This is a genomic window from Reichenbachiella sp. (assembly GCF_965223055.1).
Lineage (GTDB): Bacteria > Bacteroidota > Bacteroidia > Cytophagales > Cyclobacteriaceae > Reichenbachiella.
This window is the reverse complement of sequence record NZ_CBDCVM010000006.1, coordinates 287,470-345,140: the sequence shown is the minus strand read 5'-3', so window position 1 is coordinate 345,140 and position 57,671 is coordinate 287,470. Positions and strand designations below refer to the sequence as shown.

Sequence of the window (57,671 nt, the reverse complement as noted above, 5' to 3'; positions counted from 1 at the left end):
CAAACTCCAGGTCTCATCAAGTAGCGAAACAAGCGGCTTCTGTTTGGTCAGCCAGGTCTTATAGATTAATAGGTTATGATTTGGTGTCTAAAAATCTGGAGGGGTTGAATGATGGCCGAATAGAGTTTATTATACATCAAAACCCAAAAACACAAGGCGCTTTGAGTATCCAAACATTATACAAACATCTCATCCTAAATACTGCCGTAAGTGCTAAACAGTATATGCCGCTAGATATCTTGACCAAGGAGAATGTGGCTTTCGCTGACAATTAGTGGTAGGAACTAAGATAAAATAAAAGCTGTCATCATCAGATGACAGCTTTCTTTGCAATTAATCGACTGAATTTAATTCTTAGTTGTGTAGCACCCAGAAGTCATATACATAGACCTCACCATAGTTGCTAGGGTCATCTGTATCACTACCTTCTTTTTCAGGGTTGCTCTGCGTATAGTTTCCTATTTTGAAATAGGTTTGATCGTAATTGATGTCCATTACGTGATTGTTACTTCCATCTTTTACCAGATAGCTGGAAGCATTACCATTTTGATAAGCATTGGCTAGATTGCCATCTTCACTATAGTAGCAGTAGTGCTTACCATTGATGATTTCAAAAATCACTTCGTGCTGAGTACCTAACACATAATCATTTTTGATTGTCAGATCACTTCTCAACTTTCCTCCATTGAAACTAAGGAATAAATGAGAACCTTCTAATCTCAATACCATGGCATCATCAATGCCATCAGATTTGTTTCCATGGATTTGTGTGGCTACCAAATGATTCTTATTGATCGGCAAATGCGTAATGGCCTGTTTTGAGTACACCACGTGCTGCCCAGTGGTGGTCCAATAGATATCAGAGCTGCCATCCTCTTTTCTCTCTCTCAGTTCTGATCTAATATAACTGGAGTTCGGAGTAGATCCATTGTTGCTTCGGATAGGCACTTTGAAGACAATAGCATCTTTGTCATTGCTCACAAAGTAGTATTCATTATTGTCCTCACCACAAAGAGTCTTGTCTTCGCTTCCATCAGGGTAAGTGATCTTCCATTGGTTGCAATTGGCCATTAGGTCAGAAGGAATATTGGCAGTTCCTCCACCCCCTGATTCTTGAGGAGTCGCATTCAATGATGTAGCAGTAGATGTGTTGCCTGAAAGATCATAAGCAGTGGCGGTAAAGGTGTAACTTGTTCCATTGGTTAACCCTCTAATGGTAGTGCTGCTGCCTGTACTAGTGGTGTTGCCTCCAGAATAAGAGATGCTCACGTGATCAAAATCACTGTCTGAAGGGTTCGTCCAGGATAGACTCACCTGGCCATCTCCTGCTGTAGCACTGAGACCAGAAATAGGACCTGGTGGTGTAGTATCTCCACTTCCACTACCACTGGATCCCCAGATTTCAGCTTCGGTTACACTGTTCCATGTATTGCTGGAATTTCCAAATCCGGTAATTCTCACATAACGTGCATTTACAGCTTCGAAACTATATGTTTCGAGGTCGTTTGTGCTTCCACTACTTCCAGCACTTTGTGCATTGTATACGTCCGTAAGTGAGGAAGTACTATTCCCAGCTCTAATCTTAAAATATGAACTTCGCTGATTTCCTTTGAACCATGCGATTTTCATGCTACTTACACTTTTGATAGCACCCAGGTCATAAGTGATGTATTGTCCTGATCCTTTGGCTGACCATCTCGTGCCTAAATCTCCGTCCAACGTATTGGCAGGAACGTTGCCATCATTTGCGCTGGCCGACACAGACGATATACTTAATTTTCCGTTTTCTTCATTTTCTCCTCCGGAACCACCAGAACCACCAGATCCGCTGCCTTCTATTATAGTAAAGTCATCGAATCTACCTGTTCCGCCATTATATTTTCCATAAATGGTAATGGACGAATGGCTACCTGAGTTAAATGAAACAGATACTTGAGTCCAATCATCGTAATCGCCTCCATCATTGAAGTCATTGCTGCCGACGATGACTCCAATCGATCCTTTGTCTAATACATAGGCACTTAGGATGTAGTTGGTATTTGGTGAAACAGAAACGGTTTGTTCTACCTTTCCACCCGATCCGCTAATTTTTGCAGATTTCGATCCAGAATTAGAATCACTGGAAGTAGCAGAAGGATCAGTGTCGACCCATCCAGACCAACTGCTTTCAAATCCTGGGTTGGTTAAGCTGACTTCATCGCCTGCTGCCATTTTTACATTTTCAATGTTAGTTGGATTAGTCTTCAGGTCTTCCTCCTGACACCCACTGATCCAAACGACTGATAGTGCTAAAAAAGAAGTTAAACCTCTCATACATAGCTTGTTAAACGTGTTTTTCATTTTGTTTTAGTTAGTGAATAAATGTTTCGGTTGGTTACCATTAGTCGATTAATAATTGGTGAACCAATTACGAATAAGGCTATTTAAATGAGGTAAACCAACTCAGACTTGAAATATGTACTGGTTGACCAGTGCATGAATTCGGCTATTGTACCAGTGGTAAAAAATGAGATATTGTGGGTGCAATAAAACAAAAAAGCCTATTGAATGAACTTATTCGATGATTTATGATTGATTTTCGAAAATATTTTCCCTGTGTTTTAGCAGGTTTTTTCATGTAATGTTTTGCATTTAAAATTATTTGTTATAAATTGGTCGACCAATCATCAATGATTTGAATATATAAAATGGAATTACTTAAGAATTTTAGTCAGATAGTAATTGAAACGCCGGTTGATAAGATCATTAACCAAATCAAGCAACTTATCACTTCTGGTCAATTGAAACCAGGCGACAAGCTCCCTTCAGAAAGAAAACTGTGTGATGCTTTGGGTGTTGGGCGAACACATTTAAGAGATGCAATTAAAAAACTTGAATTCTATGGGATTCTAAAAACACTTCCTCAGAGTGGAACAGTTGTAGCCGGAATGGGCATCACGGCCTTGGAAGGTTTGATTTCTGATGTCTTGAAACTGGAAGGTGATGATTTTAATTCACTGGTAGAAACCAGAGTGATTCTAGAAGTAAATAGTGGTGTGTTGGCAGCTGAGCGAAGAACCGGCAATGACATAAGAGAAATCGAAAAAGCACTCTTTGCTCACAGAGCTAAAATTGAACAGGCAGATCACGCAGTAGAGGAAGATTTGATGTTTCATCTCAAAATAGCTGAAGCTAGCAAAAATTCTGTTCTTAAATCATTGATGTTGATTATCACCCCAGATATTCTTTCTTATTTCAAGCAACACGATGTGTGCGGTGATGGAAGATCAAATAAGGCGGTGGAACAACATGAAAGAATATTGGAAGCAATAAAAAATCAGGATAAAGAGACTGTAGCCAAGGAAATGCGAGGGCATTTGGTGGATATTCTTGATTATTCTAAAACGATACAAGTAGAACAATTATATAACACTAAAAACGAAGAACTTAATGAAGGACTGACAGGAACTTAAAAAAAGAATGGATTAACCAAGGGTCAACCCATTCACAAGCGGGATCGATCTATCAATGTTGAAATATCAATTTGGCCATCGGTATTTCATTGAAGAGATCAATTGCTGATCCAAAGATAACCAATTACTGTAATTCTACAGGAAAGGTGCGTCTTTTTTACCTACCCGCATCAGCAAATACTATTTACTAAGTGTGAACAAAATCATTTAAAATGAAAAACATTTTACTATTATCTAAACGCTACCAAAAGCTGAATTTGACGCTTTTGTTGCTAGTGTTGAATGTGATGATAATAACTCCGGTATTCGCTCAAAATATCAAAGTTTCAGGGGTAGTTAACTCTGAAGAAAATGAGCCATTACCAGGTGTTACGATCCTCGTGCAAGGAACTACTAACGGAACAGTTACGGATATCGACGGAAAATATGCAATGGAAGTAGCTTCTGATGCTGTATTGGACTTTTCTTTTATAGGATACTTGAAACAAAGTGTAACTGTAGGTGGCAGATCCACAATAGACGTTTCAATGGCTCCGGATATAGAGCAACTCGAAGAAGTTGTTGTTATCGGTTATGGTACTCAGAAGAAGTCTCATTTGACTGGGGCTATTGCAAAAGTAGAAAACACTAACATTGATCAGATACCTACATCAAGGGCAGATCAGGCCATGGTCGGACGTGTGGCTGGTATGAATGTTCAAGCTACTAGCCCTGATGGAGTAGGTGGAGCACCAACCATTCAAATTAGAGGAGTAGGGTCTATTACAGGTGGATCTGGTCCTTTGCTTGTAATCGATGGTGTCGCTGTAGATTCAGAATTCTGGTCAAACATTGACATGAACGATGTGGAGTCTATAGAAGTATTGAAAGATGCAGCTTCTGCTGCGATTTTTGGTTCAAGAGGTGCAAATGGTGTGGTAATGATCACAACTAAATCTGGAGAATCAGGTAAGACGAAATTTTCTTATAATGGATTCTACGGATGGCAAGATGTTCAGAACAACCCTGATTACAATACCTCTGTAGCTGACGGAATGGCTGCTGAAAGAGCGGCTAATGGGGAACTTTCAGATCGTTCTAGATATAAAGAGTTGATTGGTGTAGATAACAACTGGCAAGATATCATCTTTGATGGAGGAAATACACAGAGTCACACCATCAGTGCACGTGGAGGAAATGAATCCACTACTTTCAGCACAGCCATGACATATGCTCATGATGAAGGTGTTTTGTTGACTGATAATTTTAAGAAGTATAATTTCAAGGCTAAGGTAGACACTAAAGTGAATGATGATTTGTCTTTTGGTGTAAGCTTGAACCCGTCTTATACTGAAAGAAGAAGATTCGACGGATCTACTCATGACATATTGAGACAGACGCCATGGTTGCCTGTTTATCATGATGAAAATACGATTCAGTATGTAGATAGAAATACGTACCCTGATGTTCAAATCGGTGATTATGCGGTGCAACGCCATTTTGACAACTATGATTTGGATGGTGACGGTACTTTGATTGACATCAGTAACACGTCAAATACCAATCCAGCTGCGAAGGTTTTGGAGAGAAATAGAACAGATCTCCAATTTAAGATGTTTGGTAAGTTTTATACCAAATACAAGATCACCGATGACTTGTCAATACAAGCTGCTATTTCTGGAGATTATCAAAATACAGAAAGAAAGAGATACCAAGGTGTATTGTCTAATAGAAATGGAGCATCTGCTGCTTCATTGACTATCAACAATGAGAACAAAATTCACGTGGTAGGTCAAACATTTGTCAACTACTCAAAATCTTTCGGCTCTCATGATATTTCTGGTACTGCCGGTGTGGTAGGAGAAACATTTAAGGAAAGATACACAGACGTTGCTGGAACAGGTTACGAATTTGATTATGTACCTACTTTGGATGCAGCATCAACTGCTTCTTCTTGGGGTTCTAGAGAAAGAGAAAAAAGATTGCTTTCATTTATTGGACGTGTGAACTACTCTTTTGCAGATAAATATTTGGCATCTGTTAGTTTGAGAAGAGACGGTAGTTCAGTATTTGGTTCGGAAACTAAGTATGGTAACTTTCCTGCTGCTTCTGTGGGATGGAGAATATCAGAAGAAGCATTTCTTGCAGGTTCTAGTGTACTTAGTAACTTGAAAATTAGAGCCAGTTATGGTGTGACAGGAAATGATCAGATTTCTACAGGAAATAGATTAAATGATTGGTATTCTCATACTGCATTGTTGAGTTCAAGGACTGCAGTTGTTGGTGGTGGCGTTGCTACAGGATTTAATCCACAAAATATCGCTAACCCTGAGTTAGGATGGGAAAGGTCAATTGAAATAAATCCTGGAATAGATTTCGGATTCTTGGAAAATAGAATTTCTGGTTCCGTAGATGTTTATAGACGTACTAGTGACGATTTGCTTTTGAATGTTGATATCTCAGGTGTTACCGGATTTAACAATGCTTTGGTAAACATTGGAGAAGTTAGGAACGAAGGTATTGAAGTAGAATTAAGAACTACGAACATTAGGACTGAAAAATTCAAGTGGTCGACCACTGTTTTGGCTTCTAAAAACAAAAATACTTTGACGGACTTTGCTGATTCTGACGGCTTAATCCAAAGTGTGGACTCAAAAAGGGCAGCTGAATGGATTAGCTCAGTAGGAAATCCAATCTCTTCTTTTTATGGATATGTTGTCGATAGACAAATTGATAAAGAACATTTGAATGATGCTTATCACCCAATTGGCGGACAAGCCCAAGATGTTTATGTGAGAGATTTAAATGGTGATGGTGTGATCGATGATAGTGATAAAACTATATTAGGAAACCCATATCCTGATTTCATTTGGAGTATTACCAATACAGTTACTTTTGGCAATTTTGATTTGTCTTTCATGTTCCAGGGTAGTCATGGAGCTGAGGTGAGAAATATGGGTGACCAATATTTGTACAATCACTTCAACAGCCAGCAAGATTTTGATCCAGCTTTGACTCCAGATCAACAGTTTATTCAGCAGAAGATTTTCACCAATTCAATCGTTCAAGATGCTTCATATGTGGCACTTAGAAACGTAAACTTGGGTTACAACTTGCCAGCGGCGTGGGCTTCGAAAGTAGGCATGACCAATGCAAGGCTTTATGTAAGTGGGTCTAATCTGATGTACCTCAAGGCTAGTGATTACACAGGTTTCAATCCTGAATCATTGACCACTACTTCTCCTACAACTTATGGATATCAACGTGCTGGTGCACCGATTCCTAGATCTGTTGTGGTAGGGGTAATCATTGAATTTTAATCAGGGTGATCATGAATATAAAAGATAATACTATGAAAAATTTAAGAATCATAGCGCTGTTTGTACTTGCGATACACCTTATCGCTTGTGAAGACAATTTTTTGTCTCCAGCGCCTACTTCAGCGATTAGTGCTGATGCTTTCTATCAAAATGATACCGAGATAGAAGCCGGTGTAATCGCCATGTATGATGGTATACAGGGAATCAATTCTACCACTACTACCGATTTACACGGTATTCAGGTCGAGTTTTACCTGACTGAAATGAGAAGTGATAATACCAAAACTAAAAGTAGTGAAGGTGAAACGGCTCAATTCGAAAGTTTCGCTGTTGAAGCGACCAATGGTATAGTAGCAGATTACTATGCAAGTATGTATAATGTGATTTTCAGAGCTAATACTGTTTTAGCTAATATTGGGAATGCTTCTGCAGCTAGAGCTGGACAATTCGAAGGTGAGGCTAAATTTGTTAGAGCTTATGCTTATTTTAATCTTGTAAGATTATTTGGAGATATTCCTTTGGCTACTGAGGTGATTCAGCCGTCAGATCAAGAGACTGCATTTACTAAAGTTCCAACAGCAGACGTTTATGCAGTAATCGTGAGCGACTTGGAAACTGCTGCAGCAAATTTAGACAATACATATAAAAACAGAGCTTCTCAAGCGGCCGCTCAGGCACTATTAGCTAAGGTTCATTTGACCTTGGGCAACTATAGTACAGCACAGACGCTTTGTGAAAGTATCATGTCAAGTGCAGCGTTTGATTTAGTATCAGACTTTAATGAATTGTTTTATTCAGAAAACAATGATGAAGTAATCTTTGCTATTGGATACGATTCTGATAATGGTAATGACAGTCAAAATTTCTCTGCAGAATGGCTAAACGCAGTGGGAAGAACGAGTGGAGTTAACTATGTAACTGATGAAGCCAAAGCAGCGCTTACTGCTTTGGGTGGTACCATGAGAGCCACTTATTCAATGAGAATAGATGCATTGCAACCCGTTCATTCACAAGTAGTTAAATATCTTCCAAATGGAGATGAAAATTTAGGAATTGATCCTGTATCAAGTGATCCTACTTTAGCTGGAAATGATTGGATCGTTTTAAGATATGCGGACGTATTGTTGATGCACGTAGAGTCTTTACTTGCAGGAGCTGACGGGCCTATTTCTAACGCAGCAGCTTTAGCATCTTTCCAAGAAGTAAGAGATCGAGCGGGTCTTACTACTTTGGTAAGTAGTATTACCAAGCAGGATTTAGCTGACGAAAGAAGAGTTGAGTTGGCTTTCGAAAATCATAGATTGTTTGATTTAATCAGATTAGGGTTAGCTGAAAGTACATTAGGAGCATTTGCTACTGATAATGGATTCAATTTTTCAGCTAATGATCTATTGCTTCCTTTTCCTCAAAGAGAAATCAACTTGAGTAAAGGATTGTTGAGTCAAAACCCTGGATACTAAAATTGAAATCAATGACAAAAAATATAAAAACAAGTAAGTTCATCAAAGTGATGAACTTACTAGCTGGATTTTCATTAATCGTCAGTACTGTATTTTTCACAGCATGTGAGAAGGATACGTTGCCTGCCGCAGGGTCTATAGCGGATACTACACCTCCGAAGGCAGCTTTTAGTTATAGCTCAGACCCAGAGGATCAAAAGAAAATTGTATTCACTAATCAGTCCGAAAGTGCTACCGATTTTAGCTGGGAATTTGGTGACGGTAATACTTCTGATGAAGAAAATCCATCGAATACATATGGAGCTTTTGGTAATTACGATGTTACCATATACGCCATGGATAAACTGGGTGTCGAGTCAGATACAACTATTACAATTTCAGTTGTAGAAGGGCCTTATCAACCAGTATTGAAAGAGTCAGGTTTTGAAGGTGACGGAGAAACTGGAGATGGAAGAGATCCATGGAGATCTAAGTCCTGGACAGAGTCAGGAAATTCCTGGCCAGATGAGAATTCTGTTTTTGGAATATCAGGTAGTCCAGTGAGTTTTGGAAATCAGGCTGCTAAGTTGGAATCTCAGCCAGACAATCCTCGTCAAGGATACCAGGAGTTCGTCGTAGAAGCAGATCAAAACTATGATCTAAGCTTCTGGTATACGATGAAGGACGATTCTTCCGACCCATGGGCAATTGTTGCTATTGTTGGTGTTACTGAAAATGGTCCAATTAGCAGTGCAGTAGAAGCCAAAGCAGGAATTATTGCATCTGTAACGATCAATGATACTTCTGATCCTGAAACTTATGTTCAGCAGAGGTTAGCATTCAATTCAGGTGATAATACTACTGTGGCGATTTACTTCTATAACGATGGAAATGTTGAGACAAGATTAGACGAATTCTCCATTGATATTGCACCTGACGGCGCTATTCCACCGTCAGTGTCATTCTCTATGGAACAGAGCGATGTCAACTATTTGTCTTATACTTTTACTAATACTTCTGTTGATGCCACTTCTTATGAGTGGGATTTTGGTGATGGAAATATGTCGACGGAAGCGTCTCCTACGCATGTATATGCTGAAGCTGGCAATTATGAAGTGAGTTTAACTGGTAAAAATGATGCAGGTCTTTCTGCTGATTTTTCAATCACTTTTGACCTACATGCACCAACCACATCTGCATTTTCATATGCTGAAGGTGCCGATATTTTCACCATTGATTTTACTGATGAATCCGTTACTGCAGCGAGTGTTGTTTGGGATTTTGGAGATGGTTTCCAATATTCTACTACTGACGCAAACGCTACTGTAACTCATATATATAGTGGAGGACCTGGGTTCTATACGGTTAAGCTTACGGCTATTAGTAGCACAGGATTTGAGAGCGAAAAAACAGAGACTTTGGCAATTGGTGTGCCAAAAGTATTGGGTGGAGATTTTGAAAACACTGACACTGGTGACGACAGAGATTACTGGAGAGTCAATTCTTATGGAGGTGGCGAAATTTCAGGAACTACACCATATAGCGATAGTGCAGATGGAGCATTCGAAACTTACGACGGAACCGATACGGATTCCAAAACCAGAGGTGCTAAAATCGATGGGTCTAAGTGTGCTAATGCGGATGGGTCAACTCCGGATACTGATACCAGATATTCCTATCAGGAGATGGATCTTAGCCCTGGCGTAGAGTATTACCTCGAGTTTTCTTACAACAATGCCGATGGTACTGTAGTAGCAGGTGAAATATTGGATGGCCACTTTGCAGATGGATCCGATGCCTACGCAGCTTCTTTAGATGGCTCTAGTTTAGTTGAAATCCAAGGTACAGTATCCAATGGTGAGACAAGTGGTGGTTCTGATAGCCCTCAGTGGAGAACTATTAGAGGCAAATTCACTGCCCCTGGAAGTGGAGAAGTATCTATTTGGATGTGGGCGCACGGTGGTAAGTCTTTTTATGATAATATCAAGATTCTACCAGCTTCTATTGTAGAGGCAAATTAAAATAAACAATATATATACACCCTGGATTTACCAGGGTGTATATTTTTTCAGTTAATGAGGTCTGAAAACATAAAGACTTACAATCATAAGGATAGGCAGCGTGAGCTGGCTCCTAACTAAACAAAAGAATGAAAGAATTGAAGAATACACAGTTCATTAACCCAGTGACCTTAAGTCTGCTTATGTCATTATGGATGTTTGGTACATCGTGCGGATATGAGACGAAAACTGTTGGTACAGTGAGTAGTGCAGAGGAGTTGAAAACCAAATTGACTATGGCTAACCCTGGTGATACGATAAGATTGGCCAATGGTGAATGGAAAGATGCTGAACTCGTCATCAAAGCCCAAGGAACTGTCGAAGCACCAATAGTAGTTATGGCCGAAACACTAGGAGGGGTACAATTGACTGGAGCTTCAAATCTGAAAATGGCAGGCGAGTATGTAGTTGTAAGTGGTTTACACTTTACTAATGGATACACTCCTACCGCAGAAGTGATTTCATTCAAAATCAAAAAGAATGATTTGGCTAACAACTGTAGAATAACTGAAACATTAGTGGATAATTATTCCAATCCAGAGCGACATGAAAGCGACTACTGGGTAGGAATGTATGGAAAAAACAACCGATTCGATCACAATGCCCTAGTAGGCAAAGGCAACAAAGGGGTGACCATGGCTGTGAGGCTCAACTCTAAAGAGAGTTTGGAAAATGGACATTTGATCGATCATAATTACTTTGGCCCTAGGGAAAATTTAGGTGCCAATGGTGGAGAGACCCTAAGGATTGGTACGAGCCATTACTCTCTATCATTTTCAAACACACAAGTGATCAATAATTACTTCGATCGCTGCGATGGTGAGCATGAAATCATCTCAAACAAATCATGTGGAAATTTATTCAAAGGCAATGTGTTCGACGAATGTGTTGGCACCTTGACCTTCAGACATGGCAATGACAATATTGCAGAAAGCAATGCCTTCTTTGGCAATGGCAAACCACATACTGGTGGTATTCGGGTGATCAATGAAAGACAAACTGTAGTAAATAACTATGGTTATGGCCTGACAGGTCATAGGTTTCGAGGTGCTATGGTTGTGATGAATGGCGTGCCCAATTCTCCAATTAATAGGTACAACCAGGTGATCGATTCCAAGATTAACAACAATACCTTTATCAATTGTGACTATGTGCAGCTATGCGCAGGGAGCGATGAAGAAAGAAGCGCCATCCCTCAAGGCACTTCAATATCTAATAATATATTTTGGAATGAATCAAAATCAGATGTCTTTACGGCATATGATGATATCTCAGGTATTTCTTTCGATGGCAATGTATTAAGCCCCAATATTGTTCCTATTAGCAATAATGGATTTGAAGCGATTGATTCTGAAGTTGTAGAAAGTGAAAATGGAATATTTGGCTTGAAGAATAATGCCATTACAGCTGGTATCACGGATGACTTTTCTGTGGTTTCTAAAGAAGGTACGGGACCTACCTGGTATACTAAACCTTCAATTGGAAAAACTTTTGGTTATGGAAGAGCGATAAATGTGGAAGCCGGCTCTGATCTATTTGATGTAATGAAAAATGCGAAAGCAGGTGATGTATATACATTGGCTGGCGGAGAGTATTTGTTAGAAAAGAAGGTTCCATTGAGTGTACCTGTAACTATTCAATCTACAGAAGGTGCTATAGTTAGGTTCGAAAAATCAAACCTATTCGTGATAGAAAATGGAGGAGCACTTCAAATGGATGGTCTCGTGATTGATGGTGCAGAATGTCCTGATTATGCGGGCAATGCTGTGGTGTCTACCAGTAGGTATTCTATGAATAGAAACTACAAGTTATTCATCAACAATTGTGAGTTTAGAGATCTTGATGTGAATCATTCCTTCAATATCTTGAAGGTCTATAAGAACACTTTTGCAGACAGTATCATGATTGAAAACTCTAAGTTTAGTGATGTAAGTGGAACTATTCTGGAGCTTAATCAAGAGTCTGATGATATCGGTATTTACAACGCTGAGTTCGTCATCTTAAATAATAATTCATTTAAGAATATTGGAAAAGAAATCGTGAATCTACACCGAGGTGGAAGTGACGAAAGCACCTTTGGTCCACTATTATACATCGATCACTGTTCATTTGAAAAGGTGGGTTATGGACCAAAGAACAAGGAGGGTAAGGCATTCACTCTACATGGGGTACAAAAGACTATGATTTCGAATTCTGTATTCGATGACATCAAGACTTTCGATATTTTCCATACTGTTGGAGAACCTATTACTAAAATATCTGATTGCAATATTGACCAGTCTAAGCTTATCATTAGCGATAAGACGGCAACATTGTCTAACCTCAAATTGGCGAAGAATGCCAATGGAAACGATGGCGTAAAACTCGGATCATCGCTATGAAGATAAAGTTTTGTTATATCAGTATAGGTTTTAGTGTAGCTGTTGTTCTGTCACTTTTCTCATGTGTTGGAGGAGTTGAGTCTACAGAACAACAGTTCCTATCTGATGAGCATCCAAGCTTAGTACTTACATCAGGAGGAGTTGCTGAAATAAAATCTAATCTCGGTCGTGTGCCACTCTTTGACCAAACACTTAAAGCGGTCATCAAAGAAGTAGATGCTGAAATTGCTAATGGAATAGAAGTCCCTATTCCTAAAGATTTGGCAGGAGGCTATACACATGAAAGGCATAAGTCAAACTTCTTCATTATCCAAAAGGCAGGTGTCTTGTTTCAGATTACAGGAGATGAAAAGTATGCAGTATATGTAAGAGATATGTTTTTGGCTTATGCGAAATTGTGGCCAACCATAGGAAAGCATCCTGCAGAGCGCTCTTATGCAAGAGGTAGGATCTTTTGGCAATGTTTGAATGATGCGAATTGGTTGGTATATGCTAGTCAAGGATATGATTGTATCTACGATTGGTTGGATGAATCGACTAGAGAAAAATTAAACAAAGAACTTTTTCGCCCTTATGCTGAATATATTTCAATTGAGAATCCACAATTCTTTAATAGAATCCACAATCACAGTACTTGGGGTAATGCCGCTGTTGGTATGATCGGGTTGGTCATGGACGATGAGGAACTGATCAACTGGGCACTCAATGGATTGGATATTAAAGTGCCTGGAGATATTGTCAAGGATAATGATGGGGGAGATATACAACTTGAAGGGCAAAAGGAAGCAGGGTTTCTAGCTCAGATTGATCACTCTTTTTCACCTGATGGATACTATACTGAGGGGCCTTACTATCAGCGATACGCCATGTATCCGTTCTTGATTTTTGCGCAGGCTTTGGCCAATAAAAAACCAGAAATAGGGATATTAGATTATCGAGAGGGTCTGCTCATAAAAGCTATTTATGCGTTGATCAACCAGACTAATGCAGCAGGGGAGTTTTTCCCTATCAACGATTCGCAAAAAGGGATGTCCCTGGCTTCAAGAGAACTCGTGCATGCTGTGAGCATGGCCTATGCTCTTGGGGGGAAAGATGCAGGACTACTATCGATCGTTGAACACCAAGGACGAGTGCCATTGAACAATGCAGGCATGGCGGCGGCTAAAGGAGTGGCTGATGGCAAAGCTCAAAAGTTTGAATACAAAAGTGTCGAGTTGTCTGATGGCGCTAATGGAGATGAAGGTGCGATAGGAATTATCCGAGCCCAAGATGTGACTTTAGTAATGAAATACGCTAAGCATGGCATGGGGCATGGACATTTCGATCGTTTAGGTTTTTTGCTATATGATCAAACAGGAGAAGTTATTCAGGATTATGGCGCAGCTCGTTGGGTAAATATCGAGCACAAAGATGGTGGTGGATATTTGAAAGAAAATCACAGTTGGGCCAAAGAGACGGTGGCTCATAATACACTGGTTGTTGACAAAGACTCACATTTTGATGGAAAAGTAAAACCAGCAGATAAGACTTCTGGTACACCTTATTATTTTTCAGGAGGCGATTCAGTTCAGATCGTTAGTGCTAAGGAAATGAATGCCTATGATAAAGTGGGCATGCAAAGAACCATGTCGGTGATCAATATTGGAGAGTTAGAAAAACCACTTGTCATTGATTTGTTTTCGGTACAAGCTCCAGAAGGCACCAGATATGATTTGCCTCTATACTATTTGGGGGAGTTTATGTCTTCCAATCAAAAGTTTCAAATGCATAATGACCTTGCTCCAATGGGAACTAATGATGGTTATCAGCACTTGTGGGCTGAAGGCCAGACTATGCTCGAAGAAGATATATTTAGTATGACCTGGTTTAATAGTAAGAGATTTTATACAGTTACGTCTGTTGTTGAGTCTGGAGATGAAATGATCTTAACGAGAATTGGAGCCAACGATCCGAATTTTAATCTTCGAAGAGACCCGGGACTTATACATCGAAGAAAAGGCGGCAATACACTCTTTGCGAGCCTTTATGAAATACATGGAAATTATGATTACGCATCAGAACGTCCAATAAACTCATTTACTTCTATTGCCAGTTTGGAAGTGCTACACCAATCAGAAGCTTATGCAATTGTTGGTTTTGAACTCAAAACTGGAGAGCGATATCACTTTGCTTTTTCATTATCTGATGATGATGAAGGGGGTAGACATGCTGTAGAAACATCTAACGGTCAGTTAGAATGGAATGGAATTTACGATTTAAAAAAATATTAAGTAGGAAATGGAAAGAAATAGCGAAAAATATATCCTGACTAAGGAAATGGAATGGGAAGAGCTTGGAGGCGGTGTGTCTAGAAAGTTTCTTGGATATGATAATCAGATTATGATGGTATTGGTAAAGTTCGAAAAAGGAGCTTTGGGTACGCCACACAGTCATTTTCATACACAAGCTACTTACTGTGTTTCAGGCAAATTTGAGTTTGAAATTGACGGAGTGAAACAAGAAGTGAGTGGAGGAGATGGTGTGTACATAGAGCCAAACCTTGTTCACGGAGCAGTGTGCTTAGAAGAAGGAATGTTGATAGATACATTTAGCCCAGTTAGAGAAGATTTTCTATCTGGCGAGGGCGTATCCTATTTTGGAGATAAAGACTAAACGAATATGAAGATAAAAGGACTAAGATGGTGGATTGTTGGGCTTGTATGTCTGGCTACAGTAATCAATTATATTGACCGATCCGCATTGGCTATTATGTGGCCCGATATATCTAAGGATTTGGGTATGACGAAAGCAGATTATGCCATTATACTCAATGTGTTTTTGATAGCCTATGCAGTAGGACAATCACTTTCTGGGAAAATGTTTGATAAGATTGGAACTCGGTTGGGGTTCGTGGTATCTATAACCGTCTGGGGCCTAGCTACTGCTGTGCATGCATTTGCTCGTGGAGTGGGTTCATTTAGCTTCTTCAGAGTATTGTTAGGATTAGGTGAAGCCGGTAACTGGCCAGGCGCGGTAAAAAGTAACGCCGAGTGGTTTCCGGTAAAAGAAAGAGCATTTGCTCAAGGGATATTTAATTCAGGAGCAGCTTTAGGATCTATCGTAGCACCTCCATTAATCGCCATAGTTTGGGTGATGATTGGTTGGAAAATGACATTTGTTCTGTTGGGTCTTTTAGGTTTAGTATGGATCATTCCTTGGTGGATCATGAACAAAAATGTACCAGGCAAACACCCATGGATCACTGAAGAAGAAAAAGAACATATCCTTTCGGGGTTGAATGAAACAAAAGAAGCGGAGGATAAGCCAGGGTTGAGCATGATGCAGATTCTATCAAAACGAGAATCATGGGCAGTATTGGCTTCAAGGTTTTTTGTTGAGCCTATCTGGTGGTTGTTTGTAGGCTGGATGCCGATTTATTTGGCTGATGTTTATGGCTTCAATGTGAAAGAGATTGGATTCTTTGCATGGGTGCCTTATGTAGGCGCTGCTTTGGGTAGTTTATCTGGAGGCTATTATTCCGGCCGATTGCTTATCAATGGAGCTAGTGTAGACCAAGCCAGAAAGAAAACCATCATGGTGGGTTGTGTCATTATGTTCTTGGGACTTGTTGCCACCATACTTGCTGGTGATACAGCGGTCAAATTTGTAGCCATTGTAGCTTTTGTACTATATGGCTTCCAGTTTGTGATTAGCAATATCCAAACCATACCAAGTGATTTATTTAGTGGTAAATCTGTAGGTTCTTTAGCTGGTTTAGGTGGGACTGTTGGAATTTTTTCAGTGATTATTATGAACTTCTTAGTTCCAGTGATCACAGAGAAGTTTTCTTACACACCAATATTCGTGATGATCGCTTTGTTTGTGCCGCTGTGCATTTTGTCGATTTACTTCTTTGCGAAAGAAATTAAACCTGTAGATCAGGAAGATTAAAAATAAAGGCAGTTTGAGACGCAAACTGTAAAAATATAGATGATTTGATTATTGACGGGTTCCAAAGGATTTGGGCCAACAAATTTTGAGGAGACCGAAAGTAATTGAATTCATTCTAAGCTGATCGCTGTTATCAGAGATCAGCGAATGAAACGGTTTATTGATTTGACTAGGTCAAATCAAGAGTAGGTAAGGGCAGTTGCCAGCTCCATCTGCTGTGCCAATTCAACTGACGGCAAACTACTTGTACCCTGGGCATGGGTTCTGCCTTCTTTTGGGAAAAGGATAAGCCCACAATTAATTAGAAAACTGAATTTTAAATAGAAATATCATGGCGAAAGATAAAGTAGCGATCATAACAGGAGCTACAGGTGGAATTGGATTTGCAGTTGCAAAGAGGTTAGGAAAAGATGGGTACACTGTTGTGCTAAACGGTATCGAAGACGATAAAGGAGCTGAAAGAGTAAAAGAACTTGAAGCAGAAGGAATCACAGCAGAGTACTATGGTTTTGATGTGACCAATGAAGCTGAAGTAACTGAAAACATCAACAAAATTGGAGAGAAATACGGTAAAATCGATCTGTTGGTAAACAACGCAGGTGGATTGGGTGGAAGATCCAGATTTGAAGAAATGACAACTGAGTTTTACAGATTCGTCATGGCTTTGAACCTTGATTCTGTATTCTTTGCTTCAAGAGCGGCAATTCCTTTCTTGAAGAAAGGTGAAAATGCTTCGATCATCAATTATACTTCTAATGCAGGCTGGAATGCTGGTGGACCAGGTGCTGGCATTTATGGAACATCTAAAGCTGGTGTTCATGCTATTACAAGAGCATTAGCGAAGGATTTAGCTGAATATGGAATTAGAGTAAATGCTGTATCTCCGGGTACAATTGATACGCCATTCCATGCGCAGATTAAAGCAACTAAACCTGAAGTATTCGCTTCATGGAAAAACAACATTTTGTTGGGAAGAATTGGAGAGCCTGAAGAAGTGGCTTCTGTGGTTTCTTTCTTGGGAAGTAATGATGCTTCATTCATAACTGCTGAAACCATCCAAATTGGTGGTGGACAAGCATTAGGAATCTAACGAAACCAGAATTATGCAGATTCGGAATTTTAACTATTCCGAATCTGCTGTTTTTTTAGCACAGATTTTGATTGTATCCATCAATTGTTGAGGTGTTGAAAAGTTTAGCGGCTGGAATTGATAATTGCAGGTATTGAGCCAGTAGAAAGAGAGAAAAATTATTATAAATAATACAAAGATGAAAAGAGTTGAGGGGATGAGATATTTGATCTGTGTGATGCTGCTAATGTTCGTGGTGATGGGCAACGGTTGTGGAGAGGACGATGCTGATGAAATTATAAAAACCGAAGAGGAGACATCTGATCCGGAAGAAAATCAGGAAGAGGAAGAGAAGAATGAAACTGAAAGTGATTTGGTAGAGGGTGTAGACTATTTTCTCCCCAATATTGATTTGAACAACTGGAAAGTCACTTTACCTATTGGAAATCCAACAGAGGTGGAGCCTCCGGAAATATTGGACTATGCAACCAATGAAACGTTGCTACCATTCATGTACAATGACTCTACTGATGGAAGTTTGGTGTTTTATACTTATCCCGGCGCCACTACGAATAATACCAAATATTCCAGGACTGAGCTTCGAGAGCAAATGGTAGCAGGAAGCAATAGCACCAACTGGACTTTTGCTGATGGTGCCTACATGAAAGGCACGCTAGCCATGGATACGATCACAAAAGAAAGTGACGGAGATTATCATCGAACGATTATTATGCAAATCCATGGACGACTGACCAATGCGCAGAGAGATTTGATTGGAGAAGATGATAATAACGCACCTCCAGTACTCAAAATTTACTGGAACGATGGCTACGTGCGAGTGCATACGAAATATTTAAAAGATTTGGATGCCACTGATACCGAAGCTTTGCATACAGATGCTTGGGGCGATCTGACAGGTGTGAACTTCGACGAAAAAGTAGATTTTGACAAGTTTACCTTGGAGGTGGAAGTATCGGATGGCAAAATGGAAATTACATTAAATGATGATCAGACCATGGTGTATGATGATGTCCATATGGAAAGATGGGGCATCTTCGAAAACTATTTCAAAGCTGGAAACTACCTGACTACATTGGATGAAGACGCTTTCGCTAAAGTGAAATATTATGAATTGGAAGTCAGTCATGAATAACTGACTTGAAAGATATTTAAGACCTCCTACTGACGGCTGGCCTCATCAAAGTTTGATATGGGTCGGCCGTTTCTTATAAATACTCACCTTGTAAAATTACCTGCCAAGCCAGAGCAGTTTCACCAGAATCGAGGTATTTCTGAGCTAGAATATGTAATTCATTTTCCAGGTTTTCCTCATCATCAGCAAAGCTTTCTAAGATGGCACTTACTTCAGGTTCTCTGGCCATATTCAATATTTCATTTTTGGTGGGAATGTATTCTACATTGGCCAGTCTCCCTAAATTGTTTCCGGTGAGTACAGCACTGTTTTTTACATTTTCAGGCAACTGATCAAAACCAATACCCATGGTGGTTAATGGCTTGGGTATTTCAAACATGGAATCTGAATTGGTCTTGGTGTACCAATTACCTCCCATGCGGGCCACAAGTTCCAGTCGAGTGGGATCTATTTTTTTATCATCTGTCAAAAGGTGGTCTTGTACATGAGCCATTACTACCTCGCAAATAATCAGGTTGCCGGCTCCTCCATGATCGCCCATCGCTTTCACTTCCAAAACTTTGCACTCAAAAGAAACTGGTGATTCCTTGACCCTGGGTGGTTTGATTTTTTCTGAAGGAATTTCAGTAAATCCAGCTTTTACAAATTCATTGACACCATCTCCGTATTCTGTACTGGCCAACGACATCTGCTCCACTATGGGGTAATCAACAATATTGATCACTACCTCAGGTACTTTTAGAACATTTTCTAGCGTGTGTTTGGTCGTATTGTCCCGTACTCGTCGAGCAGGGGAGAAGACCAAAATGGGTGGGTTGGCACTAAAAGCATTGAAAAAACTAAACGGACTCAAATTTACATTTCCTTCCTTGTCGATGGTGCTGGCAAAGGCAATTGGACGTGGTGCAACTGCCGAAAGAAGTACAGAATGAAAATGTGCGGTAGATACCGACTTTGGGTCAATAGAAGTCATCGTAAGTTCAATGTTTTTTGTTAATAATTAAAAGTAATACATTCTCCCTTGTCATTATGACCATCGGGAGAAATCTTGTTGTACTCACATGATAACAATGGGATATCTCCCTTCAGTCGATAGGACAAATTGGTAGGGAAAAGAAAAATCCCGACGGTTAGGTCGGGATTAACAACACTTAAAAATGAATGATCAAAGATCATTTTTGGGTAATGTTGCTTTTGTCACTCAGAGTCACCTTAGAGGGTGCTAAGTTTATTTCGTTGGCAGCACTTTTGCCCTAACCTCACCAAATCCTACGCGTACACCGTCTTTTTTTCCAAATCCTTTCATCACAACCGTGTCGCCATCCTGGATGAATTTCCTTTCAGAGCCGTCCGGCATTTGCACTGGTTTAGTTCCCTGCCAGGCGATTTCTAGCATAGATCCGTATTGGTGCGCTTCTGGGCCACTGATCGTGCCAGACGCCATCATATCGCCAGGTTGAACATTACAGCCATTCACCGTATGGTGTGCCAACTGCTGAATCATATTCCAATACATATATTTGAAATTCGATTGACTCACGGTTTTACTTTCGCCTTTTTCTGTTTCAATAGCCACCTCAAGTTCGATGTCATAGTGGTGATTGCCTTCATACTCCAGGTATGGCAAAACATTTGGGTCTTGATTTGGACCTTCGATTCTGAAAGGTTCCAGTGCCTCTAAGGTCACTATCCAAGGAGAGAGATGCGATGCAAAATTCTTTGCCAGGAACGGGCCTAAAGGGACATATTCCCATTTCTGTAGATCTCTGGCTGACCAGTCATTGAACACGCAAAGACCAAAGATGTGATCAGCGGCATTGGCTGTAGTAATGGTATCTCCTAGCTCAGTACCTTTCCCGACGATAAAACCCATTTCCAACTCAAAGTCTAGCAGTTTACAAGGGCCAAATACAGGAGGCTGATCCTGGCTAGGCTTTTGCTGACCTTTTGGTCTATGAAAATCTGTGCCTGAAATGACGACCGACGAAGAACGACCATGGTATCCTACTGGTAAATGTTTCCAGTTGGGCATCAACGCATTCTCTGGGTCTCTGAACATACAACCTACATTAAAAGCATGCTGTTCACTAGAATAGAAATCCGTGTAATCTCCAATCTGCACTGGTAGACTCATTGTAAGGTTTTTTACATCCTTCAATATTTCATTTCTATGTACTGTATTTTCTCTAAGTCCGTTTTTGGAGTGCTCTTCGAAAATACTCTGAATCCTTTCCCTTACCTTATTGGTAACTGGTTTACCTAAAGCAATGAAGTCATTCAAATATTGTTTTTCGAATATACCCTCTGGTAGCGAAAGGCCTTTTAAGTAACCTTTTTCTTGAAGAATGGCCAGGTTGATCGCATATTCTCCAATTCGAGAGGCGCCATACCAGCTTTTACCATTTTTTACTATTCCGAAAGGAATGTTCTGAACTGGAAAGTCAGATTCAGCGGCTACTGATATCCAGGATTTTGTCATTATTTTATTTTTTAGTGTTTTGGGTTAATTGAAAATTCAATGTTTAACGCTCAAAATTATATGCGAAAGTGTATAGGTCAAATTTTTCTACATTTTTCAACCTATGACTTTAAACTTTCGACTTTCAACTAGAGCGTTCCCCTACGTTCTTGTTCTCTTTCAATGGATTCAAAAAGTGCTTTGAAATTACCTGCTCCAAAACCTTTAGCGCCCATTCTTTGGATAATCTCGAAGAAAAGTGTAGGTCTGTCTTCTACTGGACGTGTGAAGATCTGCAATAAATAGCCTTCTTCATCAGCATCTATCATAATGCCCAGTTTTTTCAACTTTTCAATATCCTCTTTGAGCTTGTGGTCATGAGCAGCCAATCTTTCAGGCACTTCTTCATAATAGGCTTCTGGCGGGGTCGTTAAAAATTCAACACCTCTAGCTCGCATGCCTGCTACAGTTTTCAATATGTCGTCAGTGGCAACTGCAATGTGCTGAACACCGGCTCCTTCATAGAAGTCAAGGTACTCTTCTATTTGAGATTTTTTCTTTCCTTCAGCAGGCTCGTTAATCGGGAATTTGATTCTTCCATTTCCGTTGCTCATCACTTTACTCATTAAAGCGGAGTACTCGGTGTGGATTTGTTTGTCATCGAATGAAAGAAAATTCTCAAACCCCATCACATCCTCATACCATTTTACCCAGGTGTTCATTTCTCCCCAGCCTACGTTGCCTACCATGTGGTCAACATATTTCAAACCCAATGATTCTGGGTTATAATCAGACTCCCATTTTTCGAAGCCAGGCATAAATACACCGTTGTAGTTTTTACGCTCAACAAAAAGGTGAACAGTCTCGCCATAAGTATAAATTCCAGATCGAACAACTTCACCATGCTCGTCTTTTTCTACTACAGGCTCCATATAAGATTTTGCGCCTCTTGATGTGGTCTCTTCCCATGCTTTTTTAGCATCTTCCACCCAAAGGGCTACTACTTTTACACCGTCACCATGTTTCACGATATGCTCGTTGATTGGGTGTTTGGAGTTGAGCGGGGTGGTGAGTACCAACCTGATCTTATCTTGCTTTAATACATAAGAAACAATGTCCTTGCTTCCGGTTTCTAGCCCTTTATATGCAAAGGACTGAAAGCCAAATGCCGTTTTATAAAAATGAGCGGCTTGTTTGGCATTTCCCACATACAACTCGATGTAATCTGTTCCTAACAATGGAAGGAAGTCTTGTGCTCCTTCAAATATTTTCTCTAAACCGTAGTTTACACTTTCTACTTGTTTTGCCATAATTTTATTTTTTTGGATGTGGCTGTCTCAAAAGCCTAAAATCTAAAAGATTTGTCACATTGAGGCTCTCGAAATGTCTGCCTGCGTTACGCAGAAAGGCTTCGAGTACCCGATGGTAAGCCGTACAACGGCGAACCACTCAGTATGACAATTTATCGGGCTTTTGAGACAGCCATTTATTTAATATTCTATTTTTTCAACCAACTTTTCGCCTTCGTTGGTGTTGTCACCAACGAAAAATTCCTATTTTTCCAACCAGCTTTTGTGGTAGTCTTTAATTAATATTTTCATCGCTTCTTCAGTCACTTGCAATGGTTTAAAGGTATCTACCATGACTGCTAACTCTTCCGTAACTTTTTCACCTATACTTCTTTCCGTAGCTCCTGGATGAGGGCCATGCGGAATGCCTGCTGGGTGCAAAGTAATGTTGCCTTTTTCAATATTGTTTCTGCTCATAAAATCCCCATCTACATAATACAATACCTCGTCTGAATCAATGTTACTGTGATTGTATGGTGCTGGTATCGCTTCTGGATGATAATCATACAGCCTTGGTACAAATGAGCAGATCACAAATGCGTCAGTTTCAAATGTCTGATGAATGGGAGGCGGTAAGTGTACACGTCCTGTAATAGGCTCGAAATCGTGGATAGAAAATGCATAGGGGTAATTGTACCCATCCCAGCCAACAATGTCGAATGGATGATTGGCATAAACGTATTCATGCATCATGTCCTCCTTTTTTACCTTTATGGTAAAATCCCCTAACTCATCAAATGTCTCTAATTCTGAAGGTCTTCTAAAGTCACGCTCACAAAATGGAGAGTGCTCCAATAGCTGACCAAACCAATTTCTATAGCGTTTGGGGGTATAGATTGGTCGTTTCGATTCTACTATAAATAATCGATTGTCTTCCGAGTCAAAATGCATCTGATAGATCATTCCTCGAGGTACCAAAAGATAGTCGCCATACCCAAAGGTGATATTTCCCAATTGAGTTTTAAGTGTACCAGTGCCTTTGTGGATGAAAATTAATTCATCACAATCAGCATTTTTATAGAAATATTCTGTTTGACTTTGTTTAGGGGAAGCAAGAACGATGTGACAATCTGAATTAACGAGTACCGTTTTTCTGCTATCCAAGTAGTCATTTTCTGAGGGCACCTTAAAGCCTTCCATCGCCAAAGAGAGCATATTTTTTTCTTCAGCAATCTTTGGAGCTACGCTGTACGATTTGGTGACATCTTTCACCATGGTCGGTCGATGCAAATGATACATCAATGATGACATGCCATCGAAACCTATCGTACCAAATAGCTGTTCGTAGTGAATACTTCCATCTTCTTTTTTGAAAGTGGTATGTCGCTTGTGCGGAATCTTACCTAATTGATGATATTGAGGCATAGTGGTTTAATGTTTAATTTCGAAATAAATAACGTCATCACGAGGATACGAAGCGATCTTATGCCATTAAGATAACTCTGATGAGATTGCGTCGCTCCGCTCGCATTGACGGAGTAAGTTTATTAATCGAGTCGTTGTATAAATTTACGAACTCTAACACTAGTTCACCAATTGGCCTAATGAATTCTCAAAAGCTGTATTGGTGAGAAGAGTTTTCTCTTTATTCTGCTTGTGAATGGCTTCCAAAGCTTTACCAATGATGTTGGATGTATCGCTAAAAATACCATCGTCCGTCATATCCACTTCACCAGACATTAGATAAGCGAACACTCTGGCCATTCCACAATTGGCAATAAAATCAGGGATGACAGAAACATTTTTATCGGCATATTCACTGATTGGCCCATAGAAAATAGCTTCATCAGCAAAAGGAACATTAGCTCCACAAGAGATGACTTCAAGTCCTGATTTTACCATTCGGTCCAATTGATCTTGTGTGATCAACCTTGACGCAGCAGCCGGGATAAAAATTTCTGCATTCAGATCCCAAATTTTGGCATTGATCTCTTCGAATGGAATGACGTCAGGGCTGTTGAGTTGGTTGCCGTTTCTGTTGACAAATAAAGCTGCAATTTCTTCAAATGAAAATCCTTCTTCTTTGATTAATCCACCAGCTCTGTCTATAATTCCTACTACTTTAACGCCCATTTGGGCTAGGTAGAAGGCTGCAGCTGCACCTACATTGCCCCATCCTTGAATGATAGCTTTCTTGCTGGAAATGTCTCCGCTCCAAAGATTGTAGTAGTGCCTTACTGCTTCAGATACACCGTATCCAGTGATCATGTCGGCCACAGTATATTTTTTGAATAAGTCTGGAGTGTATTTTTCGTCTTCAATGATTTTAATCACACCTTGACGCAACTGGCCAATTCGATTCACCTTCTGCGCCTCGGTAGGGTGGAAGTGTCCGGTAAACACACCCTCTTGTGGATGCCATATGCCGTGGTCTTCCGTGATTGGAATTACTTCGTGGATCTCATCTACGTTCAAATCACCCCCTGTCCCGTAGTAATACTTTAAAAGTGGCATCACAGCTGCGTACCATCTTTGTAATACGCCTTCCTTACGCGGATCTGAGGGGTCGAAGTTAATCCCCGATTTAGCCCCGCCAATAGGAGGACCCGAAATACTAAACTTAATTTCCATGGTTTTGGCTAGAGACTCTACTTCTCTTTTGTTCAATCCTTTTCTCATTCGTGTGCCGCCGCCTGCTGCACCACCACGTAGAGAGTTGATCACCACCCAGCCTTCTGCATCTGTTTCTGCATCTTTCCACTCGAATACTACCTCTGGTCGCTTCGCTTCAAATTTGTTTAGTAATTCCTTCATTAAATGTTGATGTTGATTTGTTCTGTTAATTAGATATCAGATAGAATAAAATTCTACTCAAGCATAATTGAGACTAATAAAAATTAGCTTGTGCTATGGTTAGTAAGAACAATTTATTTCAAAAATATCTTGTGCGAAGTTAGATTTTACTTATCTTGAATGTTTGATTATTCTTAATATTTCTAATTATTTAGAATAATACAACAATTGAATATTGATATAAAGGATAATATACTTTTGAATGTTCAATATGACTAAACAAAATAATTAAATTCTAAAATGACACAGTTAGACGCTACCGACATTAAGATTTTAAATGTCTTGCAGGAGGAAGGAAGAATCACAAATAAGGCACTTTCAGAGAAGCTTGGACTTTCTACTACTCCGATTTTTGAACGAATGAAAAGATTGGAAAAAGATGGAGTTATAGCCAAGTATGTGGCATTACTCAATCATAAGAAAATCGACCGTAAGTTGACAGTCTTTGTATCCATTTCTCTAAAAAACCATACTCGTTCTTATCTGGAAAAATTCATCGATGAGATGAATCAATTCAAAGAAGTGCATGAAGTCTATCACATTGCGGGCGATTTCGATTACATGCTCAAAATCGTGACTCGAGATATAGAAACCTTTCAGAAATTTATTTTGGCTAACCTGTCTGTCAATTCAAATATTGCCCATGTGAAGAGCCAATTCGTGCTTTCCAGAGATAAATTTACCACTGCCTATAAACTAGATTCCTAATGAAAACCAAAGAAATAAAAGGACATATCCACGAAGCATATACGCCTGATAGTTATCCCGAAGCAGAAATGATTCAGCGAAGTGAAGAGCACTTTGAATGGATCGATCGCAGAAGAACAGTGCGTGAAATTTCGGATAAACCTGTGCCTCAAGAGATCATTGACAACCTTATAAAGGCGGCATCTACAGCGCCTTCTGGTGCCCACAAGCAGCCATGGACATTTTGTGTGGTTTCTAATCCAGAAATTAAAAGCAAAATACGAGCCGCAGCAGAAGAGGAAGAGAGAGAGAGTTATGCCAACAGAATGAGCGACCGTTGGTTGGATGATTTGAAGCCGATAGGAACAGATGATGTGAAACCGTTTTTAGAGAAGGCTCCATATTTGATTATTGTTTTTAAACGTGTTTTCGAAAGAGATGAGGAGGGCAAAAAGCATAATAATTATTATGTAAACGAATCAGTGGGTATTGCTTGTGGTTTTTTAATCTCAGCGATTCACAATGCTGGTTTGGTCACACTTACTCATACCCCGAGCCCTATGAATTTTCTTCAGGAAATATTGGAGCGACCAGAAAATGAAAGGGCCTTTTTGTTACTGCCCATCGGATATGCAGAGGATGAGGTTTATGTCCCTAAGCTGACGAGGAAGTCGTTGGACGAGATTGCAGTTTATTATTAATAATAACGAGCATTTTCAATCCAGGCAGATCATTAGAATTTAACGGTAGTATATGAATTTTGAATGTGCTTTTTAGGCTGCAAAATTGCTATACTACTTTGTTATTCGCTTCAAAGGCTTCTTTTGTCCTATTATAACCCAGCTCAATCATATGCGAAGCTCGATCAAAGTCTAACGTGCCACACGCATTTCGAGCTATTTTAATTTCAACATCAGGGGGATAGGTAGCGATTTTCATTCGAGCAATAGAACTTTGCATAGTGTCAAATGCCCGGTCGGCTACCTTATACATACCCCAGTCTTTTTCTTCGGAATTATCGGAGTCACTGTATTTGTCGATAAATTTCTTGATGCTTTCTTGAAATTTACCCCAGCCTTCTTTTTTCTCTTTTGAATTGGCCTCTTTTTCATTCTTCTTTAGGAGAGGGTCACCCAGATTTACAGCAATGGTCAGGTCTGTATGGTCATCGAATGTAGGAGCTATTGGTACAGGATTTAAGACACCACCGTCAATGAGTAACTTGTCTTTGTGTTTCACTGGTGTAAAAAAGAGAGGTAGAGAAATTGAAGCTCGGATGGCATCAAAAAGTGAACCTTTATTAATCCAGACTTCTTTTTGTGTAATCATGTCCGCTGCAACAGCAGTAAATGGGATGGGAAGGTTTTTAATTTGTTTATCTCCAATCAGATCTTTCAAGGTGTCTATTACTTTGTCTCCTTTAAAAATACCACCATTGCCCCAAGAGATGTCGAGGAGATTGGCCATATCCATTTTAGTAATGGAGCACATCCATTCTTCCAATTCATCTAATTTGCCAGCGGCATAAACCCCTCCGATCATAGCGTCAATCGAACAACCAGCAATGGACTTGACTTCGTAGTCGTTTTCCTCAAGCCATTTGATCACTCCGATGTGAGCGAGGCCTCTGGCGCCTCCACTTCCTAATACTAAGGATACGGTTTGTTTCTTGCTTTCTTTTTCGCTCATAGGCTACAAGTTAATAAGCCTGTTTGAGTATTACAGATTTCAAGGTCTGGAATGATTGAATTTAGTAAGGCACTGATTAGGATTGAACTTATTGTTACTGGGACTTTCTTTTTGCATCTCGAATGTTGAATATCGTAGCAATTAGCAAGAAAATCATCGATATAATTCCAAGATAGGCTCCTACATTGTTGGACCAGCTCAAATCATTGTAATTCATAACATACAAGTGACCAAGAATTAGGATAGAGGCACCAATGGCAATAGAATATTTAAATTTGGTCATGTTGGTTTTGGTTGATGTAATATTTTGCTGAATGAGTTTTTTGGATAGACTGCACATTGAGTGTGTTGGCTATCTTTATATCATTATTGGGTTGTTTAAAGTTACTTCTTCCTTCCATTCCACCTCATATCCTTCCACTTTTTTTGTTGTTCTTTGGATAGGAAAGTCCAGGTGACGATGCGGCTGGATTTGTTGCCTTGACCCATAGGGATAGTGTGCACGATAGTGGCTTTGGCTTTGTTCAGGGCTTCGTAGATACTTTTGAGGTTGGACTGCTTGGAAACTAGCGATGAATACCAAAAGCAAGATTTTGGAAACTTGCTGCTTTGTCGAACCAGTTCACGTACAAATTTTCTTTCTCCACCTTCGCACCAAAGTTCGTTGCTTTGGCCGCCGAAGTTGAGTGTGGCTTCTTTTACTTTTTCTTTATTGAGGTTATTTACTTTTCGCAATGAACCTTTTTGAGCGTCTTTGGCAGAGGCATGAAAAGGCGGATTGCAAACGGCTAAATCAATGCGTTCTTCCTTGGTCAATATTCCATAAATGATGTCTTTGGGTTCGGGTTGGTGCTGAAAGGTTACTTTTCCTTTCAAAGAAGGGTTTTGATCAACGATCCGCTGCGATGAAGCTATGGATTTTCCGTCGATATCCGAGGCAATAAATTGCCAACCATACTCTTTCTGTCCGATGATGGGATATATACAGCTGGCTCCGACACCGATATCCAGACAGGTGATCTTTTCTCCTGTAGGGATTTTGCCATAATTGTGGCTGCACAGCCAATCGGCCATGTGGTGGATGTAGTCGGCTCGACCGGGGATCGGCGGGCAGAGGTAGCCTTCGGGTACATCCCAGTCTTGGATGTCGTATTGCAGTTTGAGTAGTGCTTTATTTAGTGCCTTCACGCTTTCCGGATTCGCAAAGTCGATGGAGTCGTCGCCGTGGAGGTTGGGGCGGACATGATCTGCCAGTGCCGGTAATGCCTCGATCAGTGCCTTGAAATCGTAGCGGCCTGTGTGTTTGTTGCGGGGGTGGATTTTTGAGGAGGATTTGGATTGTTTCTTTTTGTTTGGCATCGTGTTTTCAAATATTTCTGCAGTTTGGTCGCTTTTAACCAAAAACAAAGCTAATCAACTTATTTTCCGTCATTGCGAGACGAGCAATTCGACTATGGTCGCAAGCGCAACGCGGCAATCTCATACTTTTCAGTCTGCGTATCATGAGATGCAGAAGAAGGCTAGAGTGGATTGCCACGTCGAATATTTGCTTGTCGCAAATTCTTCTTCTCGCAATGACGAGGTATTTCTTTATCCCTGCTGCTCTCTCAAATAAGTAGCCAAGAGCTTTTCCAGCAATTCATCTTTTGATAAATGCTTCAATTGATCTTTGAATTCGTTTCTGGTTGATTCGTCTAGCTTATTACCCACAGGTTTTGATTTGGCAATTTTTTGTGCCCATATCATGGCTTTGCCGACCAGTTGATCCTTGTGAGTGGGTACCGGGATTGTTTTAAATTTCAAATCCAGTCCTTTCTGAATTTCATTCCACTTTTCTCGTTCTTCCGGAAAGATGAATGTCAGACTTATCCCAGATTTACCTGCGCGAGACGAGCGGCCACTTCGATGGGTGTAAGATTCTTTGGTGTCTGGAATATGGTACTGGAAGATCATGCCTACGCTATCTATATCTACACCCCTGGAAGCCACATCTGTAGCAATCAATGTACTGATGCTGCCAGCCTTAAATTGATCCATTACCTTGTTGCGAAGACCTTGGGGCAAGTCGCCATGGATGGCCCCACAGCTAAATTTATTGGCCGAGAGCTGCTTATATAGTTTTTGAACACCTGATTTGGTTCGGCAAAAAATGATGCTTTTTTCGTTGGCATGTTGACGAAGAAACTGAAGTAGTGCGTCCAATTTTTGCTCGGCAGCCAGTTCGATCAGTTGATGCTGGATGCCTACATTGGGGGTTTCGGCCTTGCCAACTAATACTTTGATCAAGTCCTTTTTAAGATATTTTTTAATCAGATGATTTACTTCATCCGGCATAGTAGCCGAGAATAACCAGGTCGAGTAGTTTCGATTGGCTGTAGCCAGAATCTTGTCGATATCGGTTTTAAACCCTTTGAAAAGCATCTCATCTGCTTCATCGAAAACCACATATTGCAGTGTCTCAAGTTGGACCACATTTCTATTGACTAAATCCATCAATCTACCTGGAGTGGCCACTACAATGTGGGTTCCATTACTCAGATCATGGATTTGAGTTTTGAGAGAAATCCCGCCATATATGGATTCTGTTTTTAGGTTCGGGATATATTTGGACAAAAAGGCTAGTTCATTACCTACTTGCTCGCAAAGTTCGCGTGTTGGTACAAGCACTACCGCTTGTACTTTTCCAACCTCAACATCAATTTTAGAAAGAAGGGGGGTGCCGTATGCATATGTTTTGCCAGTGCCTGTGGCGGATCGTCCGATAAAATCACCTTCGTGCTTCATCAAGACAGGAATGGTCTTCGCCTGAATCTCACTAGGGATGTCAATGCCTTTTTCTGCGAGGGCTTTTTTGATATTAATATTTAGGTTGCTTGATGAAAATTTTTCCATAGTGATATGAATGAATGTGGACGCAAAGCTAGCGATATAAATGGTAGCGTGGCTGACAAGCGATAGGGACTTGGTAGCTAATTTTTTATTGCAATATCAAAGAAAAAGTTATCTTGTCTCGCTTTAAGAATTGGGATAACCCACAAACAGTAACCTTAGCTAAATGGAAGGATTTATCATTCTCTTATTAATTATTCTGCTCATTATGATTGTTCGACTCATGGATCGAGTCGATAAGATTGATACCAGAGTTAAACACATCCATGATGAAATTTTGGGTGAAGAAGCTTCCAAAAAGGCAAAACTTGCTAAACCTACTGTGGTTGAAAAACCCAAACCAATTCCGCCAAAGGAAGTGGTGCAAGAAAAGCAGCCAGATCCGGTGAAAGAGCTGATTGCACAATCACAAAAACCGAAGGCGACGCCTGTTCCACCTAAAAAAAAGGTGGTGAGTAAGCCTCCTAAACCATCATTCTGGGAAAGAAACCCAGATTTAGAGAAGTTTATTGGAGAAAACCTATTGAGTAAAATTGGGATTGTGATTTTCGTTATTGGGATGGGCTTTCTGGTGAAGTTGGGGATCGACAATGAAGTGATTACAGAAAGTATGAGAGTGGCGATCGGCGTATTGATCGGAGGGGGTATGATCGGATTGGCGCACTACATGCGGAGCTCCTTTGCTAAATTTAGTTCCATATTGATCGGTGGAGCCTTGGCTGTTTTGTATTTCACGATTGCTCTGGCCTTTCATGAGTATGAGTTGATTCCGCAAATGGCCGCGTTCATTATCATGGTGGTGATTACTGCTTTTGGTGTATTGCTCTCCATTGCGTATGACCGTAAAGAATTGGCTGTATTGGCTATCATCGGTGGCTTTGGAACTCCATTTTTTGTTAGTACAGGTTCGGGTGACTACAGTGCATTACTTACCTATATTCTGATTTTGGATATTGGCATGCTGGCTCTGGTCTACTACAAGAAATGGAATATCATCAATTACCTGGTCTATGGGTTTACTTATTTCCTCTTTCTTGGGGTATACTTTACCAAGTTTATTGATAATCAAGACGAGACCAGATTGCCGCTATTCATATTTCTTACGGCTTTCTATTTAATCTTCTTTTTGATGACGATCATCTATAATGTCAAGAATTCTAAAAAGTTCAAATATCCTGAGATCATGATGCTATTGACCAACTCCAGTTTGTACTTCGGGTTAGGGCTTGGATTAGTCCAGGGATATAGAGCAGGATTGTTGAGTGGCTTGTTTACCGGACTTGTTGCATTATTCAATTTTGGATTTGCGTTTGGTCTCTATAAGAGGAAGGATATTGATAAGAACTTGTTGTTTTTATTGATAGGGCTCGTGCTGACATTTGTGAGTTTGATTGCTCCGATCCAGTTAGATGGTAATTACATCACGCTCTTCTGGGCTATTGAAGCCGTGCTACTCCTATGGCTCTCTCAGAAGTCAGGCATCAAACTGTTGACAGGTGCATCTGCTCTGGTTACAGTTCTGATGTTGATTAGCCTCTCCATAGATTGGCAGCAAAATTACTTTCCACGCTATGATTACGTGGTATTGAATATTTTTCTCAACAAGGCATTCGTTGCTTCGTTCGTTGCTATGGTGTCATTGATTGGTTCCATGCTTTTGATGAGGAAAGACGAGACTATTGAAATCAAAGGCATACAACTCACCTGGAAGCCATCGTATGTCAGTGTTTTATTCGCGATTGTTTTCTATTTGGGATTTTTGATGGAATTGAACTATCAATTTTTAAGGGCAGAATGGGTGCTTTCCAAAAGAATAATCTTTTTAGGTATTTACAATTATTTGTACGTGTTGTTGGTTGCACTGGCTGCAAGAAAGAAACGCAATGATCAGTTGAACAAGGCAAGTTTTATTCTAAGTATCCTGGCTGTAGGCTCATACATGACCTATTATTTGAGTGCAGTCAATTATTCCAGGAGTTATTACATTCTTGATGATGGACTATCCACTGGGTTCTATTGGCATTATATTCTGCTGAGTTTGTTTGTTTTGATTTTGATTCATTGTTATCAGTTTATACAGAAAACATATTCTTTCCAATCCAAAATTGGAACTATCTCCCTTTGGGTGTTGGCATTTATTGGGGTGTTTGTGAGCACAGTTGAAGTGGGGCATTTATCGATGTTGTTTCAATATGGATCAGGCAAAGAAGAGTATGAGGCCTTAGATTCAGCTGTCCGATCCGTGTATCCTGTAGTATGGGCATTATCTGCCTTAGTGTTGATGGTAGTGGGGATGAAACTCAGAATGAAGCCTTTGCGATTGGCTTCGCTGGTAGTGTTTTCAGTCACTATTATTAAATTGTTCTTCTATGATCTTGCAGGAAATTCTACAGGAAAAATCATTTCTTTTATCTTATTAGGTGTGATTTTTGTTATTGATTTCGTTTTTGTATCAGAAACTAAAGTTTATAATCCAAGATGATGAAAAGTAGGATAAGCTGTCTTTTAGGCATATTAGTGAGTGTGCAGGTATTTGCTCAGGAGTTTGGGTTTGAAGCTCCGATATCTACTGTTTCGGATTCGGGGTATCACAAAATCCCCCTTTCGCCTGAGCTACTAGGTAGAGCTCAGTTGGACTTGTCAGATATTAGAATTTATGACGAAAAAGGAGAGGAACAAGCTTATCTGATTCGTCATGAGAATGCCATGTCTACTCAGTCGCTATTCAATGAATATGAAATCCTGGAAAAAGCATATAAGGAGGATGCGATTTCTCATTTGATCTTTAACAACCCTGATAAGCAACCGATCAATAACGTGAGTTTTTTGGTGAAGAATACAGATGTAAAGAAAAGAGCAAGGCTAAGTGGAAGCGATGATCAGGAGAATTGGTATGTGATAAAAGAGAATTATCTATTGCATGCTATGCAAAGTCAAGAGGAGACTTCAGAAATGAAAATACTGAACTTCCCGTTGAGTGATTATGCCTTTTTCAAATTAGAGATTGACGACAACTGGCGATTGCCTATCAATATCTTAAAAGTTGGATATTATGACAGACAGCTCGAAAAAGGAGTAAGGACCGTCTATGACTGTCCTATTGTCTCACAAGAGGATACGCTGAAGACGTCCAGTATTAAGGTTATTTTTCCTGAGCCAGTGTATATGGAGCAATTGCAGTTTTCAGTGAGTGGTGAAGACTATTACTTAAGACCGACTATAGTAAAAGTGAAGAAAGAAGGAATCGACCGTAAGAAAAACGAGTATGAATATTTTGAATCATTGGGCTCCTTTGAACTCAATTCCAATAGTGAGAACTCAATTTCTTTTGGTGGTGCTATAGTTCAGGAGCTACTTATTGAAATAGATAATCGAGACAATCATCCTCTGAAAGTTGAGTCAATAAAAGCGTCCTATTTGAACAAATATACCGTCAGCGAATTGCAGCCAGGATCGTCATTTACTTTGAAATTTGGAAATGAATCAATTAGCAAACCCGACTATGATCTTAAGGCGTTTGCGGATCAAATTCCGGCTGATATCCCGACAACTTCCCATGGTGAAATCGTTGACCTTAGACCAAAAAAAGAAGATTCAGAAGCGTCGGGCTTTTGGAGTAACAAATATCTTGTTTGGTTTGTGATAGCGATAGTTGGATTCGGACTTACTTATATTTCTTTTAAAATGGTGAAGGAGATTGGTGAGTAAACTCAGAGTTCTCTATGGAGTACCTCCGAGAAAAACCAAGTTTATAGATTTCAATCTCTCCAGCCCTCTTCCCTAAGCGGGAGTTTAATTCCCCCTTAGAAAAAGGAGACTAGGGGGATTTAATACGCTTATTTAGTTGATTCTAATTTTTCTTTGGCCTCTTGTGAGCCTTGAATTCTTCTAAACTGACAAACCCATCATTGTTGCTGTCGATTTTCTCGAATAGTTCATCAGGATTCATGCGTTCTTCTCTTCTTTTTTCACGTGCTTCACCAGCTTTTTCGAATTCATCAAATTCGATGGTTCCATTGTCATTGGAATCCATTCGATCGAAGGCTTTTCGAGCATCTTTTTTCTCAGCGATTTTTTCCTTTCTCAATTTGGCCCCAGCCTTGAATTCAGCTTTGTCCAATTGACCATCTTTACTAGTGTCTAACTTGGCAAAAACCTCTTCTTTGTCCGGCCTTTGTGTCGGTTGGGCTTGGCTCTGAGTATAGAATAAAACGCCAAGTGCCAAAGCACTCATCTTTACAATTGATACTTTCATTTTATTGAATTTTTGATTTAAAGTCAGTTAGACTTTGGAAGTATCAAAAGGTTTAATCCGAGTAGAATATTTTTTAAATCTCTAGAGTTCCTTTGAAAACTATGGAAGCATTACTTCTTACTTCCAGAGTAGACGGATTGATGACTTTTAAATGTAGATAACCACCGCGTGATGATAGTTGATAGGCTGATAGTTCCTGCTTGTTGAGTTTTTCTGCCCAATATTTGGCTAAAACGGAGTGAGACGCCCCTGTCACAGGATCTTCATTGATACCAATCCATGGACAAAAACATCTCGAATAAAAATCATATTCTTTGTCTTCAGATTTAGTAGTTACCACTAGCTCCTTTACCTCATCAGAACTTTTTAGAGCTTCTTGAAAGTCTGGTTTAATGGCTAATAACGCTTCTTTATTTTTAACTTCAATGACCAACATATCAAGAGCTTTGGCAAATTGAATGGCTATTGGATTTACTATTCCAAAAGCATCCAGAAGCTTTTGATTGGGTTCATTTACCTCCGAATCGAATAGAGGAAAATTCATCAAAACGAATGCTCCATCTTGTGAAGCACTCAGGTCCAATCCTTTGTAAGTTGTGAAATCAACGTGCTCATGTTTTTCTTCGGACATCAGCACTTTGGAAGCGGCTAGTGTGGCATGCCCACAAAAATCAATTTCTACGGTAGGTGTAAAATACCTGATCGAATAGTGATTCTTCTGGTCATTGGTTTTGAGGAGGAATGCAGTTTCGGATAAGTTGAATTCTGCGGCAATCGATTGCATGAGGCTTTCGTCAATAGACTCGTTCAAGAGGCAGACCCCAGCCGGATTACCGGCGAAGGGTTGATCGGTGAATGAATCTACTATAAAGGATTTTATACTCATGATCTTAATTCGGTAATTATTAGAAAACCGCTTCCGCAATTTTTTGAACGCTCGAAGATTTGCCCATGGAGTAATAGTGCAAAACAGGGACACCCTGTTCTTTCAGTTCTTTTGATTGCTGAATGCCCCATTCGATTCCTACCTGCTTTACCTCTTTGTTGTCTTTACATTTTTCTACTGCTTCAATCAAGGGATCTGGCAAGTCGATTTTGAAGAAGCTAGGCAGTACGCTCAGCTGGCTTTTGGTTTTGAATGGTTTTAGCCCTGGTATGATAGGTACATTGATACCAATATCTCTACATTTTTTTTCAAACTCAAAAAACTTTTGATTGTCGAAAAACATTTGTGTTACGATATATTCGGCACCGGCATCTACTTTTTGCTTAAGATATTTCAAATCTGAATTCAAACTCGGCGCTTCAAAATGCTTTTCAGGATAACCTGCCACTCCAATACAAAAATCAGTTGGATTGGCGTTTTCCATCTCATCATCGAGGTAGTTGCCCTCATTCATGCCCTTTACCTGATGAAGTAGGTCTATGGCGTAGTTGTTTCCTTCTGGTTCGGGCTTGAATTGTGGCTCGGATTTGATGGCATCTCCACGTAGTACCAGCACATTGTCAATACCAAGGAAGTTTAGATCGATCAGCGCATTTTCTGTTTCTTCTTTGTTGAAGCCACCGCAGATGATATGAGGGACTGGGTCTACATTATACCTATGTTTAAGCGCAGCACAAATCCCAACCGTCCCAGGTCGCTTACGTGTTGTTTTCTTTTCCAAAAGGCCACTAGGGTGCTTTTTATATACGTATTCTTCGCGGTGATAGGTCACATCTATAAATGGCGGCTTGAATTCCATCAAAGGGTCCAAGTGATCGAAGATGTTTTGAATGTTCTCACCTTTTCTCGGTGGGATAATTTCCAATGAGAATAGGGTATTGCCCTTGGCGTTAGCGATATGTTCGGTTACTTTCATTTTATATGCAGTGCTATAGTTCTTTGTGTTTGAGTGTTATGGTTTTTTGTTTTTTAGATACCTAATTAGTCCTAGAGTTAGTTTTCTTGTTTTGTTCAGTTGCACTTGTATTGTTTTTAATTTTTCTAAGTCAGTAAAGTTGAGATCTTCAAATACATAAAGCATGCTTCTGACCTCTGCGGCAGAACTACTAGAGTATTCTAAAAACCGTATAAATTCCTTATCACTGTACCTTCCAAATCCTTCTGCTATGTTGTTCATGATGGATAATGTTGCTCGCCTTACTTGGCTTTTGGTGTCCCAATCAACTTTGTTGTTGTCTTGTACTTCTAGGAATACTTGTTTAACTAGAATTCGAGCTTCTTTCCAACATTCTAAGTCTTCAAATTTTTCAATCTTGGCCATATTTTTTGTGAACTAATACACGTAGCACACTAACACTTTAACACCTATTAATCATAATTCAAGTTCGGAGACAACCATTTTTCAGCCTCTTCTAATGTCATTCCTTTTCTTTGAGCATAATTTTCTACTTGATCCTTTTCTATTTTTCCTAAGCCAAAGTATTTAGATTCCGCATTTGCGAAATAAAATCCACTGACTGATGCTGCCGGATACATGGCATTGGATTCAGTGAGTTTGATGCCCGTCTCTTTTTCGGCATCGAGCAGGTCGAATAGGATCGGTTTCTCTGTGTGATCTGGACAAGCCGGGTAGCCTGGAGCTGGTCGAATGCCATGGTATTTCTCACTGATCAAGCTGTCATTGTCAAGCGTCTCATCTGGTGCGTAGCCCCAAAGCTCTTTTCTGACTTTTTCATGCATCAATTCTGCAAAGGCTTCAGCCAATCGGTCAGCAATGGCTTTGATCATGATCGAATGATAGTCATCATGCTCCTTATCGTACTTTTCAATCAATTTTTCGATTCCGATTCCGGCCGTAACGGCAAACCCACCCATGTAATCTAGCTTTCCTGAAGACTCGGGAGCTACAAAGTCTGCAAGAGACAGGTTAGCAATGTTTGAGCCCTTCTTACCTTGCTGTCGCAAGAAATGGAATTCGGTCAATTCCATACCAGAGCGGTCTGAAATTTTGATATCGTCACCATTGGTGTTATTGGCAGGGTAGATGCCTATCACGCCATTGGCTTGAAGACTCCTTTTAGCAATCACCTCGTCCAACATTTTGTTGGCATCATTGTACAGGTCAGTGGCTTGCTGGCCAATCACTTCATCTTGTAAGATCTTAGGGAATTTGCCTTTCAGCATCCAGGTAGAGAAGAAAGGTGTCCAGTCGATATACTTTCTGATTTCCTCTAGAGGGAAGTTATTGAAGGTTTTGTTGCCAATGAAGTTTGGCTTTTTGATCGTGCTGGATTCCCAATCGATTTTGAAGGAGTTGGCTTGGGCATCTGCAAAAGAGATGTAGTTTTTTGCCTTGGTTCGGCCAGCATGACCTTCTCTGGCCTCTTGATATTCCTTTTTGGTTTTTTCTACGAACGCAACTTTCTTGTCGCTTAGCAATTCGCCAGCCACGGGTACACTTCGAGAAGCATCCAGCACATGTACCACCGGACCACTATAGCAGGGATCTACTTTTACGGCCGTGTGAATTCTTGATGTAGTGGCTCCACCTATCAATAGTGGATAGTTTACCTTCTCTTTTTCGAGTAGTTTGGCGAAATCTACCATTTCGTCTAAAGATGGTGTGATCAAGCCGCTAAGGCCGATAATGTCTGCTTTGACTTCCTTGGCTTTCTCCAAAATCTTATCGTTGGGTACCATCACGCCCATATCTACGATTTCGTAGTTGTTGCAAGCCATAACAACACCGACGATGTTTTTTCCTATATCATGTACATCACCTTTTACTGTGGCCAGCAATACAGTTCCTGCATTTTGGGCGTCACCTTCTGATTTTTCGGCCTCCAGGTATGGGGTGAGGTAGGCCACTGCCTTTTTCATCACTCTGGCACTCTTCACTACCTGTGGCAAAAACATTTTACCGGCGCCGAACAAATCTCCAACCACATTCATACCATCCATCAAAGGTCCTTCTATTACATGAAGGGGTCTGTCCAGAGATTGTCTTGCTTCTTCCGTGTCCTCATCGATGAACTCTACAATTCCTTTTACTAGTGCATGTTCAATTCTCTTTTCTACAGGAAGCGCTCTCCATTCATCATTTTTCTTTTCTACTTTACCACTGCCTTTAACGGTTTCAGCAAAGTCTAGTAGTCGCTCAGTGGCGTCATCTCGTCGGTCGAGGAGTACGTCTTCTACATGTTCTAACAAGTCTTTCGGGATGTCGTCATATACTTCCAACATGGCTGGATTTACGATACCCATATCCATGCCCTGACCAATGGCGTGATAGAGAAATGCCGAATGCATGGCCTCTCGAACTGTATTGTTTCCTCTGAAAGAGAAAGAAACATTACTCACGCCACCACTCACATGAGCGGCAGGAAGGTTCTCTCTTACCCACCGAGTAGCTTGAAAGAAATCCAGTGCATTTTTTCTATGCTCTTCCATTCCTGTAGCCACCGGGAAAATGTTCAAATCGAAGATGATATCTTCTGGTTTGAAGTTGATTTTTGGGCCAACCAACAATTCGTAGGATCGCTTCACGATCTCTATTCTTCGATCGTAATTGTCTGCTTGTCCATCTTCATCAAAGGCCATGACGATGACGGCAGCCCCATATTGTTTGATTAATTTGGCCTGGCGGATAAATTCCTCTTCACCCACTTTCAAACTGATGGAGTTGACTACCGATTTACCTTGTGTGCATTTCAACCCAGCTTCAATAATTTCCCACTTTGAGGAATCGATCATTACGGGAATCCTGGCAATGTCAGGTTCGGCAGCCATCAAGTTTAAGAATTTGGTCATGGTGTCAGCACCATCCAACATGCCTTCATCCATATTGACATCGATGATCTGTGCACCGCCTTCAACTTGGTTACGAGCTACCTCTAGGGCCTCTTCATACTTTTCTTCTTTGATCAGTCTGAGGAATTTCCGAGAGCCTGTTACATTGGTTCTTTCGCCTACATTGATGAAGTTCATATCAGGCGTAACCACGAGAGGTTCTAGTCCACTCAATTTCATTGACGCATGATCGTGCCACTTGTACTCGTATTTGCCTGGATAGTCTGGATGAATGTTCATATTGCCTTTGCCTTCTTTATTAATTACCACTTAGGTGAAAATTACATTACCACATTCCAATTGTCTTCGCTAGATGAATGCATCCAGTCTTTGAATTTTTCTTCGCCACCTCTGATTTTCCAATCGGAATCGATGGTGCATTTTGAGCTGATTCCACCTCTTGGGTTGCAAATCATGACAATTCTCAATCTTTCTGGCTCATAGACTGCCATCAAGTGATCATAGAAGATATTGATCAATCTTTCGTAGGATACAGTGATGTCTCGCAGGTGGTAGACGTACTGCTTGAGTGATTTGAGTTCAATGATGCTTTTTTTAGGGTAGAAGGTAAGGTACACCTGTGCGAAATCTGGTTGTTGTTTTACTCCCAAAAAAGTGAATTCAGGGATTTTGATTTTAATTTCATACGCCTCTTTCGAAGGGTTGGGAATAGCAACTAGGATTTCCTTGTCTATTTCTTTATAAAGTTTGGCACTCATGATTGTCTGTTTTGTTGCGAAATGTACTATGCGTATACGGCTCTTGCTTCTGAAACCCTCGGTTTGTAATTGGAGGCCAGCTCAGCAATCGCCTTGATGTGATCAGGTGTGGTACCACAACATCCACCAATAATATTGATTAAGCCATCATCCAAGAACTCTTTGATTTGCGCGACCATATCTTCTGGCGTTTCATCGTATTCTCCAAACTCGTTCGGCAATCCTGCATTAGGATGCGCGCTGATGTTAAACTCAGACTTATTGGATAGTGTATTCAAATAAGGTTTGAGCTCTCTTGCACCCAGCGCACAGTTGAGTCCAATACTCATCAGGTCCAAATGAGATACCGATATCAGGAAAGCTTCTGTGTTTTGTCCAGACAAGATTCTACCACTGGCATCAGTAATGGTACCAGATACCATGATAGGTACTCGGATGCCTCTTTCTTCAGCAATTTGATCTATGGCCATCAAAGCAGCTTTTGAGTTTAAAGTGTCCGTAATGGTTTCTACCAACAAAATATCAGCGCCTCCATCTAACAACGCTTTGGCCTGCTCTCCAAATGCCTCTAGTAACTGGTCGAATGTGATGGCTCGATAGCCTGGGTCGTTTACATCTGGAGACATCGATGTCAAACGGTTAGTAGGTCCCATAGAGCCCGCTACAAACCTAGGCTTGTTTGGTTCGTTTTTGGTGAATTCGGTAGCTACTTCCTTGGCAATTTTGGCTGACTCGTAGTTGATTTTATAGACCCAATCTTCGAGTTTGTAATCTGCCTGTGCTACCCAAGTACTGCCAAAAGTATTGGTTTCTATTATGTCAGCACCCGCTGAGAAATATGCCGCATGTATCTCTTTGATCACGTCAGGTCTGGTCACAGAGAGAAGGTCATTATTACCTTTCAAAGGGACGTCATGATCTTGGAGTTCTTCATTGCGAAAGTCCTTCTCCTCCAACTTGTAACGTTGGATCATGGTGCCCATAGCTCCATCCAGAACTAATATTCTCTCTTTTAGAATATCCAGAATATTCATTTAATCTTAATTTAAATGTACAGCGAAACACCAAGTGTAGCGCATAAATTTTATGTGTATTGGATTCATCCGATACATCACTTACCAAAAAAGAAATCTTATAGATAACCTATCTTCTTCAGAATGATGATTCATTCTAAATGGGAGTTGGCACAACATCCAATATTGCGGCTATGGATATGTTGCCAAGACGTCTTCGGGCCCAGTCCCTCGGTCTTTCTTGATAAGTAAAGCAAAGATAGCTGAATTTGAAGTCAGAACAAGAAATCAAGGTATAATTAGATGATTCTTATCAAAAGGCTTGATTTGTTGTGAGTTTTGAAATGTGTTCACGGATTTATTCCGAGATCTGTTTGAATAAAGCTCTGCTGGTGGGGATATAGGTGCCGCAACAGGTACGGCACGGGTGGATTAAAGGGTTTTCCTTCTAAAGTTGAATACTTCGGTATTTACGCTTCCATCTTTTTGTTTCAACTTTAGCGAGACTTTTAGATAATTGGGGTCTACTAATTCGTAAGTGAGACCTTTGAAAATGGCTTTATTAGGTTCAATGGATTCTAGCGTGAAGGTGACGTATTTGTCTTTTTCTTCCCATCCTGTCATGTCAGGATTGAAATGTTTGAGCCGTAAGCGAATGGTGTCTTCTACAGTCGAAATATCCATAAATTCCATGAAGGTGGTTTTGTCATCCTTCTTATGTTTGTAGATTCCATTCATACGACCTAATGAGGCTGGTATCCATACTTCTTCAGATATACCACCAAATCCATCGCCTACCCAATAGCCTTGTATAAAGTTCAGATCATCCATGGTAGGCTTTGAATCTTGAGCATTTAGCTGAAAGCTCAAGGCAAAAAGTAAGGGAATGAGTAGCTTTTTCATTCCCTTAAGGTAATTAATAATTCCGTGAATGGGCCAAGTCCTATTTTTCAATTTCAAAAGAAATGAATACCTGATCACTTATGGTTAAATCTTTGGCTTCGAAGTTTGACATGTCGCTTTCTGCGAAACTTTTCATCATACCCATGTTTGCTGCATATGGACGAGGCACATTCGAGGAATTTCCATAGTTAATCTCTTTTATGCCCTTGATGTTGTATCCAGTAGTTTCTGCTAGTATTTCAGCTTTAGCTTTTGCATCTGCTACTGCCATTTTTAGGAGTTCTTTTTTTACTTTTTCCTCTTGCTTATCGGACATGCCAAAGGCTATGGAAACAGAAGGAGCTGATTCGTCGGAGGCTGTTTTGTTTAGGACCTCTAAGAGACGCTTTGTTGAATGATCAAATCGGATTTCGAGGGTCTGGGAAGCAACATATTCTTCTCCTTTGGGCTCACCCTGACGGTATTTTCTATTTTGTCGGATGTTGAAATTCGCTGTTTTAATTTCTTCTTTTTTGAATCCAATTTTTGTTAGAGAATTGGTCAATGCATCTATTCTTTTGGTCATCATTGAAATCGCTTCATCATAGCTGTCTCTGGTTTCGTTGATTGAATAGGTAACTATTGTTCGCTCTGGCTGAACGGAAATAGAGGCTTGCCCGGTTACATTCAATTGAGCTGAAGCGGTAAGCAAGGCAAGGAAATAAATAGGGACTAGGATTAACTTTTTCATGTGTAATTCAATTTGTTTGACTTGTCGTTTGCAAAAATTAGCCCAAAGTTGATTTAAATCATAAGAATTATTCCAGAAGGACTTTTAACCGCCTAAATAATTTTCCCGATCTTTGTCACAAATATTGGGCAATCTTGTCCTTATAGTAACAAACAATTGTAGTATTATTTTATGAGTGACATTGAAATTAAAGCGTTTGCAAAGGAGATGATGAAGACGTTGCAAAAGTATAAGCAGACGTCTTATAAGAAGGCAATTTGGCAAATTTGCAATTCGATGATCCCATTTGTGGCGATATGGATTGCCATGTATTGGGCCTTTTCTTACAACCTATTTTTATTTTTTGGCTTGGGGGTGATCAACGCCTTCTTCTTAGTTAGAATATTTATAATTCAGCATGACTGTGGTCACCATTCTTTTGTGAAGTCAAGAAAGTGGAGAGATGCGATCGGTTTTGTGTGTAGTATTTTTAGTGCGATGCCTTACAAATATTGGGCAGATGCGCATGCCTTTCATCACAATCATAACGGCAAATTAGAAACTCGAGATATTGGTGATATCAATACCCTGACGGTGAAAGAATATCAAGAAATGGGAACTTGGGATAGAATCAAATATCAGATCTTTAGATTCCCTCTTGTAACTTTTATGATTGGGCCGATCATTTATTTTATTAGAAATATGAGATTGCCATTGGTGGTATTGGATAATAAAAAGTCACGAGCCTTTTGGAGTGTGATGATCAACAATGTAGTAGTGATCGGCGGGGTAGTGGCTCTTTGTATGATCTTCGATTGGAAAGCGATTTTGTCCACATACCTTACTGTATTGTATCTGTTTTCGATCATCGCGATTTGGTTCTTTTATGTTCAGCATCAGCATGAAGATGGCTACAAGAGATGGGCGAAAGATTGGGATCATTTTACTTCTGCTGTAAAAGGAAGTACATACTACAAGTTGCCTGCATTAGTCAATTGGCTGACAGGCAATATCGGTGTTCACCATATTCATCATCTATATTCGGCCATTCCAAATTACAATCTGGTGAAGTGCATCAAGGAAAATCCAGAGTTTAGCAAGTACACGACTATAGTTACATTCTGGGAAAGCTTGAAGTACATGAATCATAGACTTTGGGATGAAGATTCTCAACGCATGATTACATTTGGAGAGTACAGGAGGTTACAAAAAGTGGCTGCTTAGTTTGTTCCTCAAATAGAAACGAGTTTAGATCCAGTTAATAAAGTCTTGTTTAGTTAGCTTCAATATTCTCAAACCATTTTTGATGATGAATTCAGGTACTGGGTCTATATGAGATTGAACGGTGATCGGTCTGGATAAATCCTTTTTCGTCCAATGCTCATGTCCTCCTTTAGTTCTTGTGATTTTGCAGCCTTGATCTTTGAGGAAATCTCGGTAGAGTTTTAATGGGATATTTTTAAGAGTTTTTCCTCCCATTAATAAGCTAATTCGAGATTTTCTCTTGAGACTTTATATTCCTTATTGTCTATAATTTCGTGATAAGTAGGGTTTTGGTCTATGAGTTTTGAGTGATTGGGAGGAATGTAGGTTTTAATGCTTTTCTTACTTTTCAATTGCCACCCTAATTCGGTAAGTGCTTTATCCAATGAGCCTTTGTTTGCCGTATAACGCATGAATTCATCGAGTGCTTCTAAATAGCTTTCCTTGGCTTCTTGTGCAGATTTGCCATAACCACTTAAGTCTAGGCTCGGTGCGAAAACGATAAAATGGTCATCTTCTTTAAATTCGACTAATGGCATTGATACTTCATATACGCCTTTTTTTGTTTTTAACTTACCCGATGCTCTAAGTCCCATGATCTACTAATAAATTAAGTCTGAAGAAGTTTTACAAAAATAGTTTAAATGTAAATAAATCTCTTAACGATTAAATCTAATCAAAACTTTTACAAATCTCTTTTCTTCAATATCCAATAACTAAAACCAATATTGGCCACCAGCCAGCCGAAGGCTATTGTAAATTCTCTCAATGATATGTAATCTTGAATCTCCTGAAAGAAGTATTTCATATAGGGGATGTGAATGAGGTTATTCATAGCTGTAACCGGGAGATAGTCTTTCAAGAATCTAATCTCATCCCAAATGTGCGGAAAATGCTCCAATAGCTTAGAGGCTACCGGGTCAAAAATCAAAGTGTACATCAATAGTCCTACTATGACCAATCCGGCCTTTCTGACCAGTAAGGCAATGGTCAATGCAAAAGTGAGATAACAAAACACTTCGAACCCATAAGCGAACAAGAACTGCATGTCTGAGAATACATATTTCCACCCCCAAACATGAGAATAAAGGCTGCCCGTAGATAGACCGATAAGAAAAAGTAAGACCATGGCTCCAAATGACAGTATACCAATGATCAGCAGTTTGGTCATGAGAAACTCCTTTTTACTCAATCCATCAATGATGTTTTGCCGCATGGTACGGTAAGACGCTTCATTGGCGATAGAGATCACTATGATAAAGCCGAGAAGCACCTTAAAGAAAGTAGCGATATATGCGGTATTGTGCCATACATCTGGAAAGTCATAGTACGGAATAATCGTCGGATCAATGCCATTGAAATCTGCACCTTTGCTTTTCAGGTATTGCAAAACGATCATGACACTAGAGCAAACAATAATTACTCCAGCTGAGTACATGCTGATGAGTATCCAAAAGGCTCGATTGTACCGAAGTTTGAGCCATTCTATTTGTAAGAGTCTAGTCATTTTCGTTGAGTATTTTGAGGAATTGTTTTTCAAGGCTACCGCCTTTTTTAACCAAGTGTGTGATTGTTAATCCTTTTTCAAAAAGGAAAGCATTAATGGATTCTGGTGAAAGTCCATTGACAGTGGTCAATGACAAAGCATCGATTGTTTTTTCAATCTTAGAAACACCATCTAAGCCTTTGAGTGCTTCCTCAAGTTGAGACATATTTGACGCTGCTACTTCGATTGTTTTCTGATCTGATAGTGCTTCCTCTACGCTGCCTTGATAGAGTTTTTCTCCTTTACGTAATACACAGAAATGGGTACAAACTTTTTGCACTTCATCGAGCAAATGACTAGCCAAGATGATGGTTTTGCCTGAAGAGGCAATTTGCTGAATAATCTCTCTGATTTCAACAATGCCTTGTGGATCTAGCCCATTGGTAGGTTCGTCCAAAATCAAAACCGGTGGATCTGCCAATAGGGCTGAGGCTATGGCTAATCGTTGCTTCATACCAAGCGAATACGTTTTGAAGGGGTCGTCTTTGCGCTCATACAATCCCACTTGCTTCAGTACTTCATCTATTCTGGATGCTGGGCATTCTTTGATTTTGGCTATGATCCTGAGGTTTCTAACTGCCGATAGATAAGGGTAGAAGCAAGGAGTTTCCAATATGGCGCCTATTTTCTTGCGACTATCAGCACTGGGGGATTCGTCAAACCAAGAGTAGCTACCGCTACTGGGTTTGATTACGTCGAGGATCATGCCAAGGGTAGTGGTTTTGCCGCTACCGTTTGGGCCCAGGAGTCCGAAGACTTGTCCAGGCTCTATCGTCAGATTGAGTTGATCCAACGCAGTGAGCTTACCGTATTTTTTGGTGAGTCCTTTGGTTTCGAGTATATATTTCAATGTTTGAGTTTTTTAGTCCGCAACGTCTTCGCCAAATTCCATCAGTCCAAGAATTTGTGAGAATTTACTTTGAAAAGTAGAATCATTTTCAGAGATGTATTGATACAACTTGGGAAGTTCTTTGAGTTCGAGACTTCCTGCAATGTCAAATACGAAGTGCTCTTCATTCATTAGTGCAAGGCCTATAGTTTCAGCAGGTTTTTCCCTACCTAGCAAATAGAACTTTTTAGTAGGACCGTCTACCACTACGTATTCTTCAAAGGCTTCATTGGATTGAAGTTGGTTTACCAAGTTGTACATATCAATGGTTTCAAACTTGCCGTTCATCTTGAAGAAAACAAGCTTCTCGATATCTTGAATGAGTCGATTGAATTCTTCATTATTGTCAAGATTGACCATACGGAGCGTACTTGGGTAAAAGTGCAAATCCATGCTAGTTAGCTTTTCTTTTTTCAATTCCGTGATGGTGCTGCTCTGCGCAATGGAATTGAACGATATAAATATTAAGCTTATAGCAAGTAGTAAAACTCTGCCCTTTGTTAAAAGAGCAGAGTGAGTGAGTTTTTGACCTTTGTTGATATCAATCATTATCGTTATCTAATGCTTTGAGATGATTCATGCCTTTCATTTTCATAATTCTTGAGAGCTTGGCGATTTGTTTCAAATCAATTTCTCCGAATAGGCTCATGATTAGAAACTCCTCATCACCAGAGACGATCATAAGTAGTTCGTTGATGATGCTGCCTTCATCTCGAATCATGAATTTGATGTTTTCATCATTGCCTTCTACCGACATCAACACTTCATAGCTTTTGTCCTTGTCAATAGACTTTATTGCTTTGGCATAAAGTGCTTTGGAATCTGTTGGGTTTTCATTGATCAATGCTTTAATTCCTTTGAGTTTGCTCAATGCTTCCAAAACTTCTTTTTCTGCTTCGTCTTCTCCCTCAATTTCAGTGAAGAGTGAGAACATTTTACTGGTCACAGTCACTTTGGTGAATGCAGTGTCAGCCGTATAGTTGCTAAAATATTTGCTTATTGCATTGTCTTGTGCCATAGTGGACCAACTTCCCATTACAGCTATCATGATAATCATTAACTTTTTCATATTCTTAATTGTTGAAATTCTGAGTTTTAATTTTTTGTTGGGTCTCATCAAATTTTTTCAAGCCATCAATCGTGTATTGATTGCCTTTGTTCATATTATCGGAAACCATAAAAAGGGCATTTTTTGCGATTTCGAAAGCGGCTCTAGCTTCTTGTTGACGCGCCAACTGTTTGGCTTTATAAGAATGAAAACCTCCGGCAATACCAATCATCAGGATCACTGATGCCGCTAGCTGAAACCACTTTTGATGAAATAATGAAATCGTTTTACGTTCCGATTCAATGTTTTTAAAAAACTGATCATCAAAGTTGTCATTGAGTTTTACCGAAGAGAATTGCTCCAAAGTGTTGAAGTATTCGACCTCCTGCGGATCTATCAGATCGTTGGAGGATGTGATGTTTTTTCTGAGTGCTGCTTCCTCTTCTGATGTCGTGTCAGCTTGCCAATATTTTTCAGACAGCTGCTTGATTCGTTTCCACTCCATAATTCAATATTTTACTCAATGATGTCCTTACTTTTTGTCTTGCCCTGAACAAGTACACTTTCACCTGAGTGTCGTCCAATCCTGTGATTTCTTCAATCTCCTGATTGGAATAGCCCAGTAACTCCCGCAGCCGAAAAATCTCACGTTGTTTGTCGGGTAGCAGCTCCAGCGTAGATTCGATCTTTTCCATCAAATCATTGTTGATGCTGAGGTGGTCTGATACCTGATGCCCTGATATCTGATATTTGGCCTCAGATAAGTCCACCACATGCATTTTCTTTTTCCTCAATTTGTCCAGGCATTGGTTTCTGGTAATCGTCATGCTCCAGGCTTCAATGTTCTTTACCTCTTTGAGTTTTTCTCGCTGGTTCCAAAGCTTCATGAACACTTCTTGCACGATGTCTTCGGCCAATTCCACCTCACACACGATACTCAGGGCATATCGGAAGAGTTTGTTCTTGACTGATAAGACGTCGGTTTTAAATTGTTCTGTGGTCATGTTGCTTAGGAGACGCGGGGTCTTGCGTTCGGTTACAATTAGTTTTAAAATATTTTTTTATTAGTAGGAAATGACCCAGGATTATTACAAAAACGGTAAATGAAGGACGGCTGTGGTTTTTGAGAATGGGAATGAAGTAATATTTCAGAGATGAGTATTTAACACCTGTGTAAACTTCTGGTCGTAGGTTAAGCGATAGCGATCCTAAGACCTATTTTGAGAAAGGGCATCTGCCCGATTGTCATTTAAGCCAAAATTCCCAATACTGTTGCAGACCGAGCGGACGCTCTATTTATTTTTGGGTCTTAGCGGACGCTACGACCACCTTAGTTTTGCTGTGTTGTAATATTCCAATAAAATATGTTGATTGAAGTAACTATTGGTTAAGAGGGATTCAAGCGACTTAACTATGACCATGAATAAGATTCATCCCACTCCTAAATGCTTGTTTCCCCTCTGAACCGAGACCTGTATAAGAGTATGTAACCATTAAGGTTGTTAGGCTACAGTTCAGATTCTTAACCTTCTAGTTAAATGTTCAATCTAAAGTTATAAATAATCATGAAGTTTAAGCATTTTATTGGAATTGATATTAGTAAGGATACTATTGATTTAGCCTTACTTACTGAACAAGGGGAACTTGTAGATAATAAATGGAATAATAATGTTTCAGAGTTATTAAAACAGTTTAAATCGTTCTTCAAACATTATCAGCTGGATAAAGAAAATACTTTACTCTGTGCTGAGCATACAGGTCAATATGGCAATAAACTTGTAGAAGTAGCATTAGGGCTAGAGCTTAATTTATGGATGGAATCTCCCTATTCCATTCTCCATTCTCAAGGCATGGTCAGAGGAAAAAATGACAAGGTAGATGCGATTAGGATTGCCGAATATGCGAAGCGGTTTGAAGATAAAGCACAAATAGTGGAACCCTGTTCTGAGACGGTAAAAGAACTTAAATTATTAATTACAGAACGGAGTTTGATGGTTCAAGACCTGGCTAAATACAAAGGGCAGATAGAGCAAGAAAAAGGTTTTATAGATAAAGAATACTTCAAAATGAAACTACGACGCCTTCGCAACGTTATGTCGACATATCAGAAAATGATTAGTCAAATAGAGGCCCGAATAGATACCATAATTACCGACGACCCTCACATCAAGAAAAATTACGACAATATTTTATCAGTAGAAGGAGTCGGAAAGCAAACCGCAATTGCTACAATAGCGGCAACACACAATTTTAAAAAATTTGACAACCCAAGGAAATTCGCATGTCATATTGGTTGTGCTCCATTCAGATATGAATCGGGAACTAGCAAAACATCAAGAAACCGAGTCTCACAAAAAGCCAATAAGAGTTTAAAGAAAGTCTATCATATGGCTGCACTTTCAACGCTTCGAACAAGTGGTGAACTCAGGGAATATTATGAAAGAAAAGTTGAAGAAGGGAAAAACAAAATGTCAGTAATTAACGCCATTAGATCCAAACTAATACATCGAATTTTTGCAGTAGTAATTGAAAATAGAAAATATGAAAAAAATTATACTCATTCACTTGTTTGAATCATAAGAGTAGAGGGGTGTCCAATGGTTCCGAATGAAATCATTTGATACTTCTTAACAAGCTCCCAATATTTTGCATGTTCAGGCCCAAAATGCTCAACATTATAACTAACATCGGAAGTCTGAAACTGGTAAGCTGCAAAGATTATTGCAGAAAGAATCGAAATGACAAAAACTGCAGAGACTACGTTAATTGTTATAGCCACCCATTTTCTGAATTTCATAAGTTCTGAAGCAGTCAATATGAGAATTATGCTTATTGCTAAAGTAATAGCTGATATTGCAAATATATCCGATGCAATACTACTTGCTTCAAAAAAAGAATTTGGGTCTGCCTCAAGCCATTCCTCTTGCATTGGATTCTTTTTGATGATTAACATCTTAACAATGTTACTCAAGGAAAAAAAACCAAGTATCCCAAAGGCAATTACATAAATCCAGGCTAACACTTTAATGTTAGTTCTGATATCAAGTTCTTTCAATTCCATTAATTAGGTTAAGTTCATGCCCTACGACCCGATATGCTGTGGGGCGCTTGTTATGTAGTTTGTTTCTGTACGAATATAGTCGAATCTGTGATTCGACTCATACATTTTTGATTTACAATGAGGCGCATCGCAGAATCGACGGGGTTTCTAAAAGCTCTGCCGCTTCCACTACTTCTGAACCGCCCTGCAGTCATAATCGATTGTTATGAGCTTTTATTTTATTACGTATGTTGTGACGATAATAATCAATAGTATCGCGCAACAAATGAAGAATGGCTTAAGGATTGGCTTAAAAAAATTGATCTTTATTTCTTTGTTCAAATTTACTGTCTGTTTCACAGCAATCTTCAGCTCATCAAAATTTTTAGTATCGAACTTACTGAAATGATGTTGAAAGTCTCTTTCATCTTCAATAAGTATTCCGTCGAAAGATCCAAAGTAATTTTGAAATGGTACATTATTGAACTTAAGAACGGATGTTGAGGTATATGTTTGTCGGAATAGGCCGAGGTAAATGATAGCAATTCGTCGATTGATTGGGTCGATTTCAATTCTTTTACAACCATAAACTCCAAAGAAAAGGAACATACTTCCTATAAATAATAGAACCAAAGAGATTGTAGCTAAGCCAATTGGCCCCTTTGTCAAAGATTCGATTAACAGCACAAGCCCTAATAAAGTTATTGAACTAGCAATAGGTAATAAGAATGCTATTAGAATGTAGGATCGAAACTTTCTTTTTGATTTAATCATATGCATTCTACAGACTAACGTCAGTTAAAGTACAATTTATTTCTTTGTATAGTACAATTTTAAATCAATTTTGCTGCTTTTTCAAACTGCCTCAGTCAAGACATTAGCTTCTGAATTCAATTCGGAAAGGGAGAAATTTAGATCTTTCTTCACCTGAATTTTTGGCCCGAATCTCTCCAATTGCTCATAACGCCTTGATAAAAAACGTAGGGAGTGAATAGCACCTTGCTTTCCTGACCTACGAGCCAAGACCGAATTCTAAATTTATATTTTACTTGGCGGACTTACCAGAATCCGATGAACTTTCGGATTGCAGATCAGCCCTATGTTTATTTATCTTTTGTTAGACATATTTTATCCGTCCACTCCAACTCTATTTGCTTCTTCGCCTTCGAAGTATACTGTGAATTGATGGTTTTCATCATGTTCGGTTTCAAACGCCATATCCCATTCAATTGGGTCGTTTTTGAGTTCTGGAATGTTGATGGCTACTAGTTTAAACTCCGAGTTGAAGTCGTTAATCTTGAAATCCTCCTTCCAGTTTCTAAATTCCGCTTCAATTAGCTCTGAGCATTTAGATGAGATTGCAGGGTAATTGGTTTGAAGTTTTTCGTAGAAGTCTACCTGTTCTTGAGTTGGCCCGCTAATGTCAGCAGGAATGAAGTATTCAATTTCGTTGTTAGTTGGAGCAAATGTTCCAGCCCCTTCAAAGTAGTTGTTTTCTGGGTTCCTTTTTATTTCCATGAAAGTTAAGGTTCCGAAAACTGGATGTTCAAGAGTTGGAGTTTTTTTGAATAGGTTAAATAATCCCATGAGTTATGAAGTGGTTATGTCTAACGACCGCATATGGCGATGTGCCCATACGGTATCTAAAAGCACTAAAGTAGCCGATACACTCCAAACCGCCAAAGCCAGTCTAGTCGCTCAGTCTCATCAGGCTCGCTTCGGCATACGAATGACCATTCCTCGGTATTCTATCGCTTCCCGAGTGAATCGGCGGAGCATGTTATGGCATTGATTCGGTTACAAAGCTATGGGCATTCGCTATATGCATTGTTATCGCGATCTTTTCGTTACGAGAATTTGCTAACGATTTGGTCTAAGTCGTTGATAATATTAGGAAGATATGTTTGGTCAAATTCAAGTTCGAATTGTAGTGAATTCAATGGGAATGGGGAGTCTGTTACCACGCATTTGGCAGATAGGTGTCCTATTCCGTCTCCAGTTACGACTATATTGACATAGTCTTCTAGGCAGTTAAAATTCGCAGTTCCTTTTAGAGTTTTGTATAGGTTCTGAAGTTGTTGGCTGAAGCTCTTGAAATCATCCACCATAAACTCACCGTTGAAATTGCCTGAAAATGCTCCAGACTTGAGTTCGACCGAGCATGAAAGAAACTTCTGATCCCAATCCGAAGAGTTCGGGTACAACTGTTCAAGAGCTGTTAGCTTTAGAAAATTGCCTGAGTCTTGAAGTTCGAAAGTCATGATGGAATTTCGTTAAGGTAGTTCGCGATAATGTTGAGGTAAATATATATGATCTGGTGTTTTGAAAAACGAAGAGGGTTTTCATAATATGCCTTGGCTTGAAAATTCCTCTTAAGATCATTGAATTTACCGATTGTTGTGTTGAGATTTTTTCTGCGTTTCTATAGCGCTTTAAATTTACGTTACGGCAGTATAAGTAATGACAGAAAAAAACGTAGTGACTTGCATTTCTCCTTCCAGCAAGGCCTCTAATATTTTTACTAAACTCAATGGATCGATTACGGCACGGTATCATCTGTTGAGGGTAGGCAGCAGAGCAAATAATAAAACGATGGATTGAAGTTCTTTTCCAGTTATCCGATTACAAACGTTTAATAACGGATATTGTCCTTGGAATAGGCTAACTTCATCAAGTCTTTGAGACGTTTCGACACGTCTACAAGTAGTCCCTACTTGCACGGTCTCACCGCTAAGACTTGAAAACCAGGCTACCCCTGGTTTCTAAATTCAATCCATCTCCGATTCTGCTGAAAAATATTTAGGCCAATACTACGAAATGAAAGTTATTCAATACAACATTTATGTAAGTGTAACTAATTACACTTATTTCTTATATAGCAATAAGACATTTTATTGATCAATAATGCTGACAGGACTATTAGGTGATGATGCCAATAGCTGTCCGAATATAGCTTCTATTGATATGTTATACCATCGTCAATGTATCAATAGATTGAAATTATGGAATCAATTGGGCACTTTTGGCGTTGTATCGGGAAAGTAAACTGAAGAGTAAATGATAGAGGAGTCTATGAACTGTGAAGATGGTACCTGCAAAGTGCCGGAAGTAGAAAGTAAAGAAAAAGCTATTGACATCAATGTGAACGGCGATCGACTGATCTATGTCGGAGATCCCATGTGTTCCTGGTGCTGGGGGATTACCAATCATTTAGAAAAACTGAAAGAAAAGTACAAAGATCAATTTGATTTTGAATTGATTTTAGGTGGACTTCGTCCCGGCGGAGGAGAAGAGTGGACGGAAGATTTTCGTGTCATGATTCGGTCGAACTGGGAACATGTGCAAGAGGCTTCTGTTCAGCCCTTTGATTTTAGCTTTTTCGATCGAGAACAGTTCAACTACGATACTGAACCTTCTGCCAGAGCCGTAAGAGTGGTTCGTGATATAGATGCTTCTAAGGAGTGGCCTTTTTACAAAAGATTGCAACAAGCATTTTATGCTGAAAATGGCGATGTGCATGATTTATCTACTTACCAAAAGATTTGTGAAGAGTTGGGTTTAAACTATACGACTTTCGAGTCGCTATTTCTTTCGCCAGGCTACAAGCAGTTGGTTTATCAGGACTTTGCCAAAGCACAGCAAATGGGAGTTCGAGGTTTTCCTGCTGTGATACTCAAAAAAGGAGAGGAGTACTTTGCAGTGAGTATGGGCTATTCGGATTATGATAAAATGCAGTCAACAGTAGAAAGCATACTAGCCTAGGAATTATTTGCGAGAATGGTTTGTTGGAAGTTTTAATAATAGTTCATATAAATTGTATTCATGAAAAATAGAGGAATCGTACTGTTTCTGATTTTGGCATTTACGATAAGCTGTGGTCAGTCTCAAAATCAAACAAGTAATCAGGCGGCCAGTTTGACTTCAAAAAAATTATCGAAGGATAAGAGTCTTAATCGCGCTTACTTTGCGTCAGGCTGTTTTTGGTGTGTGGAGGCTATCTATGAATCTGTCAAAGGAGTAGAAGAGTCTATTTCGGGTTATGCTGGAGGACATAGTAAGAACCCCACTTACGAAGCTTCTAATACAGGTAGAACCGGACATGCGGAAGCGGTAGAGGTATTTTACAATCCTGGTGAGGTGAGCTTTGCTACATTGGTGGATGTCTACTTTGGCTCTCAAAATGTGACTCAAGTGAACGGGCAGGGACCAGATCGAGGATCCCAATACCGGTCGATCATATTTTATCAAAACGAGGAAGAAAAACAAATCATTGAATCCAAAATCGAATCACTCAACAAACAACTCGCTCCTGAAAAAGTAGCTGCTGAAGTGATGGCCTTTGAGCAGTTTTGGGTAGGTGAAGATTATCACCAAAATTATGAAAGGCTTCATCCGAATCAGGGCTATATTCGGGCGGTATCTATCCCTCGGCTTAATCGATTTAAGGAGAAGTTTCCCGAACTGATCAAGGATGATCATTGAGATTTGACCTTTTATAATTCGAATATCATACCTTCTTTTACGACATTAAATCCCTTTTTCAATACCTGTTTTCGTTCTGGTGAATCGAAAAGTGCCGGATTGGTATGATTGAAGTGAATGAAATGCACTTTGGATTTTTCTTTTTTTCTTAGGCTTTCGAGCAGTTCCATCGTTTCCGTGGTGAATGGATGAGGAATTTTGCTCATGTCTCTCCCAGGCAACTCACCATCGGCAAAGAAAGAAGCATCTAATAAAGCATAATCTACCTGACTGACTATGTTAGCTAATTTGTAATCCCATGTTTCCCATTTGTTGATGTCTGGAATGAAAAGGACTGTTCGATTGGGCCCAGCTATATGATACCCCACGGTTTCCGAGTATTCATCCCGATGAGGTACTAGAAATGGGGCGACCTTAGCCATCCCCTTCAGCGTAAGAGCTTCTTCGTTTTTCAATTCCTTTAGCTCGATATTGTTGAGTGAGACTAATTGACTCCACGGACCGTTGTTTTCCAAAAAAGACTTCATTTTAGGCATGGCGTATACGGGGATATTTTTTGTTCCCATCACTTCACGCCCCAGATGAATCAACCCTGCATAGTGCCCAATGTGCGCATGGGTAAGGAATATCCCTGACAGCTGATACCCCAAGGTGTCCAAAGCATGAATCTGATCTTTGATATCGGGTGTGGCTTCGAATAACCAGGCTTCTTTGGATTGTTTGTTCAACAGCGCCAGACAAGTGGCGTGTTGTCTTGGATTTTCTCCTTTCCAATAGGCTTCGCAGCAAGATTTTTTGCAGCCCGCTTGAGGGTACCCGGCATCTTGTGCCATTCCAAGCACCATCAGACTCCAATCATTATCTTGAGCAGCTATTGATATTGACAGTATGCTCAGCCATAGGAGGGTCATAATCTTCTTCATAATTTTATAGGTTACGCCATATGGGTCTGGTTAAACAAGTGGGACCTCCACCACCTTTTACACTGATTTCTTCACCTTTATAGGTGATCACTTCGCAGCCAGCATCAATCAGCCTTTGTTGTGTGATTGGGTTGCCTTCTACCATCAAACAATTGGAAGGAGCCAGCGCCAGTACATTACAGCCCATGGAATCAAATTCTTCATCAGGAACTTCAACGAATCTGTAACCTCGGTCTAATAAAAAGTTTCGAAAGTCGATAGGCATTAAGGGGGAGTAAATCACTGCCAGTTCTTTATCCACGGGACTCAAAATAGACATCAAATGAAAGACATCGGATTGGCCTTTGTAATGCGGAAGCTGAGCAACAATGATTTCAATGCCTTTAGGTTCTAGAAGTGCTTTGAGCTGACGAATGCCTTCTTCATTCGTTCTATAGGTATGACCAACAGCCAATGTTTTTTGATCAACCCAAGCCACGTCTCCACCTTCCAAGGTGCCGGGAGCAGTAATTTCACCTAAAATTGGAATGTCATTAGCAAGAAAAAAATCTTTCTCTGCTTTGGGTTCATTGCTACGAGCTTCTTTGCCCATGTTGCAAATGATCATACCAAAATCAGTGGCGATGGACGCATCTCTGCAGTACATGGAGTCCATGCCTACCGAATCGTTTTGAGGTAGCGTGAATAGCTGAGTGCAGTTGTTTTTTATATGACCTTGAAAAGTTTCATATTCATTTAATGCTTTATTTAAGTTTGGCTCACCCAAATAATTGAGATACTTCCATTGCTCAACGATATGGTTTTGATTGATGAAAGCATCTTTCACTCTTTTGATGACAATAGATTCAATAGCTCCAAATTCGGAATGACTGGTTTTCATGGGTTTGTTTTTTTTCTAATTTGAATGATAACATAAAATGGGATACCTACAAGCAACAAAATGAAGCCCCAGAAAACAGTATCCGTACCAGAGCCGGCAATGGCCCATACAGAAAAAATGAATCCAATTGCGGCGATGATAACTTTGGAAAGATAACCTTCTTTCCCAAAGAGACCTTTTTCTGCCGCTATAATTAAATATCCAGCTGTGGAAAATACATAGGGTACAACACACGCCATAGTGGCTAATAAAATCATAAATTGAAATTGCTCCACCAATCCATCGGCATTTCCCATGATCACCATAATGGAAACAAGGACGGTTGAAAAAAGGATACCAAATAAAGGCACCTGATTTTTATTCAGTTTTTTGAATTCTCTTGGAAATAATTTGTCTTGCGCAGCAGCCAGCGGCATTTGACCGACGAGTAATGTCCATCCATTAAGTGCGCCAAAGCAAGAAATAGTTGCTCCAGCAGCAATGATGTATCGACCGCTTTCACCCCACATCGTTGCTGCTGCATCTGCAAATGGAGCTGTGGATTGTTGCAAATCCAAG

At 39.9% G+C, this 57,671-nt stretch carries 52 protein-coding genes and 1 riboswitch (2 of these 53 only partly in view); of the genes, 19 read left to right on the top strand and 33 right to left on the bottom strand.

What is annotated here, in order from left to right; genetic code table 11:
- On the top strand, positions 1–275 hold the 3' end of the coding sequence (locus ACOQO5_RS06575; RefSeq protein WP_420580895.1) for a LacI family DNA-binding transcriptional regulator. It extends 760 nt beyond the left edge of the window; 275 of the gene's 1,035 nt are visible here — the last part of the coding sequence; its start codon lies beyond the left edge, outside the window; the stop codon is at positions 273–275.
- A 79-nt stretch (positions 276–354) separates the two neighbouring features.
- Here ACOQO5_RS06575 and ACOQO5_RS06570 read toward each other — a convergent pair whose 3' ends face one another.
- A complete protein-coding gene (locus ACOQO5_RS06570) occupies positions 355–2,340 on the bottom strand; it encodes a polysaccharide lyase family 7 protein (RefSeq protein WP_420580894.1) in 1,986 nt (661 codons plus the stop codon).
- Between the two features lie 347 nt (positions 2,341–2,687).
- Here ACOQO5_RS06570 and ACOQO5_RS06565 point away from each other — a divergent pair, with 347 nt between their 5' ends.
- The 10 genes from ACOQO5_RS06565 (at position 2,688) to ACOQO5_RS06520 (ending at position 18,783) form a co-directional block, all read left to right on the top strand.
- Positions 2,688–3,452, top strand: a complete 765-nt coding sequence (locus ACOQO5_RS06565) for a FadR/GntR family transcriptional regulator (RefSeq protein ID WP_420580893.1) — start codon at positions 2,688–2,690, stop codon at positions 3,450–3,452.
- Between the two features lie 212 nt (positions 3,453–3,664).
- Positions 3,665–6,751 carry a SusC/RagA family TonB-linked outer membrane protein gene (locus tag ACOQO5_RS06560; RefSeq protein ID WP_420580892.1) on the top strand — a complete coding sequence of 1,029 codons (3,087 nt, stop codon included), beginning with the start codon at positions 3,665–3,667 and terminating at the stop codon, positions 6,749–6,751.
- 32 nt (positions 6,752–6,783) lie between these two features.
- Positions 6,784–8,211 carry a RagB/SusD family nutrient uptake outer membrane protein gene (locus tag ACOQO5_RS06555; protein ID WP_420580891.1) on the top strand — a complete coding sequence of 476 codons (1,428 nt, stop codon included), beginning with the start codon at positions 6,784–6,786 and terminating at the stop codon, positions 8,209–8,211.
- Between the two features lie 11 nt (positions 8,212–8,222).
- The gene (locus ACOQO5_RS06550) at positions 8,223–10,211 is read left to right on the top strand and encodes a PKD domain-containing protein (RefSeq protein ID WP_420580890.1); all 1,989 of its coding nucleotides are present in this window, start codon (positions 8,223–8,225) and stop codon (positions 10,209–10,211) included.
- Between the two features lie 128 nt (positions 10,212–10,339).
- Positions 10,340–12,631, top strand: a complete 2,292-nt coding sequence (locus ACOQO5_RS06545) for a polysaccharide lyase 6 family protein (protein ID WP_420580889.1) — start codon at positions 10,340–10,342, stop codon at positions 12,629–12,631.
- Complete coding sequence (locus tag ACOQO5_RS06540) at positions 12,628–14,901, top strand: heparinase II/III domain-containing protein (RefSeq protein WP_420580888.1); 2,274 nt, start codon at positions 12,628–12,630, stop codon at positions 14,899–14,901. Before ACOQO5_RS06545 ends, ACOQO5_RS06540 begins: the two co-directional genes overlap by 4 nt.
- A 7-nt stretch (positions 14,902–14,908) precedes the next feature.
- The gene (locus ACOQO5_RS06535) at positions 14,909–15,283 is read left to right on the top strand and encodes a cupin domain-containing protein (protein WP_420580887.1); all 375 of its coding nucleotides are present in this window, start codon (positions 14,909–14,911) and stop codon (positions 15,281–15,283) included.
- Between the two features lie 6 nt (positions 15,284–15,289).
- Complete coding sequence (locus tag ACOQO5_RS06530; RefSeq protein ID WP_420580886.1) at positions 15,290–16,561, top strand: MFS transporter; 1,272 nt, start codon at positions 15,290–15,292, stop codon at positions 16,559–16,561.
- Positions 16,562–16,892: 331 nt separating this feature from the next.
- Positions 16,893–17,651: an SDR family NAD(P)-dependent oxidoreductase gene (locus ACOQO5_RS06525; protein ID WP_420580885.1), complete on the top strand. Its 759-nt coding sequence runs from the start codon at positions 16,893–16,895 to the stop codon at positions 17,649–17,651.
- A gap of 178 nt (positions 17,652–17,829) precedes the next feature.
- Entirely contained in the window at positions 17,830–18,783 is a 954-nt protein-coding gene (locus tag ACOQO5_RS06520) for a polysaccharide lyase family 7 protein (RefSeq protein WP_420580884.1), read from the top strand.
- Between the two features lie 73 nt (positions 18,784–18,856).
- On the opposite strand, the gene ACOQO5_RS06515 is transcribed toward ACOQO5_RS06520, so the two are convergent.
- The 5 genes from ACOQO5_RS06515 to ACOQO5_RS06495 form a co-directional block, all read right to left on the bottom strand.
- Positions 18,857–19,756, bottom strand: a complete 900-nt coding sequence (locus tag ACOQO5_RS06515) for a flavin reductase family protein (protein WP_420580883.1) — start codon at positions 19,754–19,756, stop codon at positions 18,857–18,859.
- 255 nt (positions 19,757–20,011) lie between these two features.
- Positions 20,012–21,262: a fumarylacetoacetase gene (fahA, locus tag ACOQO5_RS06510; RefSeq protein WP_420580882.1), complete on the bottom strand. Its 1,251-nt coding sequence runs from the start codon at positions 21,260–21,262 to the stop codon at positions 20,012–20,014.
- A gap of 128 nt (positions 21,263–21,390) precedes the next feature.
- Positions 21,391–22,551, bottom strand: coding sequence for a 4-hydroxyphenylpyruvate dioxygenase (hppD, locus tag ACOQO5_RS06505; protein WP_420580881.1), 1,161 nt, complete (start codon positions 22,549–22,551; stop codon positions 21,391–21,393).
- A 243-nt stretch (positions 22,552–22,794) separates the two neighbouring features.
- Positions 22,795–23,955: a homogentisate 1,2-dioxygenase gene (locus tag ACOQO5_RS06500; protein WP_420580880.1), complete on the bottom strand. Its 1,161-nt coding sequence runs from the start codon at positions 23,953–23,955 to the stop codon at positions 22,795–22,797.
- Positions 23,956–24,114: 159 nt separating this feature from the next.
- Positions 24,115–25,344 (bottom strand): Glu/Leu/Phe/Val dehydrogenase dimerization domain-containing protein, encoded by a 1,230-nt coding sequence (locus ACOQO5_RS06495; protein WP_420580879.1) that lies wholly within the window; start codon positions 25,342–25,344, stop codon positions 24,115–24,117.
- A 279-nt stretch (positions 25,345–25,623) separates the two neighbouring features.
- On the opposite strand from ACOQO5_RS06495, the gene ACOQO5_RS06490 reads away from it, so the two are divergent.
- Positions 25,624–26,091, top strand: a complete 468-nt coding sequence (locus ACOQO5_RS06490; RefSeq protein WP_420580878.1) for an Lrp/AsnC family transcriptional regulator — start codon at positions 25,624–25,626, stop codon at positions 26,089–26,091.
- Positions 26,091–26,771, top strand: coding sequence for a nitroreductase family protein (locus ACOQO5_RS06485; protein ID WP_420580877.1), 681 nt, complete (start codon positions 26,091–26,093; stop codon positions 26,769–26,771). Before ACOQO5_RS06490 ends, ACOQO5_RS06485 begins: the two co-directional genes overlap by 1 nt.
- A gap of 88 nt (positions 26,772–26,859) precedes the next feature.
- Here the strand turns inward: ACOQO5_RS06485 and ACOQO5_RS06480 are convergent, their stop codons facing one another.
- The 4 genes from ACOQO5_RS06480 to ACOQO5_RS06465 all read right to left on the bottom strand — a co-directional run bounded on the left by ACOQO5_RS06480 (position 26,860) and on the right by ACOQO5_RS06465 (position 30,651).
- Positions 26,860–27,759: a patatin-like phospholipase family protein gene (locus tag ACOQO5_RS06480; RefSeq protein WP_420580876.1), complete on the bottom strand. Its 900-nt coding sequence runs from the start codon at positions 27,757–27,759 to the stop codon at positions 26,860–26,862.
- Between the two features lie 94 nt (positions 27,760–27,853).
- Entirely contained in the window at positions 27,854–28,042 is a 189-nt protein-coding gene (locus tag ACOQO5_RS06475) for a hypothetical protein (protein ID WP_420580875.1), read from the bottom strand.
- A 101-nt stretch (positions 28,043–28,143) separates the two neighbouring features.
- The gene (gene rlmF, locus ACOQO5_RS06470; RefSeq protein ID WP_420580874.1) at positions 28,144–29,160 is read right to left on the bottom strand and encodes a 23S rRNA (adenine(1618)-N(6))-methyltransferase RlmF; all 1,017 of its coding nucleotides are present in this window, start codon (positions 29,158–29,160) and stop codon (positions 28,144–28,146) included.
- Between the two features lie 189 nt (positions 29,161–29,349).
- On the bottom strand, positions 29,350–30,651 hold the full coding sequence (locus ACOQO5_RS06465; protein WP_420580873.1) for a DEAD/DEAH box helicase: 1,302 nt from the start codon (positions 30,649–30,651) through the stop codon (positions 29,350–29,352).
- 163 nt (positions 30,652–30,814) lie between these two features.
- Here ACOQO5_RS06465 and ACOQO5_RS06460 point away from each other — a divergent pair, with 163 nt between their 5' ends.
- Positions 30,815–33,130 carry a DUF2339 domain-containing protein gene (locus ACOQO5_RS06460; protein ID WP_420580872.1) on the top strand — a complete coding sequence of 772 codons (2,316 nt, stop codon included), beginning with the start codon at positions 30,815–30,817 and terminating at the stop codon, positions 33,128–33,130.
- Entirely contained in the window at positions 33,127–34,356 is a 1,230-nt protein-coding gene (locus ACOQO5_RS06455) for a hypothetical protein (RefSeq protein ID WP_420580871.1), read from the top strand. Before ACOQO5_RS06460 ends, ACOQO5_RS06455 begins: the two co-directional genes overlap by 4 nt.
- A 142-nt stretch (positions 34,357–34,498) precedes the next feature.
- Here ACOQO5_RS06455 and ACOQO5_RS06450 read toward each other — a convergent pair whose 3' ends face one another.
- From ACOQO5_RS06450 to ACOQO5_RS06410, 9 genes are all read right to left on the bottom strand, one after another.
- Positions 34,499–34,903 (bottom strand): EF-hand domain-containing protein, encoded by a 405-nt coding sequence (locus ACOQO5_RS06450; RefSeq protein ID WP_420580870.1) that lies wholly within the window; start codon positions 34,901–34,903, stop codon positions 34,499–34,501.
- Positions 34,904–34,976: 73 nt separating this feature from the next.
- A complete protein-coding gene (locus ACOQO5_RS06445) occupies positions 34,977–35,789 on the bottom strand; it encodes a PhzF family phenazine biosynthesis protein (RefSeq protein WP_420580869.1) in 813 nt (270 codons plus the stop codon).
- 19 nt (positions 35,790–35,808) lie between these two features.
- Positions 35,809–36,765, bottom strand: a complete 957-nt coding sequence (metF, locus tag ACOQO5_RS06440; RefSeq protein WP_420580868.1) for a methylenetetrahydrofolate reductase [NAD(P)H] — start codon at positions 36,763–36,765, stop codon at positions 35,809–35,811.
- A 36-nt stretch (positions 36,766–36,801) separates the two neighbouring features.
- Positions 36,802–37,170, bottom strand: a complete 369-nt coding sequence (locus tag ACOQO5_RS06435; protein ID WP_420580867.1) for a four helix bundle protein — start codon at positions 37,168–37,170, stop codon at positions 36,802–36,804.
- Between the two features lie 47 nt (positions 37,171–37,217).
- Entirely contained in the window at positions 37,218–39,968 is a 2,751-nt protein-coding gene (gene metH, locus ACOQO5_RS06430; protein ID WP_420580866.1) for a methionine synthase, read from the bottom strand.
- A gap of 11 nt (positions 39,969–39,979) precedes the next feature.
- Positions 39,980–40,417 carry a preQ(1) synthase gene (locus tag ACOQO5_RS06425; protein WP_420580865.1) on the bottom strand — a complete coding sequence of 146 codons (438 nt, stop codon included), beginning with the start codon at positions 40,415–40,417 and terminating at the stop codon, positions 39,980–39,982.
- 26 nt (positions 40,418–40,443) lie between these two features.
- Positions 40,444–41,451, bottom strand: a complete 1,008-nt coding sequence (locus tag ACOQO5_RS06420) for a homocysteine S-methyltransferase family protein (protein ID WP_420580864.1) — start codon at positions 41,449–41,451, stop codon at positions 40,444–40,446.
- Between the two features lie 106 nt (positions 41,452–41,557).
- Positions 41,558–41,681, bottom strand: a riboswitch (SAM riboswitch).
- A gap of 181 nt (positions 41,682–41,862) precedes the next feature.
- A complete protein-coding gene (locus ACOQO5_RS06415) occupies positions 41,863–42,333 on the bottom strand; it encodes a DUF6265 family protein (protein ID WP_420580863.1) in 471 nt (156 codons plus the stop codon).
- A 40-nt stretch (positions 42,334–42,373) separates the two neighbouring features.
- Positions 42,374–43,063 (bottom strand): SIMPL domain-containing protein, encoded by a 690-nt coding sequence (locus ACOQO5_RS06410; RefSeq protein ID WP_420580862.1) that lies wholly within the window; start codon positions 43,061–43,063, stop codon positions 42,374–42,376.
- A 171-nt stretch (positions 43,064–43,234) separates the two neighbouring features.
- On the opposite strand from ACOQO5_RS06410, the gene ACOQO5_RS06405 reads away from it, so the two are divergent.
- The gene (locus ACOQO5_RS06405) at positions 43,235–44,266 is read left to right on the top strand and encodes a fatty acid desaturase (RefSeq protein WP_420580861.1); all 1,032 of its coding nucleotides are present in this window, start codon (positions 43,235–43,237) and stop codon (positions 44,264–44,266) included.
- Positions 44,267–44,290: 24 nt separating this feature from the next.
- Here ACOQO5_RS06405 and ACOQO5_RS06400 read toward each other — a convergent pair whose 3' ends face one another.
- The 8 genes from ACOQO5_RS06400 to ACOQO5_RS06365 all read right to left on the bottom strand — a co-directional run bounded on the left by ACOQO5_RS06400 (position 44,291) and on the right by ACOQO5_RS06365 (position 48,792).
- A complete protein-coding gene (locus ACOQO5_RS06400; protein ID WP_420580860.1) occupies positions 44,291–44,521 on the bottom strand; it encodes a type II toxin-antitoxin system HicA family toxin in 231 nt (76 codons plus the stop codon).
- On the bottom strand, positions 44,521–44,901 hold the full coding sequence (locus tag ACOQO5_RS06395) for a hypothetical protein (protein WP_420580859.1): 381 nt from the start codon (positions 44,899–44,901) through the stop codon (positions 44,521–44,523). The genes ACOQO5_RS06400 and ACOQO5_RS06395 overlap by 1 nt, the downstream gene beginning before the upstream one ends.
- Before the next feature lie 89 nt (positions 44,902–44,990).
- The gene (locus ACOQO5_RS06390) at positions 44,991–45,812 is read right to left on the bottom strand and encodes an ABC transporter permease subunit (RefSeq protein WP_420580858.1); all 822 of its coding nucleotides are present in this window, start codon (positions 45,810–45,812) and stop codon (positions 44,991–44,993) included.
- Positions 45,805–46,701: an ABC transporter ATP-binding protein gene (locus ACOQO5_RS06385; protein ID WP_420580857.1), complete on the bottom strand. Its 897-nt coding sequence runs from the start codon at positions 46,699–46,701 to the stop codon at positions 45,805–45,807. Before ACOQO5_RS06385 ends, ACOQO5_RS06390 begins: the two co-directional genes overlap by 8 nt.
- Positions 46,702–46,713: 12 nt before the next feature.
- Positions 46,714–47,289 carry a hypothetical protein gene (locus tag ACOQO5_RS06380; RefSeq protein WP_420580856.1) on the bottom strand — a complete coding sequence of 192 codons (576 nt, stop codon included), beginning with the start codon at positions 47,287–47,289 and terminating at the stop codon, positions 46,714–46,716.
- A complete protein-coding gene (locus ACOQO5_RS06375; RefSeq protein ID WP_420580855.1) occupies positions 47,282–47,809 on the bottom strand; it encodes a DUF4252 domain-containing protein in 528 nt (175 codons plus the stop codon). The genes ACOQO5_RS06380 and ACOQO5_RS06375 overlap by 8 nt, the downstream gene beginning before the upstream one ends.
- A gap of 4 nt (positions 47,810–47,813) precedes the next feature.
- The gene (locus ACOQO5_RS06370; RefSeq protein WP_420580854.1) at positions 47,814–48,293 is read right to left on the bottom strand and encodes a hypothetical protein; all 480 of its coding nucleotides are present in this window, start codon (positions 48,291–48,293) and stop codon (positions 47,814–47,816) included.
- Entirely contained in the window at positions 48,262–48,792 is a 531-nt protein-coding gene (locus tag ACOQO5_RS06365) for an RNA polymerase sigma factor (protein ID WP_420580853.1), read from the bottom strand. The genes ACOQO5_RS06370 and ACOQO5_RS06365 overlap by 32 nt, the downstream gene beginning before the upstream one ends.
- 561 nt (positions 48,793–49,353) lie before the next feature.
- Between ACOQO5_RS06365 and ACOQO5_RS06360 the strand changes: the two genes are divergently transcribed.
- A complete protein-coding gene (locus ACOQO5_RS06360) occupies positions 49,354–50,361 on the top strand; it encodes an IS110 family transposase (protein WP_420580852.1) in 1,008 nt (335 codons plus the stop codon).
- Here the strand turns inward: ACOQO5_RS06360 and ACOQO5_RS06355 are convergent.
- From ACOQO5_RS06355 to ACOQO5_RS06345, 3 genes are all read right to left on the bottom strand, one after another.
- Positions 50,346–50,849, bottom strand: a complete 504-nt coding sequence (locus ACOQO5_RS06355; RefSeq protein ID WP_420580851.1) for a hypothetical protein — start codon at positions 50,847–50,849, stop codon at positions 50,346–50,348. The genes ACOQO5_RS06360 and ACOQO5_RS06355 overlap by 16 nt on opposite strands.
- A gap of 1,107 nt (positions 50,850–51,956) precedes the next feature.
- Positions 51,957–52,346 carry a hypothetical protein gene (locus ACOQO5_RS06350; RefSeq protein WP_420580850.1) on the bottom strand — a complete coding sequence of 130 codons (390 nt, stop codon included), beginning with the start codon at positions 52,344–52,346 and terminating at the stop codon, positions 51,957–51,959.
- 329 nt (positions 52,347–52,675) lie between these two features.
- Positions 52,676–53,089, bottom strand: a complete 414-nt coding sequence (locus ACOQO5_RS06345) for a WapI family immunity protein (protein ID WP_420580849.1) — start codon at positions 53,087–53,089, stop codon at positions 52,676–52,678.
- A 796-nt stretch (positions 53,090–53,885) separates the two neighbouring features.
- Here ACOQO5_RS06345 and ACOQO5_RS06340 point away from each other — a divergent pair.
- Together ACOQO5_RS06340 and msrA are read left to right on the top strand one after the other, a co-directional pair.
- Positions 53,886–54,590, top strand: a complete 705-nt coding sequence (locus tag ACOQO5_RS06340; RefSeq protein ID WP_420580848.1) for a DsbA family protein — start codon at positions 53,886–53,888, stop codon at positions 54,588–54,590.
- Positions 54,591–54,650: 60 nt separating this feature from the next.
- Positions 54,651–55,310 carry a peptide-methionine (S)-S-oxide reductase MsrA gene (gene msrA / locus ACOQO5_RS06335; protein WP_420580847.1) on the top strand — a complete coding sequence of 220 codons (660 nt, stop codon included), beginning with the start codon at positions 54,651–54,653 and terminating at the stop codon, positions 55,308–55,310.
- An 11-nt stretch (positions 55,311–55,321) separates the two neighbouring features.
- Here the strand turns inward: msrA and ACOQO5_RS06330 are convergent, their stop codons facing one another.
- The 3 genes in view from ACOQO5_RS06330 to ACOQO5_RS06320 are tightly spaced (at most 4 nt apart) and all read right to left on the bottom strand, a layout consistent with a single transcriptional unit that may run on beyond the window.
- Positions 55,322–56,233 carry an MBL fold metallo-hydrolase gene (locus ACOQO5_RS06330; RefSeq protein ID WP_420580846.1) on the bottom strand — a complete coding sequence of 304 codons (912 nt, stop codon included), beginning with the start codon at positions 56,231–56,233 and terminating at the stop codon, positions 55,322–55,324.
- A gap of 4 nt (positions 56,234–56,237) precedes the next feature.
- Complete coding sequence (locus ACOQO5_RS06325; RefSeq protein ID WP_420580845.1) at positions 56,238–57,113, bottom strand: dimethylarginine dimethylaminohydrolase family protein; 876 nt, start codon at positions 57,111–57,113, stop codon at positions 56,238–56,240.
- Positions 57,110–57,671, bottom strand: partial view of an amino acid permease gene (locus ACOQO5_RS06320; protein ID WP_420580844.1) — the final stretch only. 749 nt of this gene lie beyond the right edge of the window; the window shows 562 of its 1,311 coding nt (coding positions 750–1,311); its start codon lies beyond the right edge, outside the window; the stop codon is at positions 57,110–57,112. The genes ACOQO5_RS06325 and ACOQO5_RS06320 overlap by 4 nt, the downstream gene beginning before the upstream one ends.

Excerpts from the sequence above, each read along its gene's own strand:
- ACOQO5_RS06340 (WP_420580848.1), top strand. The coding sequence starts at position 53,886 with ATGATAGAGGAGTCTATGAACTGTGAAGATGGTACCTGCAAAGTGCCG.
- ACOQO5_RS06495 (WP_420580879.1), bottom strand. The coding sequence starts at position 25,344 with ATGAAGGAATTACTAAACAAATTTGAAGCGAAGCGACCAGAGGTAGTA.
- ACOQO5_RS06570 (WP_420580894.1), bottom strand. The coding sequence starts at position 2,340 with ATGAAAAACACGTTTAACAAGCTATGTATGAGAGGTTTAACTTCTTTT.
- ACOQO5_RS06545 (WP_420580889.1), top strand. The coding sequence starts at position 10,340 with ATGAAAGAATTGAAGAATACACAGTTCATTAACCCAGTGACCTTAAGT.
- ACOQO5_RS06415 (WP_420580863.1), bottom strand. The coding sequence starts at position 42,333 with ATGAAAAAGCTACTCATTCCCTTACTTTTTGCCTTGAGCTTTCAGCTA.
- ACOQO5_RS06325 (WP_420580845.1), bottom strand. The coding sequence starts at position 57,113 with ATGAAAACCAGTCATTCCGAATTTGGAGCTATTGAATCTATTGTCATC.
- fahA (WP_420580882.1), bottom strand. The coding sequence starts at position 21,262 with ATGACAAAATCCTGGATATCAGTAGCCGCTGAATCTGACTTTCCAGTT.
- ACOQO5_RS06500 (WP_420580880.1), bottom strand. The coding sequence starts at position 23,955 with ATGCCTCAATATCATCAATTAGGTAAGATTCCGCACAAGCGACATACC.
- ACOQO5_RS06405 (WP_420580861.1), top strand. The coding sequence starts at position 43,235 with ATGAGTGACATTGAAATTAAAGCGTTTGCAAAGGAGATGATGAAGACG.
- ACOQO5_RS06475 (WP_420580875.1), bottom strand. The coding sequence starts at position 28,042 with ATGACCAAATTTAAATATTCTATTGCCATTGGTGCCTCTATCCTAATT.
- ACOQO5_RS06450 (WP_420580870.1), bottom strand. The coding sequence starts at position 34,903 with ATGAAAGTATCAATTGTAAAGATGAGTGCTTTGGCACTTGGCGTTTTA.
- ACOQO5_RS06520 (WP_420580884.1), top strand. The coding sequence starts at position 17,830 with ATGAAAAGAGTTGAGGGGATGAGATATTTGATCTGTGTGATGCTGCTA.
- ACOQO5_RS06465 (WP_420580873.1), bottom strand. The coding sequence starts at position 30,651 with ATGGAAAAATTTTCATCAAGCAACCTAAATATTAATATCAAAAAAGCC.
- ACOQO5_RS06395 (WP_420580859.1), bottom strand. The coding sequence starts at position 44,901 with ATGGGACTTAGAGCATCGGGTAAGTTAAAAACAAAAAAAGGCGTATAT.
- ACOQO5_RS06540 (WP_420580888.1), top strand. The coding sequence starts at position 12,628 with ATGAAGATAAAGTTTTGTTATATCAGTATAGGTTTTAGTGTAGCTGTT.
- ACOQO5_RS06365 (WP_420580853.1), bottom strand. The coding sequence starts at position 48,792 with ATGACCACAGAACAATTTAAAACCGACGTCTTATCAGTCAAGAACAAA.
- ACOQO5_RS06435 (WP_420580867.1), bottom strand. The coding sequence starts at position 37,170 with ATGGCCAAGATTGAAAAATTTGAAGACTTAGAATGTTGGAAAGAAGCT.
- ACOQO5_RS06455 (WP_420580871.1), top strand. The coding sequence starts at position 33,127 with ATGATGAAAAGTAGGATAAGCTGTCTTTTAGGCATATTAGTGAGTGTG.
- ACOQO5_RS06355 (WP_420580851.1), bottom strand. The coding sequence starts at position 50,849 with ATGGAATTGAAAGAACTTGATATCAGAACTAACATTAAAGTGTTAGCC.
- metF (WP_420580868.1), bottom strand. The coding sequence starts at position 36,765 with ATGAAAGTAACCGAACATATCGCTAACGCCAAGGGCAATACCCTATTC.
- ACOQO5_RS06555 (WP_420580891.1), top strand. The coding sequence starts at position 6,784 with ATGAAAAATTTAAGAATCATAGCGCTGTTTGTACTTGCGATACACCTT.
- ACOQO5_RS06360 (WP_420580852.1), top strand. The coding sequence starts at position 49,354 with ATGAAGTTTAAGCATTTTATTGGAATTGATATTAGTAAGGATACTATT.
- ACOQO5_RS06535 (WP_420580887.1), top strand. The coding sequence starts at position 14,909 with ATGGAAAGAAATAGCGAAAAATATATCCTGACTAAGGAAATGGAATGG.
- ACOQO5_RS06370 (WP_420580854.1), bottom strand. The coding sequence starts at position 48,293 with ATGGAGTGGAAACGAATCAAGCAGCTGTCTGAAAAATATTGGCAAGCT.
- ACOQO5_RS06445 (WP_420580869.1), bottom strand. The coding sequence starts at position 35,789 with ATGAGTATAAAATCCTTTATAGTAGATTCATTCACCGATCAACCCTTC.
- ACOQO5_RS06460 (WP_420580872.1), top strand. The coding sequence starts at position 30,815 with ATGGAAGGATTTATCATTCTCTTATTAATTATTCTGCTCATTATGATT.
- ACOQO5_RS06390 (WP_420580858.1), bottom strand. The coding sequence starts at position 45,812 with ATGACTAGACTCTTACAAATAGAATGGCTCAAACTTCGGTACAATCGA.
- ACOQO5_RS06565 (WP_420580893.1), top strand. The coding sequence starts at position 2,688 with ATGGAATTACTTAAGAATTTTAGTCAGATAGTAATTGAAACGCCGGTT.
- ACOQO5_RS06425 (WP_420580865.1), bottom strand. The coding sequence starts at position 40,417 with ATGAGTGCCAAACTTTATAAAGAAATAGACAAGGAAATCCTAGTTGCT.
- ACOQO5_RS06480 (WP_420580876.1), bottom strand. The coding sequence starts at position 27,759 with ATGAGCGAAAAAGAAAGCAAGAAACAAACCGTATCCTTAGTATTAGGA.
- ACOQO5_RS06550 (WP_420580890.1), top strand. The coding sequence starts at position 8,223 with ATGACAAAAAATATAAAAACAAGTAAGTTCATCAAAGTGATGAACTTA.
- ACOQO5_RS06420 (WP_420580864.1), bottom strand. The coding sequence starts at position 41,451 with ATGAATATTCTGGATATTCTAAAAGAGAGAATATTAGTTCTGGATGGA.
- ACOQO5_RS06400 (WP_420580860.1), bottom strand. The coding sequence starts at position 44,521 with ATGGGAGGAAAAACTCTTAAAAATATCCCATTAAAACTCTACCGAGAT.
- ACOQO5_RS06350 (WP_420580850.1), bottom strand. The coding sequence starts at position 52,346 with ATGGAAATAAAAAGGAACCCAGAAAACAACTACTTTGAAGGGGCTGGA.
- ACOQO5_RS06330 (WP_420580846.1), bottom strand. The coding sequence starts at position 56,233 with ATGAAGAAGATTATGACCCTCCTATGGCTGAGCATACTGTCAATATCA.
- hppD (WP_420580881.1), bottom strand. The coding sequence starts at position 22,551 with ATGGCAAAACAAGTAGAAAGTGTAAACTACGGTTTAGAGAAAATATTT.
- ACOQO5_RS06485 (WP_420580877.1), top strand. The coding sequence starts at position 26,091 with ATGAAAACCAAAGAAATAAAAGGACATATCCACGAAGCATATACGCCT.
- ACOQO5_RS06515 (WP_420580883.1), bottom strand. The coding sequence starts at position 19,756 with ATGACTTCTATTGACCCAAAGTCGGTATCTACCGCACATTTTCATTCT.
- ACOQO5_RS06525 (WP_420580885.1), top strand. The coding sequence starts at position 16,893 with ATGGCGAAAGATAAAGTAGCGATCATAACAGGAGCTACAGGTGGAATT.
- ACOQO5_RS06345 (WP_420580849.1), bottom strand. The coding sequence starts at position 53,089 with ATGACTTTCGAACTTCAAGACTCAGGCAATTTTCTAAAGCTAACAGCT.
- msrA (WP_420580847.1), top strand. The coding sequence starts at position 54,651 with ATGAAAAATAGAGGAATCGTACTGTTTCTGATTTTGGCATTTACGATA.
- ACOQO5_RS06410 (WP_420580862.1), bottom strand. The coding sequence starts at position 43,063 with ATGAAAAAGTTAATCCTAGTCCCTATTTATTTCCTTGCCTTGCTTACC.
- ACOQO5_RS06560 (WP_420580892.1), top strand. The coding sequence starts at position 3,665 with ATGAAAAACATTTTACTATTATCTAAACGCTACCAAAAGCTGAATTTG.
- ACOQO5_RS06530 (WP_420580886.1), top strand. The coding sequence starts at position 15,290 with ATGAAGATAAAAGGACTAAGATGGTGGATTGTTGGGCTTGTATGTCTG.
- ACOQO5_RS06375 (WP_420580855.1), bottom strand. The coding sequence starts at position 47,809 with ATGAAAAAGTTAATGATTATCATGATAGCTGTAATGGGAAGTTGGTCC.
- ACOQO5_RS06490 (WP_420580878.1), top strand. The coding sequence starts at position 25,624 with ATGACACAGTTAGACGCTACCGACATTAAGATTTTAAATGTCTTGCAG.
- ACOQO5_RS06380 (WP_420580856.1), bottom strand. The coding sequence starts at position 47,289 with ATGATTGATATCAACAAAGGTCAAAAACTCACTCACTCTGCTCTTTTA.